Source organism: Variovorax sp. Soil_C_39 (genome assembly GCF_057656815.1).
This window is the reverse complement of sequence record NZ_JBDGJQ010000003.1, coordinates 656,427-711,009: the sequence shown is the minus strand read 5'-3', so window position 1 is coordinate 711,009 and position 54,583 is coordinate 656,427. Positions and strand designations below refer to the sequence as shown.

At 68.2% G+C, this 54,583-nt stretch carries 53 protein-coding genes and 1 riboswitch (2 of these 54 only partly in view); of the genes, 28 read left to right on the top strand and 25 right to left on the bottom strand.

Annotation, left to right across the window (positions count from 1 at the left end; genetic code table 11):
• The 7 genes from pheT to aceA all read right to left on the bottom strand — a co-directional run.
• Positions 1 to 2,313, bottom strand: the 5' portion of a protein-coding gene (gene pheT / locus AC3A6J_RS11425; RefSeq protein ID WP_487860036.1) for a phenylalanine--tRNA ligase subunit beta. It extends 120 nt beyond the left edge of the window; the window shows 2,313 of its 2,433 coding nt (coding positions 1-2,313); the start codon lies at positions 2,311 to 2,313; its stop codon lies off the left edge, out of view.
• A gap of 49 nt (positions 2,314 to 2,362) precedes the next feature.
• On the bottom strand, positions 2,363 to 3,439 hold the full coding sequence (pheS, locus tag AC3A6J_RS11420; RefSeq protein WP_487860035.1) for a phenylalanine--tRNA ligase subunit alpha: 1,077 nt from the start codon (positions 3,437 to 3,439) through the stop codon (positions 2,363 to 2,365).
• A 114-nt stretch (positions 3,440 to 3,553) separates the two neighbouring features.
• Entirely contained in the window at positions 3,554 to 3,913 is a 360-nt protein-coding gene (rplT, locus tag AC3A6J_RS11415; protein WP_012747009.1) for a 50S ribosomal protein L20, read from the bottom strand.
• A gap of 26 nt (positions 3,914 to 3,939) precedes the next feature.
• Positions 3,940 to 4,143 carry a 50S ribosomal protein L35 gene (gene rpmI / locus AC3A6J_RS11410; protein WP_158720412.1) on the bottom strand — a complete coding sequence of 68 codons (204 nt, stop codon included), beginning with the start codon at positions 4,141 to 4,143 and terminating at the stop codon, positions 3,940 to 3,942.
• 167 nt (positions 4,144 to 4,310) lie between these two features.
• Positions 4,311 to 4,922 carry a translation initiation factor IF-3 gene (gene infC / locus AC3A6J_RS11405; protein WP_487860060.1) on the bottom strand — a complete coding sequence of 204 codons (612 nt, stop codon included), beginning with the start codon at positions 4,920 to 4,922 and terminating at the stop codon, positions 4,311 to 4,313.
• 104 nt (positions 4,923 to 5,026) lie between these two features.
• Complete coding sequence (gene thrS / locus AC3A6J_RS11400) at positions 5,027 to 6,934, bottom strand: threonine--tRNA ligase (protein ID WP_487860034.1); 1,908 nt, start codon at positions 6,932 to 6,934, stop codon at positions 5,027 to 5,029.
• Between the two features lie 284 nt (positions 6,935 to 7,218).
• Positions 7,219 to 8,550, bottom strand: coding sequence for an isocitrate lyase (gene aceA / locus AC3A6J_RS11395; protein ID WP_487860033.1), 1,332 nt, complete (start codon positions 8,548 to 8,550; stop codon positions 7,219 to 7,221).
• A 375-nt stretch (positions 8,551 to 8,925) separates the two neighbouring features.
• Here aceA and AC3A6J_RS11390 point away from each other — a divergent pair, with 375 nt between their 5' ends.
• Positions 8,926 to 9,795: a DMT family transporter gene (locus tag AC3A6J_RS11390; protein ID WP_487860059.1), complete on the top strand. Its 870-nt coding sequence runs from the start codon at positions 8,926 to 8,928 to the stop codon at positions 9,793 to 9,795.
• Positions 9,796 to 9,949: 154 nt separating this feature from the next.
• Complete coding sequence (locus AC3A6J_RS11385; RefSeq protein ID WP_487860032.1) at positions 9,950 to 10,399, top strand: SWIB/MDM2 domain-containing protein; 450 nt, start codon at positions 9,950 to 9,952, stop codon at positions 10,397 to 10,399.
• 102 nt (positions 10,400 to 10,501) lie between these two features.
• On the opposite strand, the gene AC3A6J_RS11380 is transcribed toward AC3A6J_RS11385, so the two are convergent.
• Positions 10,502 to 11,275 carry an AraC family transcriptional regulator gene (locus AC3A6J_RS11380; protein ID WP_487860031.1) on the bottom strand — a complete coding sequence of 258 codons (774 nt, stop codon included), beginning with the start codon at positions 11,273 to 11,275 and terminating at the stop codon, positions 10,502 to 10,504.
• Positions 11,276 to 11,411: 136 nt separating this feature from the next.
• Here AC3A6J_RS11380 and AC3A6J_RS11375 point away from each other — a divergent pair, with 136 nt between their 5' ends.
• Positions 11,412 to 11,711, top strand: coding sequence for a hypothetical protein (locus AC3A6J_RS11375; RefSeq protein ID WP_487860030.1), 300 nt, complete (start codon positions 11,412 to 11,414; stop codon positions 11,709 to 11,711).
• Here the strand turns inward: AC3A6J_RS11375 and AC3A6J_RS11370 are convergent.
• Positions 11,671 to 13,401, bottom strand: coding sequence for a thiamine pyrophosphate-binding protein (locus AC3A6J_RS11370; RefSeq protein WP_487860029.1), 1,731 nt, complete (start codon positions 13,399 to 13,401; stop codon positions 11,671 to 11,673). The genes AC3A6J_RS11375 and AC3A6J_RS11370 overlap by 41 nt on opposite strands.
• A 95-nt stretch (positions 13,402 to 13,496) precedes the next feature.
• On the opposite strand from AC3A6J_RS11370, the gene AC3A6J_RS11365 reads away from it, so the two are divergent.
• The 8 genes from AC3A6J_RS11365 to AC3A6J_RS11330 all read left to right on the top strand — a co-directional run bounded on the left by AC3A6J_RS11365 (position 13,497) and on the right by AC3A6J_RS11330 (position 21,354).
• Positions 13,497 to 14,153 (top strand): TetR/AcrR family transcriptional regulator, encoded by a 657-nt coding sequence (locus AC3A6J_RS11365; protein WP_487860028.1) that lies wholly within the window; start codon positions 13,497 to 13,499, stop codon positions 14,151 to 14,153.
• 148 nt (positions 14,154 to 14,301) lie between these two features.
• A complete protein-coding gene (locus AC3A6J_RS11360; protein ID WP_487860027.1) occupies positions 14,302 to 15,282 on the top strand; it encodes a tripartite tricarboxylate transporter substrate binding protein in 981 nt (326 codons plus the stop codon).
• Between the two features lie 61 nt (positions 15,283 to 15,343).
• Entirely contained in the window at positions 15,344 to 16,507 is a 1,164-nt protein-coding gene (locus AC3A6J_RS11355; protein WP_487860026.1) for a Gfo/Idh/MocA family protein, read from the top strand.
• Positions 16,508 to 16,518: 11 nt separating this feature from the next.
• On the top strand, positions 16,519 to 17,706 hold the full coding sequence (locus AC3A6J_RS11350) for a dihydrodipicolinate synthase family protein (RefSeq protein WP_487860025.1): 1,188 nt from the start codon (positions 16,519 to 16,521) through the stop codon (positions 17,704 to 17,706).
• A 7-nt stretch (positions 17,707 to 17,713) separates the two neighbouring features.
• A complete protein-coding gene (locus AC3A6J_RS11345) occupies positions 17,714 to 18,592 on the top strand; it encodes a sugar phosphate isomerase/epimerase family protein (protein WP_487860024.1) in 879 nt (292 codons plus the stop codon).
• A gap of 56 nt (positions 18,593 to 18,648) precedes the next feature.
• Positions 18,649 to 19,743, top strand: coding sequence for a DNA glycosylase AlkZ-like family protein (locus AC3A6J_RS11340; protein WP_487860023.1), 1,095 nt, complete (start codon positions 18,649 to 18,651; stop codon positions 19,741 to 19,743).
• A gap of 104 nt (positions 19,744 to 19,847) precedes the next feature.
• A riboswitch (FMN riboswitch) is annotated at positions 19,848 to 20,018 on the top strand.
• A gap of 104 nt (positions 20,019 to 20,122) precedes the next feature.
• Positions 20,123 to 20,635 carry a 6,7-dimethyl-8-ribityllumazine synthase gene (locus tag AC3A6J_RS11335; RefSeq protein ID WP_487860022.1) on the top strand — a complete coding sequence of 171 codons (513 nt, stop codon included), beginning with the start codon at positions 20,123 to 20,125 and terminating at the stop codon, positions 20,633 to 20,635.
• Between the two features lie 32 nt (positions 20,636 to 20,667).
• A complete protein-coding gene (locus tag AC3A6J_RS11330) occupies positions 20,668 to 21,354 on the top strand; it encodes a glutathione S-transferase family protein (protein ID WP_487860021.1) in 687 nt (228 codons plus the stop codon).
• Positions 21,355 to 21,366: 12 nt separating this feature from the next.
• Here the strand turns inward: AC3A6J_RS11330 and AC3A6J_RS11325 are convergent, their stop codons facing one another.
• A complete protein-coding gene (locus AC3A6J_RS11325; RefSeq protein WP_487860020.1) occupies positions 21,367 to 22,614 on the bottom strand; it encodes an MFS transporter in 1,248 nt (415 codons plus the stop codon).
• Positions 22,615 to 22,704: 90 nt separating this feature from the next.
• On the opposite strand from AC3A6J_RS11325, the gene AC3A6J_RS11320 reads away from it, so the two are divergent.
• The 6 genes from AC3A6J_RS11320 (at position 22,705) to AC3A6J_RS11295 (ending at position 28,533) form a co-directional block, all read left to right on the top strand.
• Entirely contained in the window at positions 22,705 to 23,559 is an 855-nt protein-coding gene (locus AC3A6J_RS11320) for an AraC family transcriptional regulator (protein WP_487860019.1), read from the top strand.
• Positions 23,560 to 23,638: 79 nt separating this feature from the next.
• A complete protein-coding gene (locus AC3A6J_RS11315; protein ID WP_487860018.1) occupies positions 23,639 to 24,355 on the top strand; it encodes a phosphatase PAP2 family protein in 717 nt (238 codons plus the stop codon).
• A 92-nt stretch (positions 24,356 to 24,447) separates the two neighbouring features.
• Positions 24,448 to 24,690, top strand: a complete 243-nt coding sequence (locus AC3A6J_RS11310) for an acyl carrier protein (RefSeq protein ID WP_487860017.1) — start codon at positions 24,448 to 24,450, stop codon at positions 24,688 to 24,690.
• On the top strand, positions 24,687 to 25,898 hold the full coding sequence (locus AC3A6J_RS11305; RefSeq protein ID WP_487860016.1) for a beta-ketoacyl-[acyl-carrier-protein] synthase family protein: 1,212 nt from the start codon (positions 24,687 to 24,689) through the stop codon (positions 25,896 to 25,898). Before AC3A6J_RS11310 ends, AC3A6J_RS11305 begins: the two co-directional genes overlap by 4 nt.
• Before the next feature lie 42 nt (positions 25,899 to 25,940).
• On the top strand, positions 25,941 to 27,668 hold the full coding sequence (locus AC3A6J_RS11300) for a SulP family inorganic anion transporter (RefSeq protein WP_487860015.1): 1,728 nt from the start codon (positions 25,941 to 25,943) through the stop codon (positions 27,666 to 27,668).
• Positions 27,649 to 28,533, top strand: a complete 885-nt coding sequence (locus AC3A6J_RS11295; RefSeq protein ID WP_487860014.1) for a LysR substrate-binding domain-containing protein — start codon at positions 27,649 to 27,651, stop codon at positions 28,531 to 28,533. Before AC3A6J_RS11300 ends, AC3A6J_RS11295 begins: the two co-directional genes overlap by 20 nt.
• A 19-nt stretch (positions 28,534 to 28,552) precedes the next feature.
• Here the strand turns inward: AC3A6J_RS11295 and AC3A6J_RS11290 are convergent, their stop codons facing one another.
• Genes AC3A6J_RS11290 through AC3A6J_RS11265 form a run of 6 tightly spaced genes read right to left on the bottom strand, consistent with a single transcriptional unit; the run spans position 28,553 to position 35,239 of the window.
• Entirely contained in the window at positions 28,553 to 29,299 is a 747-nt protein-coding gene (locus AC3A6J_RS11290) for an enoyl-CoA hydratase/isomerase family protein (protein WP_487860013.1), read from the bottom strand.
• A gap of 5 nt (positions 29,300 to 29,304) precedes the next feature.
• The gene (locus AC3A6J_RS11285) at positions 29,305 to 30,111 is read right to left on the bottom strand and encodes an enoyl-CoA hydratase (protein ID WP_487860012.1); all 807 of its coding nucleotides are present in this window, start codon (positions 30,109 to 30,111) and stop codon (positions 29,305 to 29,307) included.
• Positions 30,108 to 31,313, bottom strand: coding sequence for a CaiB/BaiF CoA transferase family protein (locus tag AC3A6J_RS11280; RefSeq protein WP_487860058.1), 1,206 nt, complete (start codon positions 31,311 to 31,313; stop codon positions 30,108 to 30,110). Before AC3A6J_RS11280 ends, AC3A6J_RS11285 begins: the two co-directional genes overlap by 4 nt.
• A gap of 32 nt (positions 31,314 to 31,345) precedes the next feature.
• The gene (locus AC3A6J_RS11275) at positions 31,346 to 32,407 is read right to left on the bottom strand and encodes an ABC transporter ATP-binding protein (RefSeq protein WP_487860011.1); all 1,062 of its coding nucleotides are present in this window, start codon (positions 32,405 to 32,407) and stop codon (positions 31,346 to 31,348) included.
• Positions 32,408 to 32,451: 44 nt separating this feature from the next.
• Positions 32,452 to 34,188, bottom strand: coding sequence for an ABC transporter permease (locus tag AC3A6J_RS11270; RefSeq protein ID WP_487860010.1), 1,737 nt, complete (start codon positions 34,186 to 34,188; stop codon positions 32,452 to 32,454).
• Positions 34,172 to 35,239 (bottom strand): ABC transporter substrate-binding protein, encoded by a 1,068-nt coding sequence (locus AC3A6J_RS11265; protein ID WP_487860009.1) that lies wholly within the window; start codon positions 35,237 to 35,239, stop codon positions 34,172 to 34,174. The genes AC3A6J_RS11270 and AC3A6J_RS11265 overlap by 17 nt, the downstream gene beginning before the upstream one ends.
• 154 nt (positions 35,240 to 35,393) lie before the next feature.
• On the opposite strand from AC3A6J_RS11265, the gene AC3A6J_RS11260 reads away from it, so the two are divergent.
• Genes AC3A6J_RS11260 through AC3A6J_RS11250 form a run of 3 tightly spaced genes read left to right on the top strand, consistent with a single transcriptional unit; the run spans position 35,394 to position 37,910 of the window.
• Positions 35,394 to 36,158, top strand: coding sequence for a GntR family transcriptional regulator (locus AC3A6J_RS11260; RefSeq protein WP_487860008.1), 765 nt, complete (start codon positions 35,394 to 35,396; stop codon positions 36,156 to 36,158).
• Positions 36,159 to 36,162: 4 nt separating this feature from the next.
• Positions 36,163 to 37,149, top strand: a complete 987-nt coding sequence (locus AC3A6J_RS11255) for a quinone oxidoreductase family protein (RefSeq protein WP_487860007.1) — start codon at positions 36,163 to 36,165, stop codon at positions 37,147 to 37,149.
• Complete coding sequence (locus AC3A6J_RS11250; protein ID WP_487860006.1) at positions 37,146 to 37,910, top strand: glutathione S-transferase family protein; 765 nt, start codon at positions 37,146 to 37,148, stop codon at positions 37,908 to 37,910. The genes AC3A6J_RS11255 and AC3A6J_RS11250 overlap by 4 nt, the downstream gene beginning before the upstream one ends.
• 126 nt (positions 37,911 to 38,036) lie before the next feature.
• Here the strand turns inward: AC3A6J_RS11250 and arfB are convergent, their stop codons facing one another.
• The 4 genes from arfB to AC3A6J_RS11230 are packed head-to-tail and all read right to left on the bottom strand — an operon-like array spanning position 38,037 to position 41,241.
• Positions 38,037 to 38,444: an alternative ribosome rescue aminoacyl-tRNA hydrolase ArfB gene (gene arfB / locus AC3A6J_RS11245; RefSeq protein ID WP_487860005.1), complete on the bottom strand. Its 408-nt coding sequence runs from the start codon at positions 38,442 to 38,444 to the stop codon at positions 38,037 to 38,039.
• Between the two features lie 16 nt (positions 38,445 to 38,460).
• Complete coding sequence (locus AC3A6J_RS11240) at positions 38,461 to 39,645, bottom strand: acetyl-CoA C-acyltransferase family protein (RefSeq protein ID WP_487860004.1); 1,185 nt, start codon at positions 39,643 to 39,645, stop codon at positions 38,461 to 38,463.
• A 38-nt stretch (positions 39,646 to 39,683) separates the two neighbouring features.
• The gene (locus tag AC3A6J_RS11235) at positions 39,684 to 40,484 is read right to left on the bottom strand and encodes an enoyl-CoA hydratase/isomerase family protein (protein ID WP_487860003.1); all 801 of its coding nucleotides are present in this window, start codon (positions 40,482 to 40,484) and stop codon (positions 39,684 to 39,686) included.
• 16 nt (positions 40,485 to 40,500) lie between these two features.
• Positions 40,501 to 41,241 carry a TetR/AcrR family transcriptional regulator gene (locus tag AC3A6J_RS11230; protein WP_487860002.1) on the bottom strand — a complete coding sequence of 247 codons (741 nt, stop codon included), beginning with the start codon at positions 41,239 to 41,241 and terminating at the stop codon, positions 40,501 to 40,503.
• Between the two features lie 157 nt (positions 41,242 to 41,398).
• On the opposite strand from AC3A6J_RS11230, the gene AC3A6J_RS11225 reads away from it, so the two are divergent.
• From AC3A6J_RS11225 to AC3A6J_RS11200, 6 genes are read left to right on the top strand one after another with little or no spacing between them, the layout of a single operon-like run.
• Complete coding sequence (locus AC3A6J_RS11225; RefSeq protein ID WP_487860001.1) at positions 41,399 to 42,286, top strand: ABC transporter ATP-binding protein; 888 nt, start codon at positions 41,399 to 41,401, stop codon at positions 42,284 to 42,286.
• The gene (locus AC3A6J_RS11220; RefSeq protein WP_487860000.1) at positions 42,286 to 43,164 is read left to right on the top strand and encodes a branched-chain amino acid ABC transporter permease; all 879 of its coding nucleotides are present in this window, start codon (positions 42,286 to 42,288) and stop codon (positions 43,162 to 43,164) included. Before AC3A6J_RS11225 ends, AC3A6J_RS11220 begins: the two co-directional genes overlap by 1 nt.
• A 1-nt stretch (position 43,165) precedes the next feature.
• A complete protein-coding gene (locus tag AC3A6J_RS11215) occupies positions 43,166 to 44,203 on the top strand; it encodes a branched-chain amino acid ABC transporter permease (protein ID WP_487859999.1) in 1,038 nt (345 codons plus the stop codon).
• Between the two features lie 13 nt (positions 44,204 to 44,216).
• Complete coding sequence (locus AC3A6J_RS11210) at positions 44,217 to 45,413, top strand: ABC transporter substrate-binding protein (RefSeq protein ID WP_487859998.1); 1,197 nt, start codon at positions 44,217 to 44,219, stop codon at positions 45,411 to 45,413.
• Positions 45,414 to 45,427: 14 nt separating this feature from the next.
• Positions 45,428 to 46,246, top strand: a complete 819-nt coding sequence (locus AC3A6J_RS11205; protein ID WP_487859997.1) for an ABC transporter ATP-binding protein — start codon at positions 45,428 to 45,430, stop codon at positions 46,244 to 46,246.
• Positions 46,243 to 48,054: an AMP-dependent synthetase/ligase gene (locus AC3A6J_RS11200; protein ID WP_487859996.1), complete on the top strand. Its 1,812-nt coding sequence runs from the start codon at positions 46,243 to 46,245 to the stop codon at positions 48,052 to 48,054. Before AC3A6J_RS11205 ends, AC3A6J_RS11200 begins: the two co-directional genes overlap by 4 nt.
• Positions 48,055 to 48,076: 22 nt before the next feature.
• Here AC3A6J_RS11200 and AC3A6J_RS11195 read toward each other — a convergent pair whose 3' ends face one another.
• Entirely contained in the window at positions 48,077 to 48,415 is a 339-nt protein-coding gene (locus AC3A6J_RS11195; protein ID WP_487859995.1) for a hypothetical protein, read from the bottom strand.
• 6 nt (positions 48,416 to 48,421) lie between these two features.
• Positions 48,422 to 51,061: an ATP-dependent chaperone ClpB gene (gene clpB / locus AC3A6J_RS11190; RefSeq protein WP_487859994.1), complete on the bottom strand. Its 2,640-nt coding sequence runs from the start codon at positions 51,059 to 51,061 to the stop codon at positions 48,422 to 48,424.
• 112 nt (positions 51,062 to 51,173) lie between these two features.
• Here clpB and AC3A6J_RS11185 point away from each other — a divergent pair, with 112 nt between their 5' ends.
• The gene (locus tag AC3A6J_RS11185) at positions 51,174 to 52,166 is read left to right on the top strand and encodes a Bug family tripartite tricarboxylate transporter substrate binding protein (RefSeq protein ID WP_487859993.1); all 993 of its coding nucleotides are present in this window, start codon (positions 51,174 to 51,176) and stop codon (positions 52,164 to 52,166) included.
• Positions 52,167 to 52,175: 9 nt separating this feature from the next.
• On the opposite strand, the gene AC3A6J_RS11180 is transcribed toward AC3A6J_RS11185, so the two are convergent.
• On the bottom strand, positions 52,176 to 52,652 hold the full coding sequence (locus AC3A6J_RS11180; RefSeq protein WP_487859992.1) for a molybdenum cofactor biosynthesis protein MoaE: 477 nt from the start codon (positions 52,650 to 52,652) through the stop codon (positions 52,176 to 52,178).
• A gap of 146 nt (positions 52,653 to 52,798) precedes the next feature.
• Here AC3A6J_RS11180 and AC3A6J_RS11175 point away from each other — a divergent pair, with 146 nt between their 5' ends.
• Entirely contained in the window at positions 52,799 to 53,701 is a 903-nt protein-coding gene (locus AC3A6J_RS11175; RefSeq protein WP_487859991.1) for a 4-hydroxy-tetrahydrodipicolinate synthase family protein, read from the top strand.
• On the opposite strand, the gene AC3A6J_RS11170 is transcribed toward AC3A6J_RS11175, so the two are convergent.
• Positions 53,688 to 53,939 carry a MoaD/ThiS family protein gene (locus AC3A6J_RS11170; RefSeq protein WP_487859990.1) on the bottom strand — a complete coding sequence of 84 codons (252 nt, stop codon included), beginning with the start codon at positions 53,937 to 53,939 and terminating at the stop codon, positions 53,688 to 53,690. The genes AC3A6J_RS11175 and AC3A6J_RS11170 overlap by 14 nt on opposite strands.
• Positions 53,940 to 53,954: 15 nt before the next feature.
• Positions 53,955 to 54,583: the final stretch of a molybdopterin molybdotransferase MoeA gene (locus AC3A6J_RS11165; RefSeq protein ID WP_487859989.1), read on the bottom strand. It continues 673 nt past the right edge of the window; only the last 629 of its 1,302 coding nucleotides appear in the window; the start codon falls outside the window, past its right edge — the gene reads right to left on this strand; the stop codon is at positions 53,955 to 53,957.

The following is a 54,583-nucleotide window of genomic DNA, read 5'->3' as shown; positions in this document are numbered from 1 at the left end:
CATGCTCTTCTCTCCCTGCGCGAGGCCGCCCGCGGCGCCATCGCGCGCCGGCTGTGGGCGATAGATGTCGAACAGCGTGGCGTCGCGCAGCAATCCCTGCGCGGCGGCCGCCGATTGGATGGCCTGCATCAGCGCATTGTGCGTGACAGCCTCGGCCACGACCACGGCAATGTCGCGCTCGACCGCCTGGTTCCTGGGCACCGGCCGCGCCACCGGCACAGGACGCGCGGTGACGGCATCGAGCTCGAGCTCGAACACGATCGGGGCCGAAGCGAGATCACACTTCTGGCGCCAGCGCGGATGCAGCTCGCCGACAACGCCGATGGCCTTGCCGTCGAGCAGCACGCGTGCGGAGCGCCCCGGGTGCAGCGCAGGATGCTCGGCCGGCTCGAAGCTCGGCACCCGCGGTGCGAGCAGCGCTTCGACGTCGCCCTTCGCGTCGTAGAAGTCGACGCGCTGCGGCTTGCCGTCCCAGCGCGATGCCTCGGCGTCGCCCCAGGCAAGGCCCGCCACGCGCATGGGCTGGTGAATGCCGCGCACGGTGGCGTCGGTGGTGAGCACGCTGTCGTCGCGCAGAAAGACGCGGCCGACTTCGAACACGCGCACGCGCGGCGCCTTGCGGTCGAGGTTGAACTTGAGCACTTGCAGCAGCGAGCCGACGAGCGACGAGCGCATGACGCTCATCTGGCTGGCGATGGGGTTGAGCAGCTTCACGGGATTGGCATTGCCCGCAAGGTCTTGCTCCCAGTGCGCCTCGACGAAGCTGAAGTTGATGGTTTCCTGGTAGCCGAGCGCCGCCAAGCTGCGGCGTACCGCGAAGCGGCTGCGCTGCGCCTCGGGCCGCACGCGTGCGGTGATGGGCGCGAGCGGCGCGGTGGTCGGCAGGTTGTTGAAGCCGATCAGGCGCGCCACTTCTTCGATGAGGTCTTCCTCGATCAGCAGGTCGAAGCGGTGCGGCGGCGGCGTGACGGTCAGGGTGCCCTCGCCTTCGCTCAGCGCAAAGCCGAGGCGGCGCAGCGCATCGGCGCATTGCGCCTGCGTGAGCGGCATGCCGATGACGCGCGCGGCACGCGCCACGCGCAGCGTGACGGGCATGGCTTCGGGCACGCGCAAAATCTTGTCGTCCATGGCGCCGGCCTGGCCGCCGCAGATCTCGATGACGAGCTGGGTGATGCGCTCGATGATCTCCACCGTGCGGCTCGGATCGACGCCGCGTTCATAGCGGTGGCCGGCATCGGTCGAGAAATTGAAGCGGCGCGAACGGCCCTGCACCGCCTCGGGCCACCAGAAGGCTGCCTCGATGTAGATGTTGCGCGTGTCGTCGGACACGGCGGTGGCATCGCCGCCCATGATGCCGGCGAGCGATTCGACGGCCTGGTCGTCGGCAATCACGCCGACCTTGTCGTCGACGCCGATGGTGTTGCCATTGAGCAGCTTGAGCTGCTCGCCCGCCTTGCCCCAGCGCACGGTGAGCCCGCCGTGGATCTTGTCGAGGTCGAAGATGTGGCTGGGCTGGCCGTACTCGAACATGACGTAGTTCGAGATGTCGACCAGCGGCGTGACGCTGCGCTGGCCGCAGCGCGCGAGCCGCTCGACCATCCACGCCGGCGTGGCCACCTGGGTGTTCACGCCGCGCACGATGCGGCCCGAGAAGCGGCCGCAGAGTTCGGGCGCCTCGACCTTCACGGGCAGCACGTCGGCGAACGACGTTGCCACGGGTGCGATGGCCGGTGTCTTGAGTGGTGCCCCGGTGAGCGCCGCGAGTTCACGCGCCACGCCATACACGCTGAGGCCGTGCGCGAGGTTGGGCGTGAGCTTCAGCGTGAGCAGCGCGTCGTCGAGCTTGAGCACCTCGCGCACGTCGGCACCCACGGGCGCGTCGGCGGCCAGTTCGAGCAGGCCGCCGTGGTCTTCGCTCAGGTGCAGCTCGCGCGCCGAGCACAGCATGCCCTGGCTTTCGACGCCGCGCAGCTTGCCGAGCTTGATGAGAAAGGGCTTGCCGTCTTCACCGGGCGGCAGCTCGGCGCCGACGAGCGCGCAAGGCACCTTGATGCCGACGCGCGCATTGGGCGCGCCGCAGACGATGTTGAGCAAGGCGCCCTGCCCCGCGTCGACCTGGCAGACTCGCAGCCGGTCGGCGTTGGGGTGCTGCACCGCTTCCTTGATCTCGCCGACGACGATGCGGCTGAAGGGCGGCGCCACGGGGCGGCGCTCCTCGACCTCGAGGCCGCCCATGGTGAGCGTTTCGGCCAGTGCGGCGCTGTCGAGCGGGGGATTGCAGAACTCGCGCAGCCAGGATTCCGGGAATTGCATCTCTTCGATCTCGTATTCGGTAGGTGTGTGTCTGGAGCGTGGTGCTTGCTTACTGGAACTGCGAGAGGAAGCGCAAGTCGCCGTCGAAGAAGAGCCGCAGGTCGTTCACGCCGTAGCGCAGCATGGTGAGCCGGTCGGGCCCCATGCCGAACGCAAAGCCGATGTAGCGCTCGGGGTCGAGCCCCATGTTGCGCACCACGTTCGGATGCACCTGACCCGAACCCGCCACCTCGAGCCAGCGCCCGGCCAGCGGGCCGCTCGCAAACTGGATGTCGATCTCGGCGCTGGGCTCGGTGAACGGGAAGAAGCTCGGGCGAAAGCGCAGCACCAGGTCGTCGCGCTCGAAGAAGGTACGGCAGAAGTCGGTGAAGACGACCTTCAGGTCCTTGAAGCTCACGTTCTCGCCGAGCCAGAGGCCTTCGCACTGGTGGAACATGGGCGAGTGCGTGGCGTCGCTGTCGACGCGGTAGGTGCGGCCCGGCGCGATGACGCGGATCTCGGGCGCCTTGGCGGTGCCGGTGCTGTCGGCCGCGGCGGCTTCGAACTCGGCCGCGTACTTCTTGATGTGCTGGTGCGCATAGCGAACCTGCATCGGGCTGGTGTGCGGACGCAGGTTGTACGGAATGCCGTCTTCGCCGTTCAGGTCGACATAGAAGGTGTCCTGCATCGAACGCGCAGGATGGTTCGGCGGGTTGTTGAGCGAGGTGAAGCTGTGCCAGTCGCTCTCGACTTCGGGGCCGTCGGCCACGTCGAAGCCCATGCTCGAGAAGATCTCCTCGATGCGCTCGAGCGTGCGGCTCACCGGGTGCAGGCCACCGGCGGTGCGGCGGCGCCCCGGCAGGCTCACGTCGAGCGCCTCGGCGCGCAGCTGCAGCGAAAGCTCTTCGTCGGCCAGCTGCTGGCGGCGCTCGGTCAGCGCGGACTCGATGGCCTGCTTGGCCACGTTGATCGCGGCACCGCGCGACTTCTTCTCGTCGACGCTCAGCGCGGCCATGCCCTTCATCAGCTCGGTGATGCGGCCCGACTTGCCGAGGAACTGCGCCTTGGCGTTCTCGAGCTCGGCGGGCGTCTTGGCCTGGGCAAAGGCGGCGCCTGCGGTGGCGACCAGGGAGTCCAACTCGTTCATAGCATCAACAACAAATTTCGAGGGGAAATAAAAAAGAGCTGGAGCTTTTTCAAGCGCCAGCCCTTGAGCCGTGGGCGCAGGAGCCGCCCGAAGGCAGCGCCCTGCTGTGCAGAATCAAGCAGCCAGCTTGGCCTTGACCTGCTCCACGATGCCGGCAAAAGCGGCCTTGTCGTGCACGGCGATGTCCGCAAGCATCTTGCGGTCGATCTCGATCCCGGCCTTGCGGATGCCGTTGGCGAACTGGCTGTAGGTCAGGCCCAGTTCACGCGAGGCGGCGTTGATACGCGCGATCCACAGTTGACGGAACACGCGCTTCTTGGTGCGGCGGTCACGGTAGGCATATTGCCCTGCCTTCATTACCGCCTGTTTGGCGATGCGGAAGACATTGCCGCGGCGACCGCGGAAACCCTTGGCGAGTGCGAGAACTTTTTTGTGGCGGGCGCGAGCCGTTACACCACGTTTGACGCGAGGCATGTGATTACTCCTTGTTCGTCAGTTGATCAAATGCCCATGCCGGGCAACATCGCGGCCATCGAAACCATGTTGGTCTCGTGGACTGCGGTTGCACCACGCAGGTGACGCTTGTTCTTGGTGGTCTTCTTGGTCAGGATGTGACGCTTGAAGGCTTGACCGCGCTTGACGGTGCCACCGGGACGAACGCGGAAACGTTTTTTCGCGCTGCTCTTGGTCTTCATTTTGGGCATGTGAATGCTCCTTTAGTTTGTGCTCGTGAGGCGCCGCGGATACTCCACGGACTTGTTGGCCCCGAGACACTTCTTCATCCCGCTGCTGCCTGCGCTTCTTGCGAAGTGCCGGCAACAGCGAAATCCCTTCGATAACCTTCCCTGTCACGCCCTTGCGGGCGTTTCGCTCAGGCCGACGCGGGCGCCGGCGTTTCCGACGAAGCCGGCTTGGGGCTGGCGCCCGGCTTCTTGCGGCCCGGTGCGATCATCATGATCATCTGCCGGCCCTCGAGCTTCGGAAACTGCTCGACGACGATCGTGTCGCCCAGCTCTTCGCGAATGCGCTGCAGCAGGGCCAGACCGAGTTCCTGGTGCGTGATTTCGCGGCCGCGGAAGCGGAGCGTGATCTTGCACTTGTCACCCTCTTCAAGAAAGCGCCGGATGTTGCGCATCTTGATGTTGTAGTCGCCGTCGTCGGTGCCGGGCCGGAACTTGATTTCCTTGACCTCGATGACCTTCTGCTTCGACTTCGCCTCGGCCGCCTTCTTCTGCTCGTGGTACTTGAACTTGCCGTACTCGATCAGGCGGCAGACCGGCGGATTGGCCGCCGCGACGACCTCAACCAGATCCACATCGGCCTCACCGGCAAGGCGCAAGGCCTCGGAGAGACTCATGACACCCATTGGCTCGTTTTCCGGGCCGACAAGGCGGACTTCCGGGGCCATGATTTCCCGGTTCAGGCGGTGTTGGCGTTCCTCGCGGTGGCGGCGGTCGCGAAATGCAGTAGCGATGGTCAGAATCCTTCAAAAATTGCTACAAAATCTGTAGCGGACGCCGGGTCAGCCCTCGCGGACAAGCGGCAAAATGGTTCGAAAAGCACACTTTGGGGTGCCTCGCGGACAAATCAACGCTTGTCAGCAACATCCTGGACGAGCCGTTGCATGAACGATTCGAGGGACATTGCACCGAGGTCTTGATTGCCCCGGGCGCGCACTGCGACGGCACCAGCTTCCTTCTCTTTGTCGCCGACGACGAGGATATAGGGAAGCTTTTGCAACGAATGCTTGCGTATTTTATACGTAATCTTCTCGTTGTGCAGATCCAGCTGAACCCTAAGCCCTTGATTCTGCAGCGTTTTCGCCACTGAGCTGGCGTAATCGGCCTGCCCTTCGCTGATATTGAGCACCGCCACCTGCACCGGCGCGAGCCATGCGGGCAGCGCGCCGGCGTGATGCTCGATGAGCATGCCGATGAAGCGTTCGAGGCTGCCGACGATGGCGCGGTGCAGCATAACGGGGTTGGCGCGGCCACTCGATTCCGTGACGTATTCGCCGCCCAGCCGCTCGGCCGTGTTGAAGTCGACCTGCATCGTGCCGCACTGCCATTGGCGGCCCAGTGCGTCCTTCAGCGTGTACTCGATCTTGGGGCCATAGAAGGCGCCATCGCCGGGCGAGATGATGAAGTCGACGCCCGAGCGGCGCAGCGCCTCCATAACGGCATGCTCGGCCTTGTCCCAGAGTTCGTCCGAGCCGACGCGGTTGTCGGGCCGCGTCGCCACTTTGTAGAGAATGTCCGTGAAGCCGAAGTCGGCGTACACCTTCTGCAGCTGCGCCGTGTAGGCCACGCACTCTTCGAGGATCTGGTCTTCCGTGCAGAAGATGTGTCCGTCGTCCTGCGTGAAGCCGCGCACGCGCATGATGCCGTGCAGCGCGCCGCTCGGTTCGTTGCGGTGGCACTGGCCGAACTCGCCGTAGCGCAGCGGCAGGTCGCGGTAGCTGCGCAGGTCGCTCTTGAAGATCAGCACATGGCCGGGGCAGTTCATCGGCTTGAGCGCGTATTCGCGCTTTTCCGACTCCGTCGTGAACATGTTGTCGCGGTAGTTCTGCCAGTGGCCCGTCTTCTCCCACAGGCTCTTGTCGAGGATCTGCGGGCCCTTCACTTCCCAGTAGCCCGTGTCGCGGTAGATCGCGCGCATGTACTGCTCGACCTGCTGCCAGATCGCCCAGCCCTTGGGGTGCCAGAACACCACGCCCGGCGCCACTTCGTCGATGTGGAACAGGTCGAGTTCCTTGCCGAGCTTGCGGTGGTCGCGCTTCTCGGCTTCCTCGATGCGCTGGATGTACTGGTCGAGCTGCTTCTTGTCGGCCCATGCCGTGCCGTAGATGCGCTGCAGCTGCTCGTTCTTGGCGTCGCCGCGCCAGTAGGCGCCGGCCAGCTTCGTGAGCTTGAAGACCTTCAGGAAACGCGTGTTCGGCACGTGAGGGCCGCGGCACATGTCGACGTATTCCTGGTGGTAGTACAGGCCCATGGCCTGCTCGTCGGGCATGTCTTCGACGAGGCGCAGCTTGTAGTCTTCGCCGCGCGACTTGAAGACCTCGATCACCTCGGCGCGCGGCGTCATCTTCTTGACGACGTCGTAGTCCTGCGCGATCAGCTCGCGCATGCGCGCCTCGATGGCCGCCATGTCCTCGGGCGTGAAGGGGCGCTCGTACGAGATGTCGTAGTAGAAGCCTTCCTCGATCACCGGGCCGATCACCATCTTGGCCGTCGGATAGAGCTGCTTCACGGCATGGCCGACCAGGTGAGCCGTCGAGTGGCGGATGATCTCCAGGCCCTCGTCGTCCTTGGGCGTGATGATCTGCAGCTTGGCGTCGTGGTCGATGACGTCGCTGGCATCGACGAGGCGGCCGTCGACCTTGCCGGCCACCGTCATCTTGGCAAGGCCCGGGCCGATGGACTGGGCGACTTCGGCCACCGAAACCGGGCCGGGAAACTCGCGGCGCGAGTTGTCGGGAAGCGTGATCTGGATCATGTGAAAAACCTGCTGAGAAAAAGCAAAAAGCGCGGGGGTTGGCCGCGCTTTGCTGGGGTCTGGTTGGCTGGAAGAACCAGCGCACGCGGCCTAACGGGCCGTCTCGACGAAGCTTCCTTCTTCGAGACGGACAACCAGTGCGGTGTCCGTAGTTCGCGGTGTCATAACCAGATTGCCTTTCTCGCCCTTGTTGGTGACGGAGGAAAGCGCAGATTCTAGCCGCAGAGACGCAAAAAAGCCCGGCACGCGGGCCGGGCTTCATTCGAGCGGACAGAGCTGCCCGATCAGTGGAACTGTTCTTCCTCGGTCGAACCGGTCAGCGCCTTGACGCTGGACGCGCCGCCCTGCACCACCGTGGTGACGTCGTCGAAGTAGCCGGCGCCGACTTCCTGCTGGTGCGACACGAAGGTGTAGCCCAGTTCGCGCGCCGCGAATTCCGGCTCCTGCACCATTTCGACGTAGTGCTTCATGCCTTCGCCGCGCGCATAGGCGTGCGAGAACTTGAAGGTGTTGTACCAGTTGCTGTGGATGCCGGCCAGCGTGATGAACTGGTACTTGTAGCCCATCGCCGAAAGCTCGTCCTGGAACGAAGCGATGGTCTTGTCGTCGAGGTGCTTCTTCCAGTTGAACGACGGCGAGCAGTTGTAGCTCAGCAGCTTGCCCGGGAACTTGGCGTGCATGGCATCGGCGAACTCGCGCGCGAAGCCCAGGTCCGGCGTGCCGGTTTCGCACCACACGAGGTCGGCCACTTCGGCATAGGCCAGGCCGCGGCTGATGGCTTGCTCCGACCCGTTCCTGACGCGGAAGAAGCCCTCTTGCGTGCGCTCGCCGGTGAGGAAAGGCTTGTCGTTGGCATCGTGGTCTGAGGTGATCAGGTTGGCGGCCTCGGCGTCGGTGCGGGCCAGCACGATGGTCGGCACGCCCATCACGTCGGCGGCAAAACGCGCGGCCTGCAGCTTCTCGACGGCTTCATGCGTCGGCACCAGGACCTTGCCGCCCATGTGGCCGCACTTCTTCACCGCAGCCAACTGGTCTTCGAAGTGCACGCCGGCGGCGCCCGCGGCGATCATGTTCTTCATCAGCTCGAAGGCGTTGAGCACGCCGCCGAAGCCGGCTTCCGCATCGGCCACGATCGGCAGGAAGAAGTCGATGAACTCCTTGTCGCCGGGATTCAGGCCACGGCCCCACTGGATTTCGTCGGCGCGCTTGAAGGTGTTGTTGATGCGGCGGACCATGGCCGGCACCGAGTCGTAAGCGTAGAGCGACTGGTCGGGGTACATCGTCTCCGAGGTGTTGCCGTCGGCAGCCACCTGCCAGCCCGACAGGTAGACGGCTTCGAGGCCGGCCTTGGCCTGCTGCAGCGCCTGGCCACCGGAGATGGCGCCGAAGGAGTTGACGTAGCCCTTCTTGGCGCCGCCGTTGATCAGGTCCCACAGCTTTTCGGCGCCGCGGCGCGCGAGCGTGTTCTCGATCGGCAGCGAGCCGCGCAGGCGGACCACGTCGGCGGCGCTGTAGTTGCGCTTGATGCCCTTCCAGCGCGGGTTGGTGGCCCAGTCTTTCTCGAGGGCGGCAATCTGCTGTTCGCGGCTCAGTTGTTCGGTAAGGGTCTGGGGCATGGTCACTCCGTGAGGTTGTTGAAGGCATCGGCCGCTGGGGCCTTGGCATCCACTTTAAACCTGTGCACCACTCTTATGTCTTATAGAAGACATATTTTTGCATCAACAAAATCAATAACTTAGACGCGTATCCCTCTATATGAAATAGTCTTTCTCATATTGAGAAAAAATATTGCAGCGCAGCAGGTGCCCATTCCGCATTGTGGAGTCAATCTTTCAGTGTGAAAAATGGCGCGGCCTCGAACACGCGCCGTGCGGCCCTGGGTGTCGAGCGGCTGGGGCATCATCGGCGGCTCCTTGTTCAGCAAGCCCCCATTGACCGCTACCGCCCCCACCTCGAGCCGCCTCGCGGCCTATGGCTGCCTGGCCCTGAGCATGTCGCTCGTCGGCGCCTACGTGGCACTTTCCAAGCCCCTGACCGTCGCGTTCCCGGTGCTGCTGCTCGCGTGGCTGCGCTTCGGCATCGCGGCGCTCGCGATGCCGCACTGGCTGCGCCGTGCGCCCGGCGAACCTCCCATGAGCGGGCGCACGCGCTGGCTCGTGTTCCTCGAGTCGTTCCTCGGCAACTTCCTGTTCTCGATCTGCATGCTGTTCGGCGTGAGCATGACGAGCGCGGTGTCGGCCGGCGTGATCATGGCGTCGATCCCCGCTGCGGTCGCGGTGGCGAGCTGGCTCTTCTTGCGCGAGCGCATCACGGTGCGCATCGCACTCGCCATCGGCTGCGCCGCGCTCGGCATCGGCCTGCTGGCGCTGACGCCGGCGCATGCGCCCGCGGCAACGCCTGGGGGCGCGGCGCCGTCCGCGATGCCTTGGCTCGGCAACCTGCTGGTCTTCTGCGCGGTGCTCTGCGAGGCCGCGTACGCGGTGATCGGCAAGTCGCTTACGGGCCGGCTCGGCCCGAAGCGGATCTCGTCGCTGATCAACCTCTGGGGCTTCGTGTTGTCGATGCCGTTCGGCGTGTGGCTCGCATGGCACTTCGACTTCTCGGCCGTGCGCATCGAGATGTGGGCGCTGCTCGTGCTCTATGCGCTCGCCGCGAGCATCTGGACGGTGTGGCTCTGGATGACGGGCCTGCGCAACGTGCCCGCTGCGCAGGCCGGCGTCTTCACCGTGATGCTGCCCGTGAGTGCGGCATTCGTGGGCGTGCTGGCGCTCGGGGAGAACCTCTCTGCGGCACAGCTGGTTGCGTTCGCGCTTGCACTCGTCGGCGTGGTGCTCGCCACGTGGCCCGCACGCCGGAGCTGAAGAGACGCATACGCCCCTCTGAAAAAACAACAACTCCCAATGAAAAAAGCGTTTTTTCCCTTGGAAACGCGTTTTTTCTCCTTTAGCATCCGCAGTGCCACTGGAGACGCCAGTCTTTCATTGGTGAACGTTCAACCAAAAAAGGAAATCAACCATGGCAACTGCAAAAAAGGCTCCGGCCAAGAAAGCTCCGGCTAAAAAGGCTGCACCTGCAAAGAAGGCGGCTCCGGCCAAGAAGGCTGCTGCTCCTGCGAAGAAGGCTGCTGCACCGGCGAAGAAGGCTGCTGCTCCTGCCAAGAAGGCTGCTGCTCCCGCGAAGAAGGCCCCTGCCAAGAAGGCCGCTCCCGCCAAGAAGCGCACGCCCAATGCCGCCTTCATGAAGGCGCTGACCCCCAGCCCGGCACTCGCCGCCGTGGTCGGCTCCACGCCGCTGCCGCGCACCGCCGTCGTGAGCAAGCTGTGGGACTACATCAAGAAGAACAACCTGCAGGACAAGGCCAACAAGCGCAACATCAACGCCGACGCCAAGCTGAAGGAAATCTTCGGCAAGCCGCAAGTGTCGATGTTCGAACTGGCCGCGCTGATCGGCAAGCACGTCAAGTAAGCGCACCACCCCGAAAGACCTCCGTGCCGCAGGCACCCGGGTCGATCAGGAAAGCCGGCGAAAGCCGGCTTTTTTTCGTCCGTGCTTTTCTTCCTCGAAGCCTCAGCGCATCGCGTCCACCGCCGGCGCAAGGAAGCGCGAAGGCGTGCAGCCGAAATGCCGCCGGAAGGTCTCGATGAAAGCGCTCACCGAGCTGTAGCCCACTGTGAGCGCCACCGCGGTCACCGGCGCTCCAGCGCCCAGCAACTGCACCGCCTTGAAGAGCCGCGCCTGCTGGCGCCACTGCGCGAAACTCAAGCCGGTCTCGGCCGCGAAGCGCCGCGTGAGCGTGCGTGCCGCCATGCCGATGTGCCCGGCCCATTGCGCGATCGTGTCGTCCGGCGACGGGTCTTCGGCCAGGGCGGCGGCCATCGCGAGCAGGCGCGCGTCGCGCGGCATCGGGAGGTGCAGCGAAGCCCCCGCATTCGCGGCCAGTTCATCGAGCAGCACCGCCACCAGCCGCAACCGGCGCTGCGCCTGATCGGCGTCGGGCTCCTGCGGCAGCGAAAGCAGCCGCGCCACGAGTTCGCGGACCAGCGGCGTCGATGCGAACACATGCGGCTGCGCCGGCAGCGCGCCGGTCAGTGCCGGATCGAGGTAGAGGCTCCAGCCGGCCGTCGCGCCACGGCTGTGCGCCGCATGCGTGCAGCGCGGCGCGATCCAGCCGATCCAACCGGGCGGCAGAACCCACCGGCCGGCCGGCGTCTCGATCAGCAGCAGGCCGGCGCGCAAGGCGAACAGTTGTCCCTGCGCATGCGCATGCGCGTGGGTCACGCGCGCGGCGTCATGGGCATCGACCGAGAGGTGCAGGTGCGGTGGGGAAGGATCAGCAGCCATCGCGTCCCTGCGCGGATCGATGCATGGCCCGATCGCGATGTCGATCGGCCCAGCGCCGCAAGCCCGCCGAAGGGGTTCTGCCTAGCATCGGAATCCTCATCGATCCACCTATCCCCGTCTTCCCGAAGGAATTGCCATGAAAGCCCAGGATGTCTTGCCCGACGATCACGATTTCGCCCTGCTCGGCGGCCGGACCGTGCGCAAGGGCTCGGTCGGCGCCTTCCTCGCCAACGTGCGCGTGCTGGAGGACGCCGGCGCATCCGTTGCGGAGCGCCAGACCGCACGCGAGGACCTCGTCGCGCTGATCCCCGCGCTCGAGGCACTGGGCCTGTTCGAGGTGTTCGAGCTGCGCTCGCCCATCCTGCGCGCAGAGGTCGCGCAGCATCTCGCCGCCTTCAGCCCTGCGCCTGTTGCTGCTGCCTTGCCGCGCGCGTGATCGTGCCCAGCGTGCCTCGCGTGCTGATCACCTCGGGGTCGAGCGGAATCTCGATCAGCGTGCCGGTGTCGGCGGCCAGCGCACGCAGCAGCGCGGCTTCGAACTGCGCGGTCTCGGTCACGCGCTCGGCCGCGTAGCCGTAAGCGCGCGCGAGGCCGCAGAAGTCGGGATTGCGCAGCGCGGTGCCGCTCGTGCGCTCGGGGTACTCGCGCTCCTGGTGCATGCGGATGGTGCCGAACATGCCGTTGTTGAGCAGCACGATGATCGTCTTGCCGCCGTGCTGCGCCGCCGTCGCGAGCTCCTGCCCGTTCATGAGGAAATCGCCGTCGCCCGCGATCGTGAAGCCCACGCGGCCGGTCGCGAGGTTGGCCGCGATGGCAGCCGGCACGCCGTAGCCCATCGCGCCGCTGGTGGGTGCCAGCTGCGTCTTCGCGCCCTTGGCCAGGCCGTGGTAGCGGAAGTAGCGGTGCACCCAGCTCGCGAAGTTGCCTGCCCCGTTGGTGATGGCGGCATCGGCCGGCAGGTGCTTCTGCAGCAGCGCCACGACCTCTGCCATGTCGACGGGCCCGCGCGGCGCATCGGCGGGCATGCCCGCGAGCGCCTGCGGCACGAGGTTGGCTTCGTAGTCGGCATGCGCCTGCGCGGTCCAGGCTTCCCAGGGCAGCGTCGGTGGCGCGCTCAGCACCTCGAGGCTGCGCGCGGCGGCGCTCATGCCGGCGTTGATCGCCAGGTCGGCCTGGTAGACGCGGTTGAGCTCCTCGGCGCTGGCATGGATGTGCACCAGCTTCTGGCGCGCCTTGGGCGCTTCGAGCAGCGTGTAGCCGCCAGTCGTCATCTCGCCCAGGCGCGGACCGATCGCAATGACGAGGTCGCTGTCCTTCACGCGCTGCGCCAGCTTGGGGTTGATCGCGATGCCCACGTCGCCCGCATAGAGCGGATGGTGGTTGTCGAAGGTGTCCTGAAAGCGGAAGGCGTTGGCCACGGGCAGGCGCCAGTTCTCGGCAAAGCGCTGCAGCGCCTGCGCGGCCTGCGGCGTCCAGCCGCCGCCGCCCGCGATCACCAGCGGGCGTTCGGACTTCAGCAGCAGCTCGCGCAGGCTGCGCAGCGCGCCGGGGTCGCTCCACGGCTGCACGGCCTCGACGCGCGGCAGCGGCCGTGCCGCGGTGTGCGTGCGCAGCATGTCCTCGGGCAGCACCAGCACCACGGGGCCGGGGCGGCCGTTCATCGCGGTCGCGAAGGCACGCGACACGTACTCGGGAATGCGGTCGGCGTCGTCGATGCGCTCGACGCGCTTGGCGAAGCCCTTGGTGCTCGGGCCGAAGAAGCTCGCGTAGTCCACCTCCTGGAAGGCCTCGCGGTCGCGGAAGTCGCTGCCCACGTCGCCGACGAACAGCACCATCGGCGTCGAATCCTGGAACGCGTTGTGCACGCCGATCGAGGCGTTGGTGGCACCCGGGCCGCGCGTGACGAAGCACACGCCCGGCCGTCCGGTGAGCTTGCCGTGCGCCTCGGCCATGAAGGCCGCACCGCCCTCCTGGCGGTTGACGATGAAGCGGGCGCGGTCGCCGAAGGCATGGAAGCCGTCGAGCACCGCGAGGAAGCTTTCGCCCGGCACGCCGAATGCGATCTCCATGCCCTGTGCGATCAGGCACTCGACGATCAGGTGGCCCGCGGGTTGTGATGTACTCATGAGAAGTCGAACCTCGTTGCAGTCAATGTCTCGGCAATTATGTGCATCCTCTCTCGCTGCCTTGCGTTAATTCACCAAATGGTTAAATTCGCGCCATGAAGGCCCCCAAGGATTCCCCGCCCGAAGCGCTCGAGCCGCGCTCGCGCGACGCCGATCGGTCGCAGCTCGCCATCCTTGCGTCGGCACGCGACGAGTTCGCCCAGCGCGGGCTGGCCGGCGCGCGCATGGACAGCATCGCCGCGCGCGCGGGGCTCAACAAGCGCCTCATCTACTACTACTTCGGCAGCAAGGACGACCTGTTCCTCGCGGTGCTCGAGCGCACCTACGCCGACATCCGCGAAGCCGAGCAGAAGCTGCATCTCGACGAGATCGATCCCGTCGAGGCCATCCGGCAGCTGGTCTCGTTCACCTGGCATTACTACCTCGAGCATCCCGAGTTCATCACGCTGCTCAACAGCGAGAACCTGCATGGCGCTGCGCATCTGAAGCGCTCCGAACGCATCCAGGAGATGAACTCGCCGCTGGTGCAACTGCTCGACACGGTGCTCGAGCGCGGCAAGCGCGACAACCTGTTCCGCGCCGGCGTCGACCCGGTGCAGCTCTACATCTCGATCGCCTCGCTCTGCTACTTCTACCTATCGAACAACAACACGCTGTCGGCGGTGTTCGGGCGCGACCTGCGCGCGCCCAAGGCGATGGCGCAGCGCCTCTCGCACATGACCGACCTGGTGCTCGGGTACGTGCTGCACTGAGCGGCGCACGCCCGTTCGCGGGCCTTTAAGGGTATTCACGGATTCGCAGCGGTTGTGCTGGTGCGGCGGGCTTTCTAGAATCCACAATTCACCCATTGGTGAATTAATCGATTTCGACGACAAGCGGCTCGCCCGCACGGAGACAACCATGAAGCAACTCGCACGCACCACCGCACTGGCCACGCTCACCTGCATGGCCGCCCTGATGCCGGGCCTCGCGTCGGCGCAAAACGGCTATCCCACCAAACCGATCCGCGTGATCGTGCCGTTCGCGGCCGGCAGCACCACCGACATCATTGCGCGCGCCATCGCCGACAAGATGGGCCAGAGCATGGGCCAGACGCTGGTGGTGGACAACCGCGGCGGCGCCAGCGGCACCATCGGCCAGCAGGCCGTGGCCACGGCCGCGCCCGACGGCTACACGGTCATGATCCACTCGTCGTCGCACACGGTCAGCCCCTCGACCTTTGCAAAGCTGCCGTTCGACACGGTGGCCGACTTCGCCGGGGTGTCGCCCATCTCGTCGCTGTCGAACGCACTGGTCATCGCGCCTTCCAAGGGCATCAAGACGCTGCAGGAGCTGGTGGCGGCCGCCAAGGCCAAGCCCGGCACCATCAACTTCGCATCGGCAGGCCAGGGCAGCGCCACCCACCTGAATGCCGAGAAGTTCAAGATGGCCGCGAAGATCGACGCGACCAACATCCCGTTCAAGGGTTCGGCCGAGGCCGTGACCGAAGTGCTCTCGGGCCGGGTCGACTACTACTTCTCGCCGATCGCGCCGGTGATCGGCCAGATCAAGGACGGTCAGTTGCTCGCGCTGGCCGTGGGCTCGCCCAAGCGCTCCGCCGCCCTGCCCGACGTGCCGACCACCACCGAAGCGGGCGTGCCCGGCTCGGAATTCAACTTCTGGATCGGCATGATGGCGCCCGCCAAGACGCCGCGCGACATCGTCAACCGCCTGCACGACGAGGTGGCCAAGGCACTCGCCTCGCCCGAGGTCAAGGAACGCTTCCTGAAGCTCGGCGCCGACGCCTGGACGCTCAAGCCCGAGCAGTTCGACGCCTACATCAAGGACGAGATCAAGAGCAACGCGACGCTCGTCAAGGCCGCCGGCCTGTCGCCGCAGTGAGCCGCATCGGCCCGTCTCCCTTCTTCTTTCTTCTCTCTCCAACTCCTTTTCGGCTGAAGACATGGCTACACAACGACTCGGACTGATCATGCACGGCGTCACCGGACGCATGGGCATGAACCAGCATTTGATCCGCTCCATCTGCGCAATCCGCGCCCAGGGCGGCGTGACGCTTTCCAATGGCGACAAGGTCATGCCCGACCCGATCCTCATCGGCCGCAACGCCGAGAAGATGGAAGCGCTCGCCAAGACCCACGGTATCGCGCGCTGGGGTACCGACCTGGACAAGGCCCTCGAGAACAAGGAAGACACCGTCTTCTTCGACGCCGGCACCACGCAGATGCGCCCGACGCTGCTCGCCAAGGCGATCCGCGCCGGCAAGCACGTGTACTGCGAGAAGCCGATCGCCACCAACCTCAACGAAGCCGTCGAGGTCGCGCGCCTCGCGCAGGAATCGGGCCTCAAGCACGGCGCGGTGCAGGACAAGCTCTTCCTGCCCGGCCTGCGCAAGCTCGACATGCTGCGCCGCGCGGGCTTCTTCGGCCGCATGCTCAGCGTGCGCCTGGAGTTCGGCTACTGGGTGTTCGAGGGCGACCTGCAGCCGATCCAGCGCCCGAGCTGGAACTACCGCAAGGAAGACGGCGGCGGCATGATCCTCGACATGATGTGCCACTGGCGCTATGTGCTCGACAACCTGTTCGGCGAAGTGAAGTCGGTCTCGTGCATCGGTGCCACCCACATCCCGACGCGCTGGGACGAAGCCGGCAAGCCCTACGAGGCCACCGCCGACGACGCGGCCTACGCCACCTGCGAACTCACCGGCCACAACGGCGAGCCGGTGATCGCGCAGCTCAACATGAGCTGGGCCACGCGCGTGCGGCGCGACGACCTTGTCACCTTCCACGTCGACGGCACCGACGGCTCGGCCGTCGCGGGCCTGTCGAGCTGCCGCGCCCAGTCGCGCGTGGCCACGCCGCGCCCGGTGTGGAACCCCGACGAGAAGCAGACGATGAACTTCTTCGACCAGTGGCAGGAGATCCCCGATTCGCAGGCCTACGACAACGGCTTCAAGATCCAGTGGGAGCACTTCATTCGCCACGTGGTCGAGAACGAGCCCTACAAGTGGACGCTGCCCGAAGGCGCCAAGGGCGTGCAGCTGGTCGAGGCCGCGCTCGAATCGTGGCAGGACCGCCGCTGGGTCGACGTGCCGGCGCTGAAGGTCTGAGGCCCGTCGCCATGGCACTGTCGCTGACCCTTCCCACCGCGAGCGGCGCGCTCGCGCCCTACGCCCTGCGCGGCACCGCACCGGTCAAGCCCGACGCGGGCGTCAAGTTCAACCGCATCGCCTACTCGGCCGCCCACGTCGTGGCCGACCCGCTCGCGGCCATCGATCCGTGGCTGCAGTCCGCGGTCGACTGGGACACCACGATCGCCTACCGCCGCCACCTGTTCTCGCTCGGCCTGGGCGTGGCCGAGGCCATGGACACGGCGCAGCGCGGCATGGGCCTCGACTGGCCGACCTCGCTCGAGCTGATCCGCCGCTCGCTCGACGCGGCCAGGGACGTGCCGGGCGCGCTGGTGGCCTCGGGCTGCGGCACCGACCACCTGAACATCGACGACGTGAAGAGCGTCGACGACGTGATCCGTGGCTACGAGGAGCAGATGGCCGCGATCGAGGCGCTGGGCGGCAAGCTGATCGTCATGGCGAGCCGCGCGCTCGCCCGCGTTGCCAAGAGCCCGGCCGACTACGAACGCGTGTACGACCGCATCCTCAGCCAGGCGAAGCAGCCCGTGGTGCTGCACTGGCTCGGCGACATGTTCGATCCGGCGCTCGCAGGCTACTGGGGCAGCAGCGACGTCGATGCGGCCATGGATACGGCGCTCGCCGTGATCGCGGCGCATCCGCACAAGGTCGACGGCATCAAGATCTCGCTGCTCGACAAGGACAAGGAAATCGCGATGCGCCGGCGCCTGCCGTCCGGCGTGCGCATGTACACCGGCGACGACTTCAACTACGCCGAGCTGATTGCCGGCGACGGCTTCGGCAGCGAACCCATGCATGGCCAGAGCGACGCGCTGCTCGGCATCTTCGACGCCATCGCGCCGGCGGCCAGTGCCGCGCTCGGTGCGCTCGCGCAAGGCAACACCGAGAAGTTCCACGCGATCCTCGGGCCCACGGTGCCGCTGTCGCGCCACATCTTCGCGGCGCCCACGCGCTTCTACAAGACCGGCGTGGTGTTCATGGCCTGGCTCAACGGCCACCAGAAGCACTTCACGATGGTGGGCGGCCAGCAGAGCACGCGCTCGCTGCAACACTTTGCCGAGCTGTTCCGTCTTGCGGACGCGGCCAACCTGCTCGAACAGCCGGAACTCGCGGTGAAGCGCATGCAAACGCTGCTGGCGCTGCACGGCGTGGAAAGTTGAGCGGCCGATGCGCGATTTCTCGCAAAACCACGACTGGCTGTCGATCAACACCGCCACGGTGCGCAAGCAGTCGGGCGCCGAGGTGCCGCTGGACCGCATCATCGACCAGTGCGCCGAGCGCGGCATCCGCGCGATCAGCCCCTGGCGCGACCAGGTGGCGGCGGTCGGGCTCGACAAGGTGGCCAGGCAGCTGAAGGCGCACGGCATCGGCCTGTCGGGCTACTGCCGCGGCGGCTTCTTCCCGGCACCCGATGCGGCCGGCCTGAAGGCCGCGCTCGACGACAACCGCCGTGCCATCGACGAAGCCAAGACGCTCGACGCCCCTTGCGTCGTGCTGGTGGTGGGCGCCCTGCCCGGCGCGCTCGAAGGCAAGGCGGCCTACACCGATATCGCGCGCGCCCGCAGCGAGGTGCGCGACGGCATTGCCGCGTCGCTCGACTACGCGCGCGAGGTCGGCATGCCGCTGGCGATTGAGCCCCTGCACCCGATGCAGGCCGCCGACCGCGCCTGCATCAACACGCTCGAACATGCGCTCGACATCTGCGACGAACTCGACGCGGACAAGAGCGGCATGCTCGGCGTGGCGCTCGACATCTACCACGTGTGGTGGGACCCGAAGCTCGAGCAGCAGATCGCCCGCGCCGGCCGCGAGCGCCTGCTGGCCTACCACGTGTGCGACTGGCGCACGCCGACGCGCGACCTGCTGTCCGACCGCGGCATGATGGGCGACGGCGTGGTCGAGCTCAAGAAGATCCGCGGCTGGGTCGAGGCCGCAGGCTTCGCGGGCTTCAGCGAAGTCGAGATCTTCTCCAACCTCGATTGGTGGCAGCGCCCAGGCGCCGAGACGCTCGACACCTGCATCGAGCGGCACCGTTCGGCGGTGTAGACCCAAGGATCGGGCAGCCGAAGCAACGCGGCGCCGCCTGTGCTGCAATTCGGCGCATGGCTGACCCGACCCTCGACGACCTGCGCCGCTACGCGGTGGCGCGCACCCTCTTCCGGCCGACCACGCTGCCGGCCGCGATCCGCCAGCTCGGCTTCGTGCAGGCCGATCCGATCCGCGCACCCGCGCGCGCACAAGATCTCACGCTGCGCCACCGCGTGAAGGACTACCGCGCGGGCGACCTCGAAAGCCGCTACACCCGCCTGGCAGTCGAGGAAGACTGCCTCGTCAACTACGGCTTTCTGCCGCGCGAGCACCTGGCGCTGATGCATCCGCGCGAAGCCCGAACGCCATGGGACGAAGACACCCGCCGCAAGGCTGCCGACGTGCTCGCCTTCGTGCGCGAGCGCGGGGCCGTGCATCCGCGCGAAGTCGAACAGCACTTTGCGCACGGCAGCGTGAAGAACTACTGGGGCGGCTCGAGCAATGCGACGACGCGGCTGCTCGACGGCCTGCACTACCGCGGCCAGTTGCGTGTGGTGCGGCGCGACAGCGGCACGCGCGTGTACGAGGCCGTGGCCCATCCACCCGCCGACGAAAGCCCCGCGGGCCGCGCCCTGCGCGCCGCCGCACTGATCGAACTGGTGGTGCGCAAATACGCACCGCTGCCCGCGGCGAGCTTGACGTATCTCGTGCGGCTGCTCGGCTACGGCGCGCCGCACCTTTCGGCGCAGACCCAGGCCGCGCTGCGCATCGCACGCGAGGATATGCTCGCCAGCTGCCGCATCGACGGCACCACCTGGTACTGGCCCGCCGACGAGAACCCGGCCTCGCGGCGGCACGCGCCCGACGACGTGGTGCGCCTGCTCGCCCCGTTCGACCCGGTGGTGTGGGACCGCCGCCGCTTCGAGCAGCTTTGGGGTTGGTCGTACAAGTTCGAGGCCTACATGCCCGCGCCGAAGCGGCAGTTCGGCTATTACGCGCTGCCGATGCTGTGGGGCGACCGCGTGATCGGCTGGGCCAATGTCGCGGCCGGCGCCGGCGGGCTGCAGCCCGCTTTGGGCTATGCCGGCAAGGCGCCACGCGATGCGGCATTCCGCCGCGGGCTCGAGGAAGAGCTCGAACGCATGGCGCAGTTTCTAGTTCGGCGCTGAGCGCCGTATCCGCTCGCCTCGGCCGGCGAGGGGCTTTGGCTCGTGGGTGACAGCATGCCGCCGCTGTCCTGCCTAGAATGGCCCCGCTCCGGTGCAAGCCGGGGCAGCGTTCTCAGGGCGGGGCGAAATTCCCCACCGGCGGTCATGGCGGTTCTCTTCGCAAGAAGGACCGCACGAGCCCGCGAGCGCCCGCAGTCCGACAAGGGCTGCGGGGTCAGCAGATTTCGGTGCGATTCCGAAGCCGACGGTCACAGTCCGGATGAAAGAGAGCGCGAAATGCGGGCCGGCCCCGCGTGCTTCGCCATGGCGAAAAGCGCGTTCGGCTGCCCTGCGGTTTCGTGCGCCCTGATTCAGGAAACCTGCTTTCAAGAGGCACACCATGAGTCAGATCAACGACCTTCCCCTTTCGGCCATCGACGCGTCGGGCCAACCGCGCGGCCAGCGCATCGCCTTCGTGCAGGCGCAGTGGCATGCCGACATCGTCCACCAGGCGCGCGACGCCTTCCTCGAAGAAATGGAGCGGCTCGGCGTGGCCCCCGACACGATCGACGTGTTCGACGTGCCCGGCGCGTTCGAGATCCCGCTGCACGCGCGACGGCTCGCGCGCTCCGGCAAGTACGCCGGCATCGTCGCCTGCGCGCTGGTGGTCGACGGCGGCATCTACCGCCACGAGTTCGTCGCGAGCACCGTCGTCAGCACATTGATGTCGCTGCAGCTCGAGACCGACGTGCCGATCTTCTCGGCCGTGCTCACGCCGCACCACTTCCACGAACATGTGGAACACCGCAAATATTTCCACCGCCACTTCGCGGTCAAGGGCACCGAGGTGGCCGAGGCCTGCGTGAAGACGCTCGAGGGCCTGAAGAAGGTCGACGCGCTGCTGGCCGCGTGACAACCGGTCACCGGCTGGCGTAATCTGCGCGGATGACCTCCGCCTCCACGCCTTCGAACGACCGCTACACCCTCTACGGCGCGCCCGGCTCGGGCGCCACGCCGGTGCATGCCGCACTCACGCTGATCGGCGCGCAGGTCGACGTCGTCGACGTCGCGCCCTGGGAGGGCGACGCCGAGCGCGAGCGCATCGCGCCGGTCAATCCGATGCGGCAGGTGCCGGCGCTGGTGCTGCCCTCGGGCGAGCTCATGACGGAGAGCGCGGCGATCCTGCTCTGGCTCGGCGACCGCCATCCCGAGGCGGGCCTCTGCCCCGCGCCCGGCGACCCGCTGCGTGCGCGCTACCTGCGCTGGATGGTCTATGTGCCGGCCGCGATCTATTCGATGTTCTGGGTGCGCGACGCGCCTTCGCGGCTCGCGCCCGATCCGGCGGCGCAGCCCGCGCTGCTCGAGCGCACCGCCGAGCGCGTGGCCGAATGCTGGCGCCTGATGGACGCGCAGATCGGCACGCCCGCGCCCTACCTGCTCGGCGAGCGCCTGAGCATGCTCGACCTGTACGTGGCCGTGGTGTCGCGCTGGACACCGCACCGCGAGCGCTTCTACCGCGAGGCGCCGCGCATGGCCGATCCCGTGAAGCGCGTCGATGCCGATCCGCGCCTGGCCGCGTTCTGGGCCGCGCGCTTTCCGTTCGTGCCGGGCTGGGAGCGCGGCGCGGGCTGAAGGGCGTCTCTTTCAGGCGGCCACGAGCGTGGTGCGGCGCGCGCGCGTCACGTTGAACGCGCTCGCGATCAGCATGCCCTGCACCAGCGCGAGGCCCACGATCACGCTCGTGTACTGGCCGTGGTCCATGAGCCGGCCGAACACCAGCGGCGCCAGCGCCTGGCCGATGTCGAGCCCCGCATACACCACGCCGTAGACGCGCCCGGTGGCATTGGGCGGCGTCGAGCGCTTGACCAGCAGGTCGCGGGAAGGCCCCGCCACGCCCGTGACCAGGCCCATCGCGCCGAACAGCACCGGCACCAGCACCGGCGGAAACTCCGCGAAGGCCAGCACCAGCGCCAGCGCGGCGGCCACGCCGAAGCCGGTGCCCACGATGCGCTCACAGCGGCTCGGATCGGACGCCAGGAAGCCGCCCACCACCATGCCGGCCGCACTCGCCACCATGTACACCGTTAGGCAGACCGCCACCAGCGCCACCGGCACCGCATGCAGGTGGCCGGCCGCCACCGGCGCGAAGGTCTGCACCACGCTGATCACCACGGCATAGAAGAAGAAGAAACCGAAGCACATCCACACGGCCGGAATGCGCAGGAAGTCGAACGCACCGCCGATCGGCGCCGGCCCGTCCTGCCCCGTGGCCTTGTGCACCGCCGCCACGTCGACCGCGAGCACGCTGCGGTAGAACCAGAGCACGAGCAGCACCACCACCGCCAGCACGCCCGCCGACGCCAGCGCCACGCGCCACGAGAAGGCGATCGCGATCGGCACCACGAAAGCCGGCGCCAGCGCCCAGCCCAGACTGCCGGTAATGCCATGCACGCTGTAGGCGTGGCCGAGCCGGGTCGGCGCCACCTTGCGGTTGAACAGGGTGTAGTCGACCGGGTGGAACACCCCGTTGCCGATGCCGCCGACGACCGCGGCCAGCAGCAGCATCCAGTAGCTTTGCGCGAGCGCATAGCCGAAGGCCGCCAGCGCCAGCGCACCGAGCCCCACGAACAGCACCGGCCGCGGCCCGAGCTTGTCGACCACGAAGCCCGAGGCCGCCTGAACCACGCACGAGACGACGAAGAACACCGTCAGCACCGCACCGAGTTCGGTGTAGCTCACGTCGAACGCGTCCTTCAGCCAGGGGAACAGCGGCGCGAGGATGAGTTGGCTGAAATGGCTGATCGCATGGGCCAGGCCGACGAGGCCGATCAGTTGGGCATCGCCGCGCAGGTTGGTTGCGGGCGCGGCGTTCGTAGAAGTCGGGGAGGACATGGATTGCTTACAAAAAACCAGGGCAGGCACCGATGCTATGCGGGCGCGCCGCGGCAGAATGGCGATACAGCGACAACATTTGTCGAAACCATGCCACGCGCACTTTCTTCACCGCCTTCGTCTCCGTCACCCGTCACCAGCGTGGCGTCGCTCACGCCGCACCTCTATGCGCCCGACGCGGTGCGGCCGCTTCGCGCCAAGGAACACTTCCTGAGCGCCGACACCTTCGTCGAACTGCACCAGCACCCGTGGCCGCAGCTCACCTTCTCGACGCGCGGCGTGATCCGCCTCAACACGCAGGACGGCAGCTACATCGTGCCGCCGTCGCGGGCGGTCTGGGTGCCGGCCGACATGCCGCACAGCATCATGCTGATCGAAGACGCCGAGCTGCGCACCGTGTACCTGCATGCCTGGCTCGGCCCCCCGTGGGAAAAATGCGAAGTGCTCGACATCAGCCCGCTGCTGCGTGCGCTGATGCTCGCGCTCGACACCACGCCCGACGGCCTGCCGCTGGCCGATGCGCATGCGCCGCAGCGCGAACGCATGATCGCGCCGCTCCTGATCGACGAGCTCGAGCGCGCCCCGCAGATCCGCATCGACGTGCCGCTGCCCGCCGACAAGCGGCTGCGCCAGCTGTGCGAAGTGCTGCTGCGCAACCCCGCCGACCGCGCGACGCTGGCCGAACGCGCCGCCGCCATCGGCGCCAGCGAGCGCACCGTGGCGCGGCTGTTCCGCGACCAGCTCGGCATGAGCTGGCAGCAGTGGCGGCAGCAGGCCGTGATGGCGCACGCGCTCCCGCTGCTGGCGCGCGGCATGGCCGTGAGCCAGGTGGCGGCGGCCAGCGGCTATGCCACCGACAGCGCGTTCTGCGCGATGTTTAAGGCCGCCACGGGGCGCTCGCCCACCTCGTTCCAGCACAAGAAGCGTTCCGCGGCGCTCGCCTGAGGGCGCAGGCGGCGCCGTCATGGCGCTCTGGCAAGATCGGCGGGTTTCAAGACGAAACCACGGACCACAAACCAGCCCCATGGCGCCCCCTTCCCGACCGCATCGCCCCTCCACCTGGACCGCCGACATCGGCGCGCGCATGCGCCGCCTCTTCTGGCTCAAGGCGATCGGCACCACGGCCTTCACCTGGCTGTTCTTCATCGGCTACTTCCACCTGCTGCGCAACCCGGCGTACCCCGTCACGGTGATGCCGCTCACCGCGCTCGACCACCTGATCCCGTTCCAGCCCTACGCGCTCGGCGCGTACCTGTCGCTCTGGTTCTACGTCGGGTTCGCGCCCGGGCTCTTGCCGAACTTCCGCGAATTGCTGGTGTACGGGCTCTGGATCGGCGCGCTGTGCCTCACGGGCCTGGGGCTGTTCTACCTGTGGCCGACGCAGATCCCGCCGCTCACGATCGACGTGTCGGGCTACCCGGGTTTCGCGATGCTGCAGGGCGTGGACGCCGCGGGCAATGCCTGCCCCTCGATGCACGTGGCGGTGGCCATCTTCACGGCCATCCGCCTCGACCATGTGCTGCGCGAGACCCGCACGCCGGTAGCCTTTCGCGTGGCCAACTGGGTCTGGTTCGCGGCCATTGCGTATTCGACCCTGGCGGTCAAACAGCACGTGGTGCTCGATGCGCTGGCCGGCGCGCTGCTCGGCATCGCCTTCGCCTACCCGTCGCTGCGCTGGCGGCCGGGGCGCGCCGAGCGGAGCACTGTGCCGGTCGGAGCGGATATCATTGGCAATCACTGACCACATGCCGAGCGAGGAAGGGGTCGATCCCATGGCGCACCTTGCGGCGGCCCGATCGATCAGCGACGGCAAATGACAACAGGCATCGCACGATGAGTTCGCTGAAGGAATTGCAGGACCTGATCCACGAGAAGTACGGTATCGAACCGTCGAAACTCGACCCCGACGCATCGATGCGCGAAACGGGCGGGCTCGACTCGCTGGCCCTCGCCGAGTTCCTTTTCGCCATCGAAGACCATTTCGGCATCACCATGCCCGACGACGACGCGAACATCGACACGCTGGGCGAGCTCGCGCTGCTGGTCGACAAGGTCAGGGCCGCCAAGGTCGCGTGAACCACGAGGTCAGCGTCACCGGGCTCGGCGTCATGGCGCCGCACGGCAGCGCGCCCGACGCACTGTTCCAGGCGCTGCTCGACGGCCGCTCGGCCATCCAGCCCATCTTTCCCGACCTGCCAAAGCCCGCGGCCGCGGCCACCGTGGCTTTCGACGAAACCCGCTGGTTCACCAAGCTGCAGCTCGCGGGCGTCGACCGCGTGAGCCAGCTCGCAGTGGCCGCCGCCGACCTTGCCCTGCACGACGCAGGCTTCCTCGACCGCGCCGACACCGATCCCGAGCGCATCGGCGTCTATGCCGGCTGCGGCATGGGCGGTGCAGCGGCGCTCGAGGCCGCCTACCGCGGCGGCATGCGCGTACCGCCGCTCACCATTCCGGCCTTCATGCCCAACGCGCCCGCGGCGCACGTCGCTATGCGCAACGGGGTGCAGGGCCCGGTGCTGACCTACTCGGTCGCCTGCGCTTCGTCGTCGGTCGCCATCGCGGAAGCTGCCAAGGCGGTGCAGCGCGGCGAGGTCGACCTCGCGATCGCGGGCGGCAGCGAGGCGCTGATCGTGCCCGGCGTGGTGCTGGCCTGGCAAGCGATGCAGACCCTGGCCACCTTCGCGCCGGGCGAAGCGGCCAGTTCGGTGCGGCCCTTTGCGAGCGACCGCAGCGGATTCGCACTGGGCGAAGGCGCAGCCTTCCTGGTGCTCGAATCCGCCGAACGCGCACGCCGCCGCGGTGCCCGCAGCCATGCCACGCTGGCCGGCTGGGGCCTCAGCAGCGATGCCACCCACCTCACCAAGCCCGACGCGCCGGGCCAGGCCCGCGCATTGCGAGCCGCGCTGCGCCAAGCCGGGCTGCAGCCGCGCGACGTGGGCTATTGCAACGCACATGGCACGGCCACCCGCATCGGCGACGTGGTCGAACGCAACGCACTCGCGGAAGTCTGGGGCCCCGACCTCGACCGACTGCGCGTGAGCTCGACCAAGGCACTGCACGGCCACATGCTCGGCGCGGCGGGTGCGATCGAAGCGGTGATCACCATCCTCGCGCTGCACCGGCGCGAGCTGCCTCCCAACGCGCATTGCGACGCGCCCGATCCCGCCTGCAGCCTCGACCTGGTCAGGCCCGGCGATGCGGCCGCACCCGGCATCGAAGCCGCCATCAGCAACTCCTTTGCCTTCGGCGGAACCAATTCCGTGCTGCTGTTCCGCAGGCCCTAGGAACACAACAGGCGGGTGCTACGCGGTCGCCATCTCCCCTTCATGAATTCCGCAGCCTCCTCCTCTTCGCCCTCCCTGCGCCAGCGCCTGTCGCGCTGGGTTCCCTGCCTTGCATGGCCCCGCCCTTCCGCCGCGCTGCTGCGCAACGAGGCCATCGCCGGCATCACGGTGGCGCTGATGGTGCTGCCGCAAGGCGTGGCCTATGCGGCGCTCGCGGGAATGCCGCTGGTCACGGGCGTGTATGCCGCGCTGTTCCCGGCGCTCATCGCAGTGATCTTCAGCTCGTCGCAGCGGCTGTCGGTCGGGCCCACGGCACTCACTAGCCTGCTGGTCGGCGCTTCGCTGGCGCCGCTCGCGGTGCCCGGCAGCCCCGAATGGGTGGCGATGGCGGTGTGGCTCACGCTGATGTCGGGTGTGATCCAGATCGTGCTGGGCGTCGGGCGCTTCGGCTGGCTGCTGCGGCTGGTCAACTCGCCGGTGCTCATTGGCTTCACGCAGGGCGCGTCGGTGCTGATCGCCATCTCGCAACTGCCGGCGCTGCTCGGCTACACGGGGCGCGCCCTGCCGCAGGTGCTGCAGGGCGGACCACCGCCCGACTTCGTGGCCATCGCCTTCGGGCTCGGCGGTATCGCGGTGCTGTGGCTCGGCAAGCGGCTGGTGCCGCGCTTTCCGACCACGATGGCGCTGGTCGCGGGTGCGGCGGCCATCAGCTGGACCATCGACTATGCATTGCGCGGCGGTGCCGTGGTCGGCAGCCTGCCCTCGGGCCTGCCCGATTTCTACTGGCCGAGCCTGCTGCCCCTGGACACCTTCAGCGCGCTGGTGCTGCCGGCGCTGATGATCACGCTCGTTAGCTTTCTCGAGACCGCCTCGAGCGCCAAGGTCGACAACGCGCGCGCGGGCACGCTGTGGAACGAGAACCAGGACCTGATCGGCCAGGGGCTGGCCAAGCTGGCCTCGGGCTTCTCGGGCGCGTTCCCGACCAGCTCGTCGTTCTCGCGTTCGGCCATCACGCTCTATGCCGGCGCGCAGACCGGCTGGGCCACGCTGTTCAGCGTGGTGGTGGTGGCCGGCGCATTGCTCTGGTTGATGCCGCTGCTCTACCACGTGCCGCAGGCGGTGCTGGCGGCGGTGGTGGTCACGGCCATCCTCGGGCTGGTCAGGCCGGCGAGCTTCGTGGCGCTGTGGCGCGTGTCGCGCATCGAGGCCGGCATCTCGTTCGGCACCTTCGTGCTCACCATCGCCACGGCGCCGAGCATCTACTGGGGCGTGCTGGGCGGGCTGCTCGCGAGCCTGGCGCACTACATGTACCGCCACCTGCATCCGCGCATCATCGAGGTGGGGCTGCATCCGGACGGCAGCCTGCGCGACCGCCAGCTCTGGAAGCTGCCGCCGCTGGCGCCGCAGCTCTATGCGCTGCGCATGGACGCCGAGCTCGACTTCGCGACTGCCTCCACGCTCGAGCGCACCCTGACCGTCGCGCTGGCCGAGCGGCCCGAGCTGACCGACGTTTGCCTGTTCGCCCAGCCGATCAACCGCATCGACATCACGGGCGCCGAAGTGTTCGGCTCGATCCGCCGCATGCTCGAAGCCAAGGGCGTGCGCCTGCACCTGAGCGGCCTGAAGCTGCCGGCGCTGCAGGTGCTCGAGCGCGCCGGCCTGCTCGCGCCGGGGCCGATGCTCTTCAGCTACCGCACCGACAGCGAGGCGCTCGCGGCACTCACGAGCCGCAACACCGGCGAAGCGCCGCATGAAGACCACGCTCGATGAACTGGCCGCGTTCCGCGCGGTGGTCGACACCGGCTCGATCACGGCCGCGGCCGAGCAGCTTTCGCAAACGGTCTCGGGCGTCAGCCGCGCGCTGAGCCGGCTCGAACAGAAGCTCCAGACCACGCTGCTGCGGCGGACCACGCGCCGGCTCGAACTGACCGAGGAAGGCGCCGCCTTCCTGCAGCGCACCCGGGCCATCCTCGATGCGATCGACGAGGCCGAAGAGCTGCTCGCTGCGCGGCGCGAGCAGCCGGCCGGGCGGCTGCGCGTGAACGCAGCGTCGCCTTTCATGCTGCATGCGATCGTGCCGCTGGTGCCGGAATTCCGCCGGCGCTTTCCGCAGATCGCGCTCGAGCTCGACACCGACGATCTGCCGATCGACCTGCTCGAGCGCCGCACCGACATCGCGATCCGCATCGGGCCGCTGCGCGACTCCACGCTGCATGCCCGTCCGCTCGGCACCCACCGCCTGCGCGTGCTCGCGAGCCCGGCCTACCTCGCGGCGCACGGCAAGCCGCGCAAGGTGGCCGAGCTGGCCGGGCATGCGCTGCTCGGCTTCACGCAGCCCGAGTCGCTCAACCGCTGGCCGCTGCGCGGCCTGCATGGCGACGAATGGACGATCACGCCGTCGCTCTCAGCATCGAGCGGCGAGACGCTGCGCCAGCTCGCGCTTGCCGGCGTGGGCATCGTGTGCCTGTCCGACTTCATGACCGCGGCCGACCGCGCGCGCGGTGACCTGGTGCAGTTGCTGCCCAGGGACACGGTCGACGTGCGCCAGCCGGTCAACGCGGTGTACTACCGCAACACGCAGCTGTCGGCGCGGATCACATCGTTTCTCGACTTCCTGTCGGAGCGCATGGCCTGACCGGTCGCGTGCGCGTGCCCTACCGTCTGATGAAGCGCGGCGCCCGCTTCTCGGCCCAGGCGCGCTGGCCTTCCTGCAGGTCTTCCGACTGGGCGGCCTGCGCCATGTCGTGCTGGAGCTCGGCCGCGTCGAGCCTGCCGCATGCGATGCGGTTCAGGTGCTTCTTCATGCCGACGAGCGGGATCGGCGCCATCGCCGAGAGCGTGTCGATCAGGCGCTGTCCCACCGCCGCGAGTTCGGCCGCGGGCACCAGGTGCGTCAGGAAGCCGATCGCCTTCATCTCCTCGGCGCCGATGCGCTCGGCCGTGAGGAACAGCCGCTTGGCGTTGTCCAGGCCGAGCCGCGTCACGTAGCGTTCCAGGCCGCGGCCATAGAAGTGCAGCCCGAGCCGCGCGGCCGGCATGAACATGTCCATGCCCACCACGCCGAGCCGGAAGTCGCAGGCCAGCGAGAAGTCGGTGGCGCCGCCGTAGACGCTGCCCTGCAGCAGCGCCAGCGTCACGGGCCGGGCCTCCTCGAGCGCGTTCACCACCGCGTCGAAGGCCACGTCGCGCGAGGCACCGATGCGCCCGATGTCGTAGCCGCTGCAGAAGTACTTTCCTTCGGCCTGCAGCGCGAGCACCAGCACCTCGGGCTTCGCGTTCACCGCCGCGATGTGCGCGGCGATGGCCGCGAGGTCATCGGGTTCGAGCCGGTTGGCCTGCGCGGGGCGCCGAAGCGTGATGCGCGCCACGGCGCCGTCGATCGTCAGTTCGGGAATGCCCATCTTTGTCATCGTCCTTTGAAAACCGGGGTGCGCTTTTCCATGAAGGCGCGGCGGCCTTCGCGGTAGTCCTCGCTGTCGAAGCAGCGGTCGACCAATGCCTCGATCGCCTCGGCCTCGGGCGTGGCCGAGTAGCCTTCGAAGGCACGCACCGCCGCCTTGGCCGCATGGACCGTGAGCGGCGCGTTGCCGGCAATGCCGGCGGCATAGGCGCGCACCTGTTCGAGGAGCTGCGGCCCGTCGGCCGCGATCATGTTCACCAGGCCGATGCGCTGCGCCTCGTCAGCCTCGAGAAAACGCGCGCTGAACAGGATGTCCTTCGCGGCCGAGGGCCCCACCAGCCGCGCGAGCGCCGCAATGCCCGCGTATTCGTAGCCCAGCCCCAGCTTGGCCGCGGGAATGCCGAAGCGCGAGCCCGCGGTGGCGATCCGGACGTCGGCGGTCAGCGCCAGCGCGAGCCCGCCGCCGATGCAGAAGCCGTCGATCATCGCGACCAGCGGCTTGCTGAGCCGTGCCAGCCCGCCCTGCCCGCGCGCGGCGACCTTGCCGTAGGCGGCCTTCTGCTCGGCATTGGCGCGGAACTGCTCGAACTCCGAAATGTCGGCCCCGGCCGCGAACGACCGGCCGCCGGCACCGCGCATCACCACCACGCGCACCTGCGGGTCGGCCTCGAAGGCCTCGGCCGCATCGCCGAGCCCCTGCCACATCTCGAGCGACACCGCGTTGCGGCGCTCAGGGTTGTTGAAGGTGAGCCAGCCCACGCCGTCCTCGATCTCGGCGATGATCTTCGGCGTGGCCAATTGAAGGCGGTTCATGCCACTGCCCCTTCGGCGCGCAGCGCCTCGATGGCGCCCGTGTCGTAGCCCAGCTCTTCGAGCAGCGCGTCGCTTTGCGCGCCGGGGTCGGGCCCCGCCAGGTGGAACTGCGCCGGATGCGGGCAAGCCGAAAGGTTGATCGGCGAGCGCAGCAGCGCGATGTCGCCGAGCACCGGATGCCGTGCGGGCCGCGTCATGCCGAGGTGCCTGACCTGCGCGTCCTCGAAGGCCTGGCCGATGTCGTAGATCGGGCCGCACGGCACGCCCGCGGGGTTGAGCCGCGCCACCAATTCGGCGGTGTCGAAGCGCGAGGTGATGCCGTCGATGTCGGCATCGAGCTGTGCGCGGTGCGCGAGCCGCGAGGCGGCCTCCTGGTAGTCGGGGTGCGCGAGCAGCGCCTGGGCATCGAGCGCCTCGCAGAAGCCCGCCCACATTCGGGCCGTTGTGGCCGCGATGTTGACCATGCCGTCGCGCGCGCGGTAGGTGCCCATGGGTGCGAGCGTGGGATGCGAATTGCCCTGCTGCTGCGCCACCTCGCCGTCGACGGTATAGCGCGCGGCCTGGAAGTCGAGCTTGTTGAGCATGCTCTCGATCAGCGAGGTATGCACCCACTGGCCCTCGCCCGTGTGCTCGCGGTGCAGCAGCGCGAGCAGGATGCCCTGGCCGAGGAACATGCCCGCCGTGGTGTCGGAGATGGCGATGCCCACGCGCACCGGCCCACGGCCCGGCTCGCCGGTGACCGAGCTCAGCCCGCACATGCCCTGCACGATCTGGTCGACACCGGGCCGGTCGCTGTAGGGCCCGTCCTGACCGAAGCCCGAGATGCTCGCGAGGATGATGCGCGGGTTGATGCGACGGAGCTGCTCGTAGCCCAGGCCGAGCCGCTCCTTCACGTCGGCGCGGAAGTTCTCGACCACCACGTCGCTGCGCGCGATGAGCCGCCGCAGCACCTCCGCGCCGCGCGGCGATTTCAGGTCGAGACAGAGGCTGCGCTTGTTGCGATGCAGGTTCTGCTCGTCGGACCCGCGCCGGCGGCCGGTGACGGAACCGCGGTCCTGTGCGGGCGGCGGGTCGACGCGCGTCACGTCGGCGCCCCAGTCGGCCAGCAGCCGCACGGCCACGGGACCGGCGCGGGCAATCGTGAGGTCCAGCACCTTGTAGCGCGAGAGCGGCAGCGGGGACGGAGTGGCTGTATCGGACATCATGTGCTTTCTTTGATGTGGCAGCTGCATGCTCAGCTCACCACGGCGACGCCGCGCGGGTCGAGCGACAGCGCCGACTCGTGCCCGATCTCGAGCACGCTCGACGGCGGCGCATGCACCTTGAGCGTGCCGCCGCCGCCCACCGGCTGCACCACGTAGTCCCAGTATTCGCCGAGGTAGGTGCGCGCCACCACCGACACCTGCCCCATCGGCAGCGAGCCGCTCACGGGTGTGCCGAGATAGAGCGACTGCGGACGGATCGACACGCGCGCGTCGGCGCGGTCGCGGGCGGCCTCGCCGTCGACCGGCACTTCGCCGTGCAGGCCGTCGAGCCGGATGCAGCCCGCGCTCAGCGTCGCGTTGACGAGGTTGGTGCGGCCGATGAAGCCCGCCACGAACGGCGTGTGCGGCCGGTTGTAGAGGTTCCACGGCGTGTCGACCTGTTCGAGCCGGCCGAGGTTGAGCACCGCAATGCGGTCGGAGATGGTCATCGCCTCCGACTGGTCGTGCGTGACGTAGACCGTGGTGAAGCGGAACTCGTCGTGCAGCCGCCGGATTTCGCCGGCCATTTCTTCGCGCAGGTTGGCGTCGAGGTTCGACAGCGGCTCATCGAGCAGCAGCACCTCGGGCCGCACCACCATTGCGCGCGCCAGCGCCACGCGCTGCTGCTGGCCGCCCGAGAGCTCGGCCGGATAGCGCTCGGCCAGGTGCGACAGGTGCACCACCTCGAGCATCTCGCCCACGCGGCGCTTCGACTCCTCGGCCGGCGTGCGCCGCACGTCGAGGCCGAAGCTCACGTTCTCGGCGACCGTCATGTTCGGCCAGATCGCATAGCTCTGGAAGATCATCGACATGCCGCGGTGCTCGGGCGGCACGGTGCGCCCGGCACCCGAGATCTCGCGGCCGTCCATCTCGATGGCGCCTTCCGATAGTTCGATGAAGCCCGCGATCATGCGCAGCGTGGTCGTCTTGCCGCAGCCCGAGGGGCCGAGCAGCGTGACGAGCTCGCCCTGGCGCAGTTCGAGGCTCAGGTCGTTGACCACCGCGGTGGCGCCGTAGCGCTTGTGGATGTTCTGCAGTCGAAGCTTGGACATGGGTGGGTTCTTCGTTTCGTTCTTCGTTTCGTTCTTCGTTTCGTTCAGCCGCGGCGCAGCATGAAGTCGCGCCCCGCGATGCGCATCCCGGCGGCCACCACCAGCGTGGTGATCACCACCAGCACCACGCCCATTGCGGCCAGCACCTCGTAGTTGCCCTGCTCGCTGAGGTCGAGCGTCAGCACCGACACCACGCGCGAGGCCGGGCCCGTGAGGAACACCGCGGTCGAGAGCTCCTTGGTGCAGATCACGAACACCAGGATGAACACGCCCACGAGCGTGGTCTTGAGCAGCGGGAACACCACGCGCGACAGCACCGTGATGCGCCCGCCGCCGAGCACGCGCACCGCTTCCTCGAGCTCGGGGTTGAGCGAGCGCACCGCGGCGGCGCAGGCGGTCACCGCGATCGGCAGGAAGCGCGTGGTGAAGGCCACCACGATCAGCGTGCCGGTGCCATAGAGCGAGAACGGCGGCCCGGCGTAGGCGGCGTAGAGCCCGATCGCCAGGATCAGGCCCGGCACCGCGATCGGCGCCAGCGCCAGAAACTGCACCACGTTCGGCCACGGCGTGATGCGCCGCTGCACCGCATAGGCCACGCACAGGCCCATCAGCACGCAGACCAGCGCGGTCGCGCCCGAATACAGCACGGTGTTCACGATGGCTTCGCGCACCGTCAGCTGCTCGAAGAAGATGGCGCGGTAGTTGGCCAGCGTGAGGTTGCCGCTGGCGAGCCCGCGACCCCAGGCCTTCGACAGCGATGCGGTCACCAGGATGGCGAGCGGCATCACCACCGTGAGCAGCGACACGAAGGCGGCATAGCCCAGCAGCGGCCACTTCCACCAGCCGATGTCGAACGGCCGACGCTCGCCGCCCTTGCCCGACACCGAGACGAAGCCCTTGCGCGAGAGCAGCCGGCGCTGCACCCAGAGCATCACCACCGTGAGCACCAGGATCGGCATCGAGAACGCCGCCGCCTGCTCCACGCGCATCGGGTACTCGAAGAAGGACACGATCTGCGTGGTCGCGAGGTTGATGCCCGCGGGAATCGCGATCAGCGCGGGCGTGCCGTAGAGCGCCACCGACTCCAGGAAGATCAGGATCGCCGCGCCCACGATCGACGGCAAGACGAGCGGCAGCGTGACGCGCGTGAGCGTGCGGAACTTGCCCGCGCCGTGGATCGATGCGGCGTCTTCGAGCTCGGTCGAGATCAGGTCGAGCGCCGACTTGGTGAAGACGTAGATCAGCGGAAAGGTGTAGAGCGCGATGACGAACGCCAGGCCCCAGAAGCTGTAGATGTTGAAGGGCCCCGCGTCGCCGCCGAACACCCCGAGCCAGAGCCGGTTGAGCCAGCCCGCGTTCGGCCCGCCCAGCAGGATCCACGCGATGGCGCCGAGGAAGTTCGGCATGACGAAGGCCGCGAGCACGCCCATGTGCGTGAGGTTGCGAAACGGCATGTTGGTGCGCGAGACCGCCAGCGCGAGCGGCACGCCGAGCGCGAGCGCCAGCACGGTGACCGCGCCGCCGAGGTACAGCGAATTCAGCAGCGCCTGCAGGTTCCGGCTGCGGCCGAGAGCGCTCGTGTAGTTGCGCAGCGTGGCGCCGCCGTCGGTGGCGCTGAAGCTGTCCCACACCAGCCGCAGGATCGGGTTGGCGACCAGCAGCACCAGCAGCACGACGAGGATGCCGAACAGCCACAGCGACGGATCGGCGAACCGCGACGGCACCGGTGCGCGCAGCACCTGCGCGGAGGACGGCACCACCGCCTCAGACACCGAAGGCATCGCGCCACAGGTCGATGACTTCGGGCACGCCGTCCACCGATTCCTGCGGATCGGGACGCAGCGCGGCCTTGCTGTCGTCGAGGCCCAGCACGCCCGGGCGCGGCTTGGCGCCTGCACGCTTGGGCACGCCGAAGCGCTCGATCGAGAGCTTGTCGACGTCTTCGCTGCCGAGCAGCCACTCCATGAACAGCTTCGACGCATTCGGATGCGGCGCGTTGGCCATGATCGCCGAGGGCGAGAGCATGAGCACCGGCCCCTCCTTCGGTGCGACGATGGCGAGCGGATTGCCCTTGTTGGCCATCATGGCCGCGAGGTTGATTGGACCGGCCCCGATCGACCGTTCGCCCGAGGTCACGGTGGTGACCGTGTCGATGATCGAGCGGCCCACCTGCGGCTTGTTGGCTGCGAGCTTCTTGAACCAGCCGTCGCCATAGAGCTTGCGCATCTCGATCGCCCAGACGCCCACGAAGCCGCTGAAGCCCGGATGCCCCACCGACACCAGGCCGCGCCACTTCGGGTCGATCAGGTCGTTCCAGCTCTTGGGCGCGTCCTCGGGCTTGACCTTCTGCGTGTTGTAGACCAGGCCGACCATCGCGACGCTCGCCACGTGGAAGTAGCCGTCGGGGTCGAGGTTCTGCAGCCGCTTGTCCATCGACGCAGAGGCCGCGGGCACGTACCTGGCGAGGAGCTTGCGCTTCTTGAGGTCGAGGTAGTGCGCGACGTCGGTCGAGGAGAAGACGTCGCAGTTGGCCGTCTTCGCCTTCAGGTCCTGGTTGAGCCGCTGGAACGCGACCTGCGCGGTGGTGCGCACCACGTTGACCTTCACGCCCGGATAGCGCGCGGTGAAGGTGCGCGACATGAGCTCGGCATCCTCCGAGGGCAGGTAGACGATGTACCAGGTGAGTTCGCCCTCCTTCTTCGCGGCTTCGTGCAGCGCGTCGAGCGACGAGGAAGAAGAGGCCTGGGCGTGCGCGGCAAGCCACGGCGAGAGCGCGGCTGCCGATGCGGCCGCGCCGGCCAGGGCGTGGAAATGGCGTCTGTTCAGTGGCATGGGGGTCTCCGTGGCCGGGGTCGTTGGCGAAATGCGCCGGCTCTTTTTCAGTGTACGTATGAACCTTATAAAAATACATAACGGGTTTATACGTATTCTTAAATCGATCTTCCGTGCACGGTGCTAGATAGAATCCAACCCATCGGAGACGCCCATGCCCCCATCGACACGCATCAACCTCAGCGACAAGATCCGCGCCGCCCTCGAGGCGGAAATCACTTCCGGCCACCTGACGGCCGGCTCCCGCATCGACGAACAGGAGCTCATGGAGCGCTTCGAGGTGTCGCGCACCCCCGCACGCGAAGCGCTGCTGCAGCTGATGTCGGCGGGCCTGGTCACCACGGTGCCGCGCCAGGGCGCGGTGGTGGCGAGCCTGTCGGTGCCCGAATACGTCGCAATGCTCGAGATCCTGATGGAGCTCGAAGGCCTGGCAGCGCGGCTCGCGGCGCGCCGCATGCCGGCGGTGCAGCGCAAGCTGCTCGAAGAGGCCGACAAGGCCTGCCGCGATGCCGCCTCCAGGAACGATGCCGAGCTCTACGGCGCGGCCAACCGCAGCTTCCACGAAATCATCTACGACGGCAGCCTCAATGAAGTGCTGGCGCGCCAGCTGCGTGCGATGCGGCTGCGCATGCGCCATCCGCAGCGCACGCTGTTCGACCGGCCCGGCCGCATCCGCAACTCGCTGGCCGAGCACCGCGTGGTGCTCGAGGCGATCCTCAATGGCGACGAGGACGCCGCCGACCGCGGCATGACGGGGCACATCTCGAGCGGCGGCAACGTGTATGCCGACGCCATCGCCAGCATGCCGCACGGCGTGCCGGTGGCGGCGCCGATCGCCACGCCCGAGGTCGCGGCCGATGCACTGGCGGTGACGCAGCGCGCCGCCACCGGCCGGCGCAAGTCGACAAGCAAGGCCTGACACCATGCGCACCCAAGCCATTCGAATCCAGCGCCACGGCGGCCCCGACGTGCTCGAAACGGTCGAGGTCGACGTCGGCGAGCCCGGCCCGGGCGAAGTCCGCATCCGGCAGTCGGCGATCGGCCTCAACTTCGCCGACATCTACCAGCGCCGCGGTTCGCACGGGCCGCATGCGGTGACCGCGTTTCCGGTCGTGCTCGGCGCGCAGGGCGCGGGCACGGTCGACGCCCTCGGGCCCGGCACCGAGACTGCGGGCCTGCGGGTGGGGCAGTCGGTGGCGTATTTCCATCCCGGCGCCTACCAGGCGGTGCGCAACGTGCCGGCGCACCGCGTGGTGCCGCTGCCGGCGGGCGTGTCGGAGGAAGTGGCGGGCGCCACGCTGCTGCGCGGCCTCACGGCCGAGTACCTGCTGCGCCGGCTCCACGTGGTGCAGCCCGGCGAGGCGGTGCTGGTGCATGCGGCGGCGGGCGGCATGGGCGTGATCCTGTCGCAGTGGGCGCGCGCGCTCGGCGCCATCGTGATCGGCACCGTCGGCTCCGAGGCGAAGAAGGCGGTGGCGCTGGCGCACGGCTGCCACCACGTGATCGACTACCGCAGCGAGGACTTCGTCGCGCGCACGCTGGCGGCCACCGACGGCCAGGGCGTGGCCGTGGTCTACGACGCGGTCGGCAAGGACGTGTTCCTGCCGTCGCTCGACTGCCTGCGCCCGCTCGGCATGGCCATCAACTACGGCACCGCATCGGGCGACGTGGAGGCCTTCGACCTGCAGCGGCTGCATGCGAAGTCGCTCAGCGTGTCGCGCCCGACGCTGCGCACCTTCATCTCCACGGCCGCCGACCTGCGGCGCGGCGCTGCGGCGCTGTTCGACGTGGTGCTGGGCGGCCAGGTGAAGCTGGCGGTCGGCCATCGCTATGCGCTCGCCGACGTGCGGCGCGCGCACGAGGAACTCGAAAGCCGCGCCACCACCGGCGCCGCGGTGCTCATTCCATGAAGCTCTACCACGGCTGGCTCTCCAGCGCCTCGCGCCGCGTGCGCCTCTGCCTGGCCGAGAAAGGGCTGGCCTACGAGAGCGTCCCGATCGACATGGGGCGGCAGGAACACCATTCGCCGGCCTACCTGGCGATGAATCCGAACGGCGTGGTGCCCGCGCTGCAGCTCGACAACGGCGAATCGCTCTACGAAAGCTCGACGATCTGCGAGTACCTGGACGACCTGCACCCCGCCCCGCCGCTGCGCCCCGCCGACCCGTACCAGCGTGCGGTGATGCGTAATTTCGTCCGCTGGACCGACGAGAAATCGCTGCCCAACCTGCTGATCCTCAACTGGAGCATCGCGCTGCAGCCCGGCGCGAGCCAGTGGAGCGACGCCCAGCTGCAGGAACGCCTGGACCGCGTGCCCACGCCCGAGCGGCGCGAGGCCTGGCTGCGCATCGCCCGCCAGCCCTATACCGACGAAGAGAAAGCCGCCGCGCTCGAGAAGCTGCTGGCGCTGGTCGACAAGATGGAGGCGATGCTGCAGCCCGATGCCGAATGGCTGGTCGGCGGGCGCTATTCGCTGGCCGACATCGCGGCCGTGCCCTTCGTGGCGCGCATCGCCGAACTCGCGCCGCAGGCGCTGTCGAGCGAGCGCAGCCCGCGCCTGGCGGATTGGTGGCAGCGCGTGCAGCAGCGCCCGGCCTTCGCGCTGGCGCGGATCGAGCGCTTCGACGCGGTGCTTCGCGAGCGCAACAACGCGGTGTCTAGGGCCTGTTAACACTACGCAAGGGGATCGCGTTGCTTCGCCAAGGGGCTGGCTGCAAGGCGCCCGCGCGCAGCAAGGCTGGCGCCTTGCAAGCGCGGGCAACGCCGCAGACGGCCCCTTGCGTAGTGTTAACAGGCCCTAGTCCCGCACCGGCCCGCGCAGGCTCTTGACCTGCGCGCGCTGGCTCTTGCCTTCGAGGCGGCGCTGCTTCGAACCGTAGGTGGGCTTGGTGGCGCGGCGCACGCGCGGCGGCGTCGCCACGCTGTCGACCACCGCCTGCAGCCGCGCGAGCGCATCGGCGCGGTTCATCTCCTGCGTGCGGTGCGTCTGCGCCTTGAGCACGAACACGCCCTCCTGCGTGATGCGGCTGTCGCGCAGCGCGAGCAGCCGCTCCTTCACGTCGGCGGGCAGCGAGCTGGCAGGGATGTCGTAGCGCAGGTGGACCGCGCTCGACACCTTGTTGACGTTCTGGCCGCCCGCGCCCTGGGCGCGGATGGCGCTGAACTCGACCTCGGCAGGGTCGATCAGGAGCGGTGGGCGAGGCATGCCCGCCAGTGTGCCTTCAAACGCGTTCAAACACCGCGGCGATGCCCTGGCCGCCGCCGATGCACATGGTCACCAGCGCGTAGCGGCCGCCGACGCGGTGCAGTTCGGCAATGGCCTTGGTCGTGATGATCGCGCCGGTCGCGCCCACCGGATGGCCGAGCGAAATGCCCGAGCCGTTGGGGTTCACCTTGGCCGGATCGAAGCCCAGCTCCTTGATGACCGCGCAGGCCTGCGCTGCGAACGCCTCGTTCGATTCGATCACGTCGAAGTCGGCCACCTTCAGGCCGGTGCGCTCCAGCACCTTGCGCGTGGCCGGCACCGGGCCGATGCCCATGTAGGCCGGCTCGACGCCCGCGTGCGCATAGCCCACCAGGCGGGCCAGCGGCTTGAGCCCGTCGGACTTGACGCGCGCGCCTTCGGCCAGCACCACGGCCGCAGCGCCGTCGTTGATGCCCGAAGCATTGCCGGCGGTGACGAGGCCGTCCTTCTTGAACGCGGGCTTCATCTTCGACAGCGCGTCGGCGGTGGTGTCGGCGCGCACATGCTCGTCGGTGTCGAACAGCACCACGCCCTTGCGCGTCTTCACCTCGACCGGAACGATCTGCTCCTTGAAGCGGCCTGCGGCAATGGCGGCCGCCGCGCGCTGCTGGCTGCTGGCGGCCAGTTCGTCCATCTGCTCGCGCGTGATGCCGTAGCGCGCGGCCACGTTCTCGGCGGTGATGCCCATGTGGATCTTCTCCCACGGGTCGTGCAGGATGCCGAGCATGTAGTCGACCAGCACCGCGTCGCCCATGCGCGCGCCGTAGCGCGCGGCGGTATCGAAGTACGGGCCGCGGCTCATCGACTCGGAGCCGCCGCCGATCGCGATGTCGCAGTCGCCGAGCGCAATGGCCTGCGCCGCCGACACGATCGCCTGCAGGCCCGAGCCGCAGAGCCGGTTGACGTTGAAGGCCGGCGTCTCGATCGGGCAGCCGGCATCGATGGCCGCCACGCGGCTCAGGTAGGCGTCCTTGGTGTCGGTGGGAATCACGTTGCCCATCACCACATGGCCGATGGCCGACGGCGCGAGGCCGCTGCGCTCGATGGCGGCCTTCACCGCGGTGGTGGCGAGCTGGGTGTTGGGCACGTCCTTCAGCGAACCGCCGAAAGTGCCGATGGCCGTGCGGGCGGTGCCGACGACGAAGATCTCGCGTGAGGTCATGGGATGCTCCTGGATCAAGAAAGTAGGGAAAGGATTCTTCAGCGGCCTTCGAAATGCGCCGGCTTGCGCGCGAAGAAGGCATCGACGCCGGTGCGGAAATCGGCCGTGGCAGCGCAGACCTGGAAGGCCGCCGATTCGGCCGCGAGCTGCGCCGGCAGCTCGCGATCGAAACTGGCACGCATCAGACGCCGCAGCTGGCCGAGCGCCACCGTCGGCCCCTTTGCGAGCCGCTCGGCGAGCGCCATCGCTTCGGACGCCAGCGCCTCTGCCGGCACCACGCGGTTGACGAGCCCGATGCGCTCGGCCGCGGCGGCGTCGAGCATGTCGCCGAGCAGCGCGATCTCGAGCGCACGGCGCAGCCCCACCCAGCGCGGCAGCGCCCACGAGGCGCCCACGTCGCAGCTCGTGCCGATGTTGACGTAGGCCAGGTTGAAGCGCGTGCCCTCGGCCGCGAGCACGAAGTCGGCCTGCAGCATCAGGCTCAGGCCGGCACCGGCCGCAACGCCGTGCACCTGCGCCACCACGGGCGCATCGATGGTGGCCAGCACGGCCAGCGCCTCGTGCAGCGGACCGATCAGCGCGGCCGCGCCGCCTGCCGGGTCAGCCTGCAGCAGCGCGAGGTCGCCGCCGGCCATGAAACCCTTGCCGGCCCCGCTCAGCAGCACCGCGCGCACGGAGCGGTCGGCGGCAATGCCACGCACCGCCGCCAGAAAGGCCTCGGCCATCGGCACGTCGATCGCGTTCAGCGCGGCGGGGCGGTTGAAGCGCAGGGTGGCGATCGCCCCCTGGCGGCCGACTTCGAGCGGCGCTGCGACCGGGGTGGTAGTGGTGTCGGTCATCGTGGGTGCTCCTTGTTCATGCAGCCAATTTGGGCGCGGCCGCTGCGCGGGGCTTGCGGCGCGCGCCGCTGCCGGCCGCGGCGGGCACGGGCGCCTTCTGCAGCACGCCGTTCAGCAGCAGCGCGATGCCCTGGTCGGCGATCTGCTCGGGCGTGAAGTCGCCGTCGCGGCGGTACCAGCGGCCGATCCAGCTGAGCCCGCCGGCAAGCATGAAGGCGGCCATCTTCGGATCGCAAGGCGCGATCGAGCCCTCTTCGATGCCTTCGGCGATGAGCCGCCGGAACTCGTGGTCGATGCCGGCCTTGAGGCGGCGCAGTTCCTTTCGCAGCGGCGCGGGCAGCGGGTCTTCGCCGATGCGGATCACGCACATGCCGAAATCCTCGCAGACGATGCCCGCGTAGCTGCGCATGCAGGCCATGAGCTGGTCGAGCGCGCGGCCGCCGTTGCGGCGAACCGTGTCGATGCCCTCCTGCATCATGCCCAGCGCGGCACGCACGCACTCGAGCAGGATGTCGTCCTTGCTCTTCACGTAGTAGTAGAGCGTCGGCTTGGTCACGTGCAGCCGCTCGGCAATGTCGTCGAGCGAGGTGGCATGGAAGCCGCGCTCGTTGAACAGCTGCGCCGCAGTCTGCAGCACCGCCTGGCGCTTGAGCTCGCGCTGCATGGCGCGCTTGGCCGACGGCACCCAGGGCGAGTCGTCCGCGGAGGACGGCGGGGCCTTGGCGGCGGCGGGGGCACGGCGCTTGGTGAGGGTCATGGTGCGATCCGGGTTTGCGCGCAGGGGTAAGTCCTGATGCCACGGCGCGGTCGCGTCTGGAAGATCGCGATGTTACCGGGGAGTAGAAATTCTACGGCCAAGTATCCCGGAATGCCGATGCCGGAACAACCCTGAGACCAGGAACCCACTCGACGCCATGCACGCCGACACCGAGCCCCTGCGCGCCCGCTCGCCCGCCGACCCGGGCACCGCCGCGCCCGTGCTGCGCGTGGAAGCGCTCACGCTGGCCTTCGGCGGCGTGAAGGCACTCAGCGGCGTGGGCTTCGACGTGCAGCCCGGCTCGATCACCGCGGTGATCGGCCCCAACGGCGCGGGCAAGACCTCGCTGTTCAACACGGTCTCGGGCTTCTACCGGCCCACCGCGGGCCGCGTGGTCTTCGAGGGCCAGGACATCACGCGCCTGCCGGCGCCGAAGCGCGCCGCGCTCGGCCTGGCGCGCAGCTTCCAGAACATCGCGCTGTTCCGCGGCATGACGGTGCTCGACAACATCAAGCTCGGGCGCCACGTGCACCTGAAATCGAACGTGTTCGATGCGCTCTTCTACCTGGGCCGCGCACGCCGCGAAGAGGCCGAGCTGCGCCGCGACGTGGAGGAACGCATCATCGATTTCCTCGAGATCGACCACATCCGCCATGCCAGCGTGGCCGCCCTGCCCTACGGCCTGCAGAAGCGCGTGGAAATGGCGCGCGCGTTGGCCATGCAGCCCAAGGTGCTGATGCTCGACGAACCGGTGGCCGGCATGAACCGGGAAGAGACCGAGGACATGGCGCGCTTCATCCTCGACGTGCGGCGCGAATGGGGCATCACGGTGCTGATGGTGGAGCACGACATGGGCATGGTGATGGACCTGTCGGACCACGTGGTGGTGCTCAACTTCGGCCAGGTGATCGCGCAGGGCACGCCGGCCGAGGTGCAGGCCGACCCCGAGGTGGTGCGCGCCTACCTGGGCGCCGGCGACGTGGGCGAGCTGCGGCGCAGGCTGCGCGGCAGTGCGCAAGCCGCAGCCACAGCGGAGGCCGGCTGATGGACTGGGCCTACCTGTTCGAGATCGCGCTCACGGGTGTGGCCGGCGGCGGGCTCTATGCGCTCGCGGCGCTGGCCTTCGTGCTGGTCTACAAGGCCACGCGCGTGGTCAACATCGCGATCGGCGAGATGCTGATGATCGGCGCTTACCTTTTCTTCGCGTTCGCCGCGAGCTTCTCGCTGCCGATCTGGCTCGCGGTGCTCGGCTCGGTGCTGGGCACCGGACTGCTGGGCGCGGTGGTCGAGCGCACGATGATCCGGCCGCTGCTCGGCCAACCGCCGATCTCCGCCTTCATGGTCACGGTGGGGCTGGCCTCGGTGCTGGTCGGCGTGGTCGAGATCGTCTGGACCGCCGACCAGCGCCGCCTGCCCGAGTTCATGCCGAATGCGCCGATGATGGTGGGCGATGCTTTCCTGGCGCCCAAGGTGGCTTATGGCGCGCTCGCTGCGCTGGTGCTGATCGCGCTGGTGCTGCTGCTGTTTCGCTTCTGGCGCGGTGGCGTGGCGCTGCGGGCCACGGCCTCCGACCAGGGCGCGGCCTACATGATGGGCATCAACGTGCCGCGCGTGTTCTCGCTCGCCTGGGTGGCCTCGGCGATGATCGCCGCGGTCGCGGGCATCGTGGTCGGCGCGATCGGCGGCATCTCGTCGTCGATGGGCGTGTTCGGGCTGTCGGTGCTGGTGGTGGTGATCGTCGGCGGCCTCGACAGCGTGCTCGGCGCGCTGGTGGGCGGCCTCTTCATCGGCCTCGTCGAAGCGCTCGCGGGCACGTACCTCGGCGGCGAATACAAGCTGCTGGCGACCTTCGTCGTGCTCGTGGTCGTGCTGATGATCCGTCCGTACGGTCTGTTCGGCACGCATGAGATCGAGAGGCTTTGAGATGCGCATAGGCACCCTCAAGCAAAGCTACACCGCCGACGCCGCGCTGTTCGACTCGCGCACCCAGAAGACCTGGCTCGCGGTCGGCGCCGCGCTGCTCGTGCTGTTTCCGTTCATGGCCGACGCCTACTGGCTGTACCTCGCCTGCCTCGTCGCCATCAACGTCGCGAGCGCCACCGGCCTCAACATCCTGACCGGCTACACCGGCCTGGTCAGCATGGGCCAGGCCGCCTTCATGGGGCTGGGCGCCTACACCGTCGCCATCCTGCAGATCCGCTTCGGCACGCCGTTCCTGCTCAACATTTTCGCAGGCGGCGTGGTCGCCATGGTCGGCGGGTTGATCGTCGGCATTCCGTCGCTGCGGGTGAAGGGCCTGTACCTGGCCATCGCCACCATCGCGGCCTCGTTCATCGCGCACTTTCTCTTTGCCAACCTCACGCTCACCGGCGGCACCTCGGGCCTCTCGCTGCCGCCGGCGCAGATCTTCGGCTTCGCACTCGACACCTCGTTCCGCCTCTACTGGCTCATCGTGCCGATCACCCTGCTCATGCTGCTGGGCGCGGCCAACCTCTTTCGCACGCGCGTGGGCCGCGCCTTCATCGCCATTCGCGACCGCGACATCTCGGCCGAGGTGCTCGGCATTCCGCTGTTGCGCTACAAGCTGCTCTCGTTCGGCCTGTCGTCGTTCTATGCCGGCGTGGCCGGCGGCATGTGGGCCTACTTCTTCCGCGTGGTCACGCCCGAGAGCTTTCCGCTCCTGATGTCGATCTTCTTCCTGGCCGCGATCATCGTCGGCGGCATGGGTTCCATCCTGGGCGGCATCCTCGGTGCCGTCTTCATGACCATGGTGCCCGAGCTGCTCAAGTTGGTGTTCGACCTGCTGCCGGGCGGGCACGAGATGACGGTCTTCCTCTCGCCGGTGCGCACGGTCGTCTTCGGCCTGCTGATCGTCGGCTTCCTGGTCTTCGAGCCACACGGGCTCGCCGAAGTGTGGCGGCGCATCCGCCGTTTCTTTCATCTGTGGCCTTTCAAGAACTGACAAGGAGACGAACATGGCATCCGACTTCAAGAAGACTCCCGCCCTGCGCCGCCGCGCACTCGTGCTGGCCGCTGCGGCCGCACTCGCCGCCCCGCTCGCCGTGCACGCGCAAGGCAGCGCCGAGGACATCGTCATCGGCGGCTCGATCCCGATGACCGGCGTGTTCGCCTTCGCGGGCATCGGCATCAACGCCGGCATTGCCGACTACGTGAAGATCGTCAACGAGGCGGGCGGCATCAAGGGCCGCAAGCTGCGCTACGTGCCCGAGGACACGGGCTACAAGGTCGATGTCTCGGTGGCCGCCTTCAAGAAGATCACGAGCCAGAACAAGGTCAACCTCTACTACGGCGACTCGACGGGCTTCTCGAAGACCATCAACCCCGAGCTCGACCGTAGCGGCCAGATCCTGATGGCCGGCGCCTCGTTCGCCTCCGAGCTCAACGACCCCGCCAAGTACCCGCATCAGTTCCTGGTCGGCCCCGACTACACCGAAATGATCGGCATCCTGCTGCGCCACATCGCCAAGGAGAAGCCCGGTGCCAAGGTCGCGTTCGTCTACTCCGACTCCGAGTTCGGCCGCGACCCGATCGAGGCCAGCGAGGCGGCCGCCAAGAAGCTGGGCCTCACGGTGCCGGTCAAGATCATGACGCCGGCCGGCAGCGTCGACGTGTCGACCGAGGTCATCAAGCTGCGCCGCGCCGCGCCCGACTACACGATCTTCCACGGCTACATCCTCGCGCCGATTCCCGAGTTCGTGCAGCAGGGCAAGCAGATGGGCATGACCAGCAAGTGGATGGGCACCTTCTGGACCATGGACAGCTCCACCGTCATGAAGATGGGCGAAGCCGGCGACGGCTTCATGGGCGTTATGCCCTACCGCTACTACTACGACACCTCGGCCAAGGCGCCAATGCTCGAGAAGATCCGCGCGATGCGCCCCGAGTACCAGAGCACCGCCTACACGCAGGGCTTCCTCACCGCGATGCTGTTCACCGAGGCTGCCAAGCGAACGCTCGACGCCGGCAAGCCACTCGACGGCAAGAACCTGAAGGCGGCACTCAACAGCATCAAGGACTTCGACACCGGCGGCCTGATCGGCGTGCCGATCACCATCAAGGGCAACTCGATCCCGGTGGGCCGCGTCTACCGCGCCGACATGAAGGCGCAGAAGATGGTGCCTGCGTCGGACTGGATTTCGCTCGACAAGTGAACGAAGGCGCGGCCATGGGCGCAACGGGCGGAGAACCCATTCTCGAGGTCAACAACGTCGAGGTGGTCTACAACAAGGTCGTGCAGGTGCTGCGCGGCCTGTCGCTGGCCGTGCCGCGCGGGCAGATCGTGGCGCTCTTGGGCAGCAACGGCGCGGGCAAGTCGACCACGCTGAAGGCGATCTCTGGCCTGCTGCCACTGGAAGACGGCGCGCTCGAGGCCGGCCGCATCGCCTTCGACGGCCAGCCCACCGACCGGCTCGCGCCGCAGCAGCTGGTGCGGCGAGGGCTCGCGCATGTGATGGAGGGCCGCCGCGTGTTCGAGGACCTGACCGTCGAGGAGAACCTGGTGGCCGCCACCTATGCACGCGTCGGCCGCGGCGCGCAGGCGCGCGACTTCGATGCGGTGTACGCGTATTTCCCGCGGCTGCACGAGCGGCGCAAAGGCCTCGCAGGCTATCTCTCAGGCGGCGAACAGCAGATGCTGGCCATCGGCCGCGCGCTGGTGGCCGAGCCCAAGCTGATCCTGCTCGACGAGCCTTCGCTGGGCCTCTCGCCCAAGCTGATGGAAGAGATCTTCGGCATCATCGCGCGCATCAACGCCGAGCGCGGCGTGTCGATGCTGCTGGTGGAGCAGAACGCCAGCCTGGCGCTCGCGGTGGCCGACAGCGGTTACATCATGGAGAACGGCAAGATCGTGATCGACGGCAGCGCCGAGCGGCTCGCGGCCGACCCCGACGTGCGCGAGTTCTATCTCGGCGTGGGTGGCGCGGGCGAATCCAGGAGCTTCCGCGGGCTCAAGCACTACAAGCGTCGCAAGCGCTGGCTGTCATGAACCTGCCCGAACGCACACTGCCGCAGATGCTGCGCGAACAGGCGCGCACACAGGGCGCGCGCATCGCGATCCGCCAGAAGGACTTCGGCATCTGGCATCCGCTGAGTTGGGCCGACTACCACCGGCGCGCGGCGCACGTGGGCCTGGGCCTCGCGGCGCTGGGCATGCAGGCCGGCGGCCACCTGGGCGTCATTTCCGAGAACCGGGTCGAATGGGTGCTGGCGCAGATGGGCGCGGGCCTGATCGGTGCGGTGACGGTGGGCGTGTACCCCACGAGCCCGACGAACGAGGTGGCCTACGTGGTCGGCCATGCCGACGTCGAGGTCGTGGTCTGCGAAGACCAGGAGCAGGCCGACAAGGTGCTCGAGGCGATCGATGCGCTGCCGAAGCTGCGCCGCATCATCGTGATCGAGACCAAGGGCCTCGCGAGCTACGCTCCCGCGGAGCGCGACCGGATGATGAGCTTCGCCGAGCTAGAAGCGGCCGGCGCCGCACTGCAGGCACAGGAGGGCGATGCGCGCATCGACACCGCGCTGGCGGCGCAGTCGCTCGACCACATCGGGCTCATGATCTACACCTCGGGCTCCACCGGCGCGCCCAAGGGCGCGATGATCTCCTGGCGCAACATCCGCGGCGTCGTGCCCGGTATCGTGGAGCGGCTGCAGCTCGATGCCGGCACCACGCACCTGTCTTACCTGCCGCTGTGCCACGTGGCCGAGCAGATGCTCACCACGTTCGTGCCGCTCTACCTGGGCTCGCAGGTGAACTTCGGCGAGTCGATCCGCACCGTGCAGGAAGACCTGCGCGAGGTGGCGCCGAGCATGTTCCTCGGCGTGCCGCGCATCTGGGAAAAGCTGCATGCCGCGATCAGCATCAAGATGCAGGAGACCGGCCGGCTGCGGCGCGCGCTCTACCGCCGCGCGCTGGCCGGCTGTGCGCCACTGGCCGAGAAACCGCGCGCGCAATGGAACGCCGGCGAACGGCTGCGCTTCTTTCTGGCTTACTGGACGGTGCTGCGCGCGCTGCAGAACTTCATCGGCCTGCGCAATGCGCGCGTGGCGCTGACCGGCGCGGCGCCGATCCCGCCCGACGTGGTTCGCTTCTTCCGCACGCTCGGCGTGCCGCTGGTCGAGGTGTATGGCCTCACCGAATCCACCGGCATGGTCTGCGGCCACCGCATCGACCAGGTGAAGGTGGGCACCGTCGGGCCGGTGACCGAGGGCGTCGAATACCGCGTGGGTGCGCAGGGCGAGCTGCAGATCCGTGGCGAGATGGTGTTCTGCGGCTACTACAAGAACCCCGAAGCCACGACGGCGTCGGTGCAAGCGGGCTGGCTGCACACCGGCGACGTGGTGGCCGAGGAAGCCGGCGGCCACCTGCGCATCGTCGACCGGCTCAAGGACATCATGATCACAGCGGGCGGCAAGAACCTCACGCCCTCGGAGATCGAGAACACCATGAAGGCGAGCCCCTACCTGAAGGAATGCATCGTGGTGGCGGAGGGGCGCAAGTTCGTCTCGGCGCTGGTGCAGATCGACTACGAGACGGTCGGAAAATGGGCCGAGGCCGAACGCCTGGCCTTCACGCACTTCCGTTCGCTGGTCGAACTGCCGCGCGTGCGCGAACTCATCGATGCCGAAATCCAGCGCGGCAATGCACGCCTCGCGCAGGTGTCCCAGGTGCGCCGCTTCCATCTGCTGACCAAGGAACTCGACCATGACGATGGCGAGGTCACCGCGACCATGAAGGTGCGGCGCTCGAGCATCTACAAGGCGTATGCGGAGGAGATCGAGGCGCTGTACCGCTGAGCGCCCCAGGTGGGCGGGGAGACTACTCGCCGCGCGTGGCCGGGCGTGCGCGCACGTCGGTCACGTCGTCGCCGGCGCCGCGGTTGCGCAGCAGCGGGCTGCGCACCGATTCGCCCCGCGCCCGCGCGCCGGCCACGTCGGCGGCCGAAGGCTCGGCCGGCTGCGCAGCCGTGCGAAAACGTTCGAATCCCGAACGCGGATTGAAGCGCATCACCCAGGGCGACACGGGCTTGCCCGTGAGCCGGGCCCAGGCGTAGCGAACGCCCCACACGGCGGCCAACAGCATCACGGCCACCGCCAGGCTGGCCGCAAAGACCAGGCCCAGCATCAGCAGGATCACGCGAAGAATAAAGTTCATCATCCGATCTTAGGCCGAGGCTTCGGCCGCAGGTTCCCCGTTTTTGCCGGAATTTCCTGCTTTTGCAAAGCCGAACTGCCCCGGCGAGCGGATCGGATCGGTCGTGACCTCGATCGTGTCCTTGGGCCCGAAGCTGCCGTCGAGCAGCAGCCTCGAGAGCGGGTTCTCGATGCGCTGCTGGATGGCACGCTTGAGCGGGCGCGCACCGAACACCGGATCGAAGCCGACCTTCGCGATCTCGGCCAGCGCGGCGGGCGACACCTCCAGGCCCAGGTCCATCTTGGCAAGCCGCGCCTGCAGCACCTTGAGCTGGATCGCGGCGATCGACTCGATGTTCTTCGCGTCGAGCGCGTGGAACACCACCGTCTCGTCGATGCGGTTCAGGAACTCGGGGCGGAAGTAGTTCTTCAGCTCGTCCCAGACCGCTTCCTTGATCTCCTCGGCAGGCTGGCCCACCATCGACTGGATGATCGGCGAGCCGATGTTGCTGGTCATCACGATCACCGTGTTCTTGAAGTCGACGGTGCGGCCCTGTCCATCGGTCAGGCGGCCGTCGTCGAGCACCTGCAGCAGCACGTTGAAGACGTCCGGATGCGCCTTCTCGACCTCGTCGAGCAGCACCACGCTGTAGGGCTTGCGGCGCACGGCCTCGGTGAGGTAGCCGCCCTCCTCGTAGCCCACGTAGCCCGGCGGCGCGCCGATCAGGCGGGCCACCGAATGCTTCTCCATGAACTCGCTCATGTCGATGCGGATCAGGTGGTCTTCGCTGTCGAACAGGAAGCCCGCGAGCGCCTTGCAGAGTTCGGTCTTGCCCACGCCCGTGGGGCCGAGGAACAGGAACGAGCCGGTGGGACGGTTCGGGTCCGACAGGCCCGAGCGCGAGCGGCGGATCGCGTTCGCGACCGCACCGATGGCCTCGTCCTGGCCGACCACGCGCTCGTGCAGCTTGGCTTCCATCACGAGCAGCTTGTCGCGTTCGCCCTGCATCAGCTTGGCGACCGGAATGCCGGTGGCGCGCGCCACCACCTCGGCGATCTCCTCGGCGCCGACCTGCGTGCGCAGCAGCGTCGGCGCACTCGACTTGCCCTTGCTCGCCTCGCTTTCCTCGGCCTCGCGCAGGCGCTTCTCGAGCGCCGGCAACTGGCCATATTGCAGCTCGGCGAGCTTGTTGAAATCGCCTTTGCGCTCCCATTCCTTGATTTCGATCTTGAGCTTCTCGATCTCCTCGCGGATGTGCGCGCTCCCCTGAGCCTGCGCCTTCTCGGCCTGCCAGATCTCGTCGTAGTCGGCGATCTCCTTCTGCAGCTTGGCGATCTCGTCCTCGATCAGGCCGAAGCGCTTCTGCGAGGCCTCGTCCTTCTCGCGGCGCACGGCTTCGCGCTCGATCTGCAGCTGGATCAGGCGGCGGTCGAGGCGGTCCATCACCTCGGGCTTGGAGTCCATCTCGATCTTGATCTTGGCCGCGGCCTCGTCGATCAGGTCGATGGCCTTGTCGGGCAGGAAGCGGTCGGTGATGTAGCGGTCGGACAACTCGGCCGCGGCCACGATGGCCGGGTCGGTGATCTGCACGCCGTGGTGCACCTCGTATTTTTCCTGCAGGCCGCGCAGGATGGCGATGGTGGCCTCGACGCTGGGCTCGCCCACGATGATCTTCTGGAAGCGGCGCTCGAGCGCGGCGTCCTTCTCGATGTACTTGCGGTATTCGTCGAGCGTGGTGGCGCCCACGCAGTGCAGCTCGCCGCGCGCGAGCGCGGGCTTGAGCATGTTGCCCGCATCCATGGCGCCTTCGGCCTTGCCGGCGCCCACCATGGTGTGCAGCTCGTCGATGAAGACGATGGTCTGGCCCTCGTCCTTGGCCAGCTCGTTGAGCACGGTCTTCAGGCGCTCCTCGAACTCGCCGCGGAACTTGGCGCCCGCGAGCAGCGCGGCCATGTCGAGCGACAGCACGCGCTTGCCCTTGAGCGACTCGGGCACCTCGCCCGCGACGATGCGCTGCGCCAGGCCTTCGACGATCGCGGTCTTGCCCACGCCGGGCTCGCCGATGAGCACGGGGTTGTTCTTGGTGCGGCGCTGCAGCACCTGGATGGCGCGGCGGATCTCCTCGTCGCGGCCGATGACCGGGTCGAGCTTGCCGAGCCGTGCGCGCTCGGTGAGGTCGAGGCAGTATTTCTTCAGCGCCTCGCGCTGGCCTTCGGCATCGGCGCTGTTCACGCCCTGGCCGCCGCGCACCGCGTCGATGGCCGCCTCGAGCGACTTGCGCGAGAGCCCGTTCTCCTTGGCGATGCGGCCGATGTCCGACTTGCTGTCGGCCACGGCCAGCAGGAACAGTTCGCCCGCAATGAACTGGTCGTTGCGCTTGATGGCCTCCTTCTCGGTGGCCTGCAGCAGCTTTCCGAGCTCGGGACCGACCTGCACGACATCGTGCCCCTGCACCTGCGGCAGGCGCTTGATGGCCTCCTCGGCCGCCTTGGCAAGGCCGGGCACGTTGACGCCGGCGCGCTCGAGCAGCGCGCGCGGGCCGTCATCCTGGCGCAGCATCGCCGCCAGCAGGTGGGCCGGTTCGATGTAGGCGTTGTCGTTGCCGAGCGCAAGCGACTGCGCGTCGCCGAGCGCTTCCTGAAATTTGGTGGTGAGTTTGTCTTGTCGCATGGTGGTATTCCTGCATCCAAAATAGGGCTGTTCGGGCACGATTCAAGGTGTCCAGCACTTTCGGGCACGGCGATTGCACTGTGCCCCTTTCCTCTTTCCATTGGAGTCGAACATGGTTTTTTCAATGCAGCGCACCAAAGCGATCCGACGGGCGCTCAGCGCGAGCCTCATCCTGGCGGGCCTGGGCCTGTCCGGGCTTGCGCAAGCGCAAGGCACGCCCGTGCGCTTGCTGGTGGGCTTTCCCGCGGGCGCAGGCACCGACGCCATCGCGCGCACGCTGGCCGAGAAGCTCAAGGACGTGCTGGGCACGCCGGTGGTGGTCGAGAACCGCGCCGGCGCGGGCGGTCAAATCGCCGCGCAGGCGCTGAAGGCGGCGCCCGCCGACGGCCACACGCTGTTCATCTCGCACGACCACTCGATTTCGATCCTTCCGCAGGTGGTGAAGAACCCGGGCTTCAACCCGGCCACCGACTTCGTGCCGGTGGCGGGCTTCGCCACCTTCGCCAACGTGCTGGCCGTCTCGGGCGGCACGCCGGCCAAGAGCATCGACGAGTACGTGAAATGGGTCCGCACCCAGCGCGGCGGCAAGGAAACCATCGGCATCCCGGCACCCGCCTCGATCCCGGAGTTCCTGGTGAAGATGATCTCGGAGAAGTACAAGATCGACGTGCAGCCCGCGCCCTACCGCGGCAGCGCGCCGATGACGGCCGACATGCTGGGCAACCAGATCACCGCCGGCATCGCGTCGGTGCCCGACTTCATCGAGAACCACAAGGCCGGCAAGGTGCGCATCGTCGCGTCGATCGGCGCCAAGCGCCAGGCCGTGCTGCCCAACGTGCCGACCTTCACCGAGCTGGGCTTCTCGAACCTCGAAGACCTGCCCTACTACGGCATCTTCGCGCCCGTGGGCACGCCGCAGCCGGTTATCAACCGCTACGGCGAGGCACTGCAGAAAGTGCTGGCCATGCCCGACGTGAAGCAGAAGCTCACGGCCATGGGCCTCACGGTGGGCTACGAGCCGCAGGGCCAGTTCGCGGGCCGCGTGCGCAGCTACACGCAGACCTGGGAGCGAATCATCCAGGCCAGCGGCTTCAAGCCCCTCTGACCACGCGCGTCAGGCGTTCGGGGCCGTGATACCCCAGCGCGCGAGCGCCGCATCGTCGGCTACGCGCGCATCGACCCAGCGGGCGCCTTCGGGCGTCTGTTCTTTTTTCCAGAACGGTGCCTGGGTCTTGAGGTAGTCCATCAGAAATTCGCAGGCCTCGAAGCTCTGGCCGCGGTGCGCCGAGGCCACCGCGACCATCATGATCTGGTCGAGCGGCTGCAACAGGCCCACGCGGTGGATCACGCGCGCGCCGAGGATGTCGAAGCGCCGGTGCGCCTCGTCGATCATGGCCTCGATGGCCTTCTCGGTCATGCCGGGGTAGTGCTCGAGCTCCATCGAGGCCACCGTGTTGCCGTCGTTGCGGTCGCGCACCGTGCCGATGAAACTGCAGACCGCGCCCACGCGCTTGTCGCCGGCACGCAACGCGGCAACCTCCTCCGCCAGGTTGAAATCGGCTGTCTGGATCGAAACGCGTGGGCCATTCATGCCGGGATTGTGGCACCGCGCCAGGAGCTGCGGTTCCGTCGTCGGATGAGCGACGGAACCTGCCAAGGCCTTGGCCCCGAATGGGTTGCGCGCGCACCGAACGATGACGGTTCCTGTCCATCGGTCGATCCCGCAAGGAGGCCCACGTGCCGCAACAACCATCCGTTCCTATCGATCCCGCTGCCGATTTCTCCGGCCTCTGGATTCCCCTCGTTACGCCGTTCCATGACGGAGCGGTGGACCATGCCGCGCTGTCGGCGCTCACCCAGCGGCTCGCGGCCTATGGCGTGGCCGGCTTCGTGGTCTGCGGCTCGACCGGCGAGGCTGCCGCACTCGACGAGGCCGAGCAGCTCGCCGCGCTCGACACCGTTCATGCCGCCGCAGGCGGGCTGCCGATCGTCATGGGCCTGTCGGGCTACCACCTGGGCAAGACCACAGCCTGGGTGCGCCGGCTGGCCGAACGGCCGCTGGCCGGGCTGCTGGTGCCTGCGCCGCACTACATCCGGCCGTCGCAGGACGGCCTGCGCGCATGGTTCGGCGCCATTGCCGACGCCAGCACGGTGCCGCTGCTGGTCTACGACATTCCCTACCGCACCGGTGCGACCCTCGCGCGCGACAAGCTGCTGGCGCTGGCCGAGCACCCGCGCATCCGCGGCGTCAAGGACTGCGGCGGCGACATGGCCAAGACGCGCGCGCTGATCGCCGACGGCCGGCTCCAGGTGCTCGCGGGCGAAGACCACCAGATCTTCGCGACCGTGGCCGAAGGCGGCGCAGGCGCCATTGCGGCCAGCGCGCATGTGCAGACGCGGCGCTTCGTCCAGGTGCTGCGCCTGCTGGCCGAGAACCGGCTGGTGGAGGCGCGCGCCGAATGGCAGCCGCTGCTGCCGTTGATCGCGATGCTGTTTGCCGAACCGAACCCCGGGCCGCTCAAGGCGCTGCTGGCGCAGCAGGGGTCGGTGCGCGACGAACTGCGCTTGCCGATGACGCGCGCCTCGGCGGCGCTGGGGGAGCGGCTCGCAGCGCTCGAGCCCGCCCTCAGCCGCCGGTGACCGGCGGGAAGAACGCGACCTCGGCACCTTCGTGCAGCGCGGCCGATTCGGCACTCATGACCTGGTCGAGCGCCATGCGCACCGCCCTGCCGCGTGCGAGCGCCGCGGCATGCGCACCGCCGCGTGCGATGAGTTCGTCGCGCAGCGCGGCCAGTGTGCCGGCCGTGGTGTCGACGGTTTCGCTGCCTGTGGCGAGGGCCTCGCGCACCGAGGCGAAATAGCGGATGTGGACCTTCATGTGGGGCAGCGTCGGTCAGGCCAGCAGCGAGGCCAGGGAAATGAAGTTGACGGTGTCGCCGGTCCGGATGGTCTGGCCGGGCGGGTTGTCGATGACGCCATCGCCCCAGACCATCGACGTCAGCACGCCCGAACTCTGGTTGGCGAACAGGTCGAGCCCGCCGGCGGCATTGCGGCGCGCGCGCAGGAACTCGCGGCGCCGGTCGGCGCGCGGCCAGTCGAAGTCGGCGCGCATCGGCACGGGTTCGGGCGCCACCCGGCTTGCGCCCTGCAGCGTCAGCAGAAACGGGCGCACGAGCAGCAGGAAGGTCAGGAAGCTCGACACCGGGTTGCCGGGCAACCCGGTGACGTGGCAGCGCCCCTGCGCTTCGCCGCCGGCCCGCTGGATCGATCCGTAGGCGAAGGGTTTGCCGGGCTTCATCGAGAGCGACCACAACTGCAGTTCGCCGAGCGCCTGCACGGCGGCCTTGATGTGGTCTTCCTCTCCGACCGAGACGCCGCCGGTGGTGATGATCAGGTCGTTGCCTTCGGCCGCGCCACGCAGCGCCTCGATGGTGGCGTCGCGCCGGTCGGGCACGATGCCGAGATCGTTCACCTCGCAGCCGAGCCTGTGCAGCAAGGCGCGCATGAAGAAGCGGTTTGAGT

Bases quoted from the DNA above. Each gene is read 5' to 3' on its own strand.
- pheS (WP_487860035.1), bottom strand. From the start codon at position 3,439: ATGAACGAGTTGGACTCCCTGGTCGCCACCGCAGGCGCCGCCTTTGCC.
- rplT (WP_012747009.1), bottom strand. From the start codon at position 3,913: ATGCCTCGCGTCAAACGTGGTGTAACGGCTCGCGCCCGCCACAAAAAA.
- rpmI (WP_158720412.1), bottom strand. From the start codon at position 4,143: ATGCCCAAAATGAAGACCAAGAGCAGCGCGAAAAAACGTTTCCGCGTT.
- thrS (WP_487860034.1), bottom strand. From the start codon at position 6,934: ATGATCCAGATCACGCTTCCCGACAACTCGCGCCGCGAGTTTCCCGGC.
- aceA (WP_487860033.1), bottom strand. From the start codon at position 8,550: ATGCCCCAGACCCTTACCGAACAACTGAGCCGCGAACAGCAGATTGCC.
- AC3A6J_RS11390 (WP_487860059.1), top strand. From the start codon at position 8,926: ATGTCGCTCGTCGGCGCCTACGTGGCACTTTCCAAGCCCCTGACCGTC.
- AC3A6J_RS11385 (WP_487860032.1), top strand. From the start codon at position 9,950: ATGGCAACTGCAAAAAAGGCTCCGGCCAAGAAAGCTCCGGCTAAAAAG.
- AC3A6J_RS11380 (WP_487860031.1), bottom strand. From the start codon at position 11,275: ATGGCTGCTGATCCTTCCCCACCGCACCTGCACCTCTCGGTCGATGCC.
- AC3A6J_RS11375 (WP_487860030.1), top strand. From the start codon at position 11,412: ATGAAAGCCCAGGATGTCTTGCCCGACGATCACGATTTCGCCCTGCTC.
- AC3A6J_RS11370 (WP_487860029.1), bottom strand. From the start codon at position 13,401: ATGAGTACATCACAACCCGCGGGCCACCTGATCGTCGAGTGCCTGATC.
- AC3A6J_RS11365 (WP_487860028.1), top strand. From the start codon at position 13,497: ATGAAGGCCCCCAAGGATTCCCCGCCCGAAGCGCTCGAGCCGCGCTCG.
- AC3A6J_RS11360 (WP_487860027.1), top strand. From the start codon at position 14,302: ATGAAGCAACTCGCACGCACCACCGCACTGGCCACGCTCACCTGCATG.
- AC3A6J_RS11355 (WP_487860026.1), top strand. From the start codon at position 15,344: ATGGCTACACAACGACTCGGACTGATCATGCACGGCGTCACCGGACGC.
- AC3A6J_RS11350 (WP_487860025.1), top strand. From the start codon at position 16,519: ATGGCACTGTCGCTGACCCTTCCCACCGCGAGCGGCGCGCTCGCGCCC.
- AC3A6J_RS11345 (WP_487860024.1), top strand. From the start codon at position 17,714: ATGCGCGATTTCTCGCAAAACCACGACTGGCTGTCGATCAACACCGCC.
- AC3A6J_RS11340 (WP_487860023.1), top strand. From the start codon at position 18,649: ATGGCTGACCCGACCCTCGACGACCTGCGCCGCTACGCGGTGGCGCGC.
- AC3A6J_RS11335 (WP_487860022.1), top strand. From the start codon at position 20,123: ATGAGTCAGATCAACGACCTTCCCCTTTCGGCCATCGACGCGTCGGGC.
- AC3A6J_RS11330 (WP_487860021.1), top strand. From the start codon at position 20,668: ATGACCTCCGCCTCCACGCCTTCGAACGACCGCTACACCCTCTACGGC.
- AC3A6J_RS11325 (WP_487860020.1), bottom strand. From the start codon at position 22,614: ATGTCCTCCCCGACTTCTACGAACGCCGCGCCCGCAACCAACCTGCGC.
- AC3A6J_RS11320 (WP_487860019.1), top strand. From the start codon at position 22,705: ATGCCACGCGCACTTTCTTCACCGCCTTCGTCTCCGTCACCCGTCACC.
- AC3A6J_RS11315 (WP_487860018.1), top strand. From the start codon at position 23,639: ATGGCGCCCCCTTCCCGACCGCATCGCCCCTCCACCTGGACCGCCGAC.
- AC3A6J_RS11310 (WP_487860017.1), top strand. From the start codon at position 24,448: ATGAGTTCGCTGAAGGAATTGCAGGACCTGATCCACGAGAAGTACGGT.
- AC3A6J_RS11300 (WP_487860015.1), top strand. From the start codon at position 25,941: ATGAATTCCGCAGCCTCCTCCTCTTCGCCCTCCCTGCGCCAGCGCCTG.
- AC3A6J_RS11295 (WP_487860014.1), top strand. From the start codon at position 27,649: ATGAAGACCACGCTCGATGAACTGGCCGCGTTCCGCGCGGTGGTCGAC.
- AC3A6J_RS11290 (WP_487860013.1), bottom strand. From the start codon at position 29,299: ATGGGCATTCCCGAACTGACGATCGACGGCGCCGTGGCGCGCATCACG.
- AC3A6J_RS11285 (WP_487860012.1), bottom strand. From the start codon at position 30,111: ATGAACCGCCTTCAATTGGCCACGCCGAAGATCATCGCCGAGATCGAG.
- AC3A6J_RS11280 (WP_487860058.1), bottom strand. From the start codon at position 31,313: ATGTCCGATACAGCCACTCCGTCCCCGCTGCCGCTCTCGCGCTACAAG.
- AC3A6J_RS11275 (WP_487860011.1), bottom strand. From the start codon at position 32,407: ATGTCCAAGCTTCGACTGCAGAACATCCACAAGCGCTACGGCGCCACC.
- AC3A6J_RS11270 (WP_487860010.1), bottom strand. From the start codon at position 34,188: ATGCCTTCGGTGTCTGAGGCGGTGGTGCCGTCCTCCGCGCAGGTGCTG.
- AC3A6J_RS11265 (WP_487860009.1), bottom strand. From the start codon at position 35,239: ATGCCACTGAACAGACGCCATTTCCACGCCCTGGCCGGCGCGGCCGCA.
- AC3A6J_RS11260 (WP_487860008.1), top strand. From the start codon at position 35,394: ATGCCCCCATCGACACGCATCAACCTCAGCGACAAGATCCGCGCCGCC.
- AC3A6J_RS11255 (WP_487860007.1), top strand. From the start codon at position 36,163: ATGCGCACCCAAGCCATTCGAATCCAGCGCCACGGCGGCCCCGACGTG.
- AC3A6J_RS11250 (WP_487860006.1), top strand. From the start codon at position 37,146: ATGAAGCTCTACCACGGCTGGCTCTCCAGCGCCTCGCGCCGCGTGCGC.
- arfB (WP_487860005.1), bottom strand. From the start codon at position 38,444: ATGCCTCGCCCACCGCTCCTGATCGACCCTGCCGAGGTCGAGTTCAGC.
- AC3A6J_RS11240 (WP_487860004.1), bottom strand. From the start codon at position 39,645: ATGACCTCACGCGAGATCTTCGTCGTCGGCACCGCCCGCACGGCCATC.
- AC3A6J_RS11235 (WP_487860003.1), bottom strand. From the start codon at position 40,484: ATGACCGACACCACTACCACCCCGGTCGCAGCGCCGCTCGAAGTCGGC.
- AC3A6J_RS11230 (WP_487860002.1), bottom strand. From the start codon at position 41,241: ATGACCCTCACCAAGCGCCGTGCCCCCGCCGCCGCCAAGGCCCCGCCG.
- AC3A6J_RS11225 (WP_487860001.1), top strand. From the start codon at position 41,399: ATGCACGCCGACACCGAGCCCCTGCGCGCCCGCTCGCCCGCCGACCCG.
- AC3A6J_RS11220 (WP_487860000.1), top strand. From the start codon at position 42,286: ATGGACTGGGCCTACCTGTTCGAGATCGCGCTCACGGGTGTGGCCGGC.
- AC3A6J_RS11215 (WP_487859999.1), top strand. From the start codon at position 43,166: ATGCGCATAGGCACCCTCAAGCAAAGCTACACCGCCGACGCCGCGCTG.
- AC3A6J_RS11210 (WP_487859998.1), top strand. From the start codon at position 44,217: ATGGCATCCGACTTCAAGAAGACTCCCGCCCTGCGCCGCCGCGCACTC.
- AC3A6J_RS11205 (WP_487859997.1), top strand. From the start codon at position 45,428: ATGGGCGCAACGGGCGGAGAACCCATTCTCGAGGTCAACAACGTCGAG.
- AC3A6J_RS11200 (WP_487859996.1), top strand. From the start codon at position 46,243: ATGAACCTGCCCGAACGCACACTGCCGCAGATGCTGCGCGAACAGGCG.
- AC3A6J_RS11195 (WP_487859995.1), bottom strand. From the start codon at position 48,415: ATGATGAACTTTATTCTTCGCGTGATCCTGCTGATGCTGGGCCTGGTC.
- clpB (WP_487859994.1), bottom strand. From the start codon at position 51,061: ATGCGACAAGACAAACTCACCACCAAATTTCAGGAAGCGCTCGGCGAC.
- AC3A6J_RS11185 (WP_487859993.1), top strand. From the start codon at position 51,174: ATGGTTTTTTCAATGCAGCGCACCAAAGCGATCCGACGGGCGCTCAGC.
- AC3A6J_RS11180 (WP_487859992.1), bottom strand. From the start codon at position 52,652: ATGAATGGCCCACGCGTTTCGATCCAGACAGCCGATTTCAACCTGGCG.
- AC3A6J_RS11170 (WP_487859990.1), bottom strand. From the start codon at position 53,939: ATGAAGGTCCACATCCGCTATTTCGCCTCGGTGCGCGAGGCCCTCGCC.